The sequence below is a fragment of the Thermus thalpophilus genome (genome assembly GCF_022760915.1).
Taxonomy (GTDB): domain Bacteria; phylum Deinococcota; class Deinococci; order Deinococcales; family Thermaceae; genus Thermus; species Thermus thalpophilus.
On sequence record NZ_JAKTNS010000016.1, the window covers coordinates 1 to 50,017 of the forward strand.

A 50,017-nucleotide genomic window follows, 5' to 3' on the forward strand; every position below is an offset into this window, starting at 1 on the left:
GGTCCACGGGGCACCTCCTCGTGCTAAGGTGTGCCCCCCTATTAAACACGGACCCTTACACATAAATCCTTACACGACCCCGCCCGCCGTCCGGGAAGGACCGCCAGATGGATCGCTGGACAGCGGGCGCCCGCCGTGCTATGTTAACCCAAGTTGCTACCTATCCCGAGGCCTGAAAAAATAGTGGCCGCTATGCTGTCGCGCATCATAGCGGCCTTTTGCATTATAGACGATGCCCTCCAGGCCCTGGGCTACAAGGACGACCCCCAAGCCAAGACCCCAGCCTCCGCCATCCTGACCCTCGCCATCCTGGCCGCCATGGAACTGGGCGGCAAGCACAACAAGGCCCTGGCCCTCGCCAAAGACCTGCGCCTCTTTACCTACGTCCCCTCCCCAAGTCGCTTCAACCGCAGACTCCACGCCCTATACCCCTTCTTCCTCCCCCTTCGCAAGATAGCCCCTTCGGGGCTGACCCACCTCCTAGCCCAGGCCTGGAAAAACCTCCACCAGGCCCAGGCCTACGCCTTGGACACCTTCCCCCTCCCCGCCTGCGAGAATATCCGCGCCCCCCGCTCCCGCCTTTTCCCAGACAAGGCCTACCGCGGCTTCATCCCCAGCAAACGGGTCTACTTCCACGGCCCCAAGCTCCACCTCCTGGTGGACGACGGGAAGTTTATCCATGAAGTGAGCCTGACCCCGGGAAGCCTACATGATCTGAGCTCTTTGCTCCTTCTTCCCCTGGACCTTCCCGAGGGGGCGGAGCTCTACCTGGACCGGGGGTACGAAAGCCACTTCTATGAAGACCTCCTCCGGGAGGCGGGGGGGATTGTGCCCATGGTCATCCGTAGAAGGAACAGCCGGCGGTATGTGCCTTGGTTGCAGTACCTGGCCATTGTGGGGCGGCTGCTTTCCCGTGAGGGAAACACCTAGGGGGTGGTGGAGACGGTGGGCAGTATGCTCCATGCCCTCTTCCCGCGGCGCATCCATGCGGTGACCCAGGAGGGTTTTGTGATCAAGGTGCTCTCCTTCATCTTGGCCCACAACCTAAATCTCTTGGCTCAACAAATGCTTGGGTAGCAACTTGGGTTATAGTAAGGTTTGGGAGGTGAGGTATGCCGTATCCGTTTACGCTACCGGAACTGGGTTACCCGTACGAGGCCCTCGAGCCCCACATCGACGCCAAGACCATGGAGATCCATCACCAGAAGCACCACGGGGCCTATGTGACGAACCTGAACGCCGCCCTGGAGAAGTACCCCTACCTGCACGGGGCGGAGGTGGAGGTGCTCCTGCGCCACCTGGCCGCCCTGCCCGCGGACATCCAGACCGCGGTGCGCAACAACGGGGGTGGGCACCTGAACCATAGCCTCTTCTGGGAGCTCCTAACCCCCGGGGGAGCCAAGGAGCCGGTGGGGGAACTTAAGAAGGCCATCGACGAGCAGCTTGGGGGCTTCGCCGCCCTGAAGGAGAAGCTCACCCAGGCGGCCATGGCCCGCTTCGGCTCCGGCTGGGCTTGGCTGGTCAAGGATCCCTTCGGCAAGCTCCACGTCATCTCCACCCCCAACCAGGACAACCCCGTCATGGAGGGGTTCACCCCCATCGTGGGCATCGACGTGTGGGAGCACGCCTACTACCTCAAGTACCAAAACCGCCGGGCCGACTACCTCCAGGCCATCTGGAACGTGCTGAACTGGGACAAGGCAGAGGCCTTCTTCCGGAAGGGCTAAGGGAAATCCTCTATAGTCCCCCACCCGGACCCCTCGGGTGGGGGTTTGTCTTCTCCCCCGGTTCCGCCGTCCGCCCAGGGCTACCTGGTGGGTGAGCCTCTGGAAAAGCTCCTCTTCAAAGCCAACCTTGCTATCGGCCAGGGAACCAACAACGGGATTATCCTTGGAGTCCCGCAGGGAAGGCTCCCCCAAGAATGGGGGCCAGGGTTCCCTCCAAGGACCTCACCGCCAAGGGAATCCTCCACGCTCCCTTGTCCCGCACCCCCGCCGGATTGGAAATAGCCCGGACCTCCACCCCCGGGATGCCCAGGGCCAGGCACGCTCGAGCAAAGGCAGCTCCCTCCATGCTCTCCACCTGGGCCCCCCAGCGCGAGGCCAAAGCCTCCGCCTCCCCCGGGTTTTCCGAAACCCGGTCCCGGGTGAGCCCCACCACCACCTGGAGGTCCAACACCCGGGCCAACGCCCGGGTAAGGCTGGAATCCAGAGGAAACCGGTTGTAGTAGGCCTTCCCCGCCACCTCCAAGGCGGGAAAGCCCAAGGGCTTAAGGCCCTCCTGGGTACCCAGGTCCGCCTCCACCTCCTCCCCCACCAGGACCACATCCCCAGGAAGGAGGCTCGAGCCCGGGTAGGCCCCGGCAATGCCAAAGAGCAAGGCCCTCTCCACCGGGTTCCGGCTGGCCCAGGCGGCCAAGGTCAGGGCGGCGTTCACCTTGCCGATCCCGGTTTCCAGCCAGACAAAGCCCTCTCCCCTAAGCCCCTTCCTCCCCAGGAAGGAGAAGGGTTCGCCCCGAAGAAAGGGGGCCTCGAGGGCCGTGGGGGAGAGGAGGAGCCACATCACTCCACCACCTTAAACCCCAAGGCCTCCGCCCGCTCCACGAAAAACTGGATGTTCTCCGCCTTCACCTCGCCCCCCAGGCTCTTGCGATCGAAGGCCTCCTCTGCCGCCAGGATCATGGTCTCCGCCAGGCAGGCGGGCACCTGGTCGGGGGCACCGAAGTGCAGGTCCAAGGTGGCCCGCGCCCTCCCGGGAAGCCGCACCACCCCCCCGGGGATGACCCGCACCCCCGGCACCCCCCGCACGGAGGGGTGGACATCCGGGGGCACCCCCTCGTCGTAGATCCAGGCCCCGGGCTTCACGTGCTCGGGGTAGATGACGGGGTTGGGATCGCTGGTGGCGGTGAAGATGAGGTCCGCCTCCCGGATGGCCCCCACCTCGGTGCTCACCTGGATCTCGGGGGCTTCCCCCTTGCGCTCCAGGTTCTTCCGCAGGGTTTCCGCCGCCCGCTTGAGCCTTTCCAAATCCCGCCCCACCAGGATGAGCTTTCCCACCAGGGGAGCGATCTGCCGGGCGATGCCGAAGGCCACCACCCCATTGGCCCCCACCACGGCGGCGGTGGTGGCCTTGAGGTCTTTGCCCCCTTGGGCGAAGTGGGCCAGGATCTGCGGGATAGCCGCCTTTACCGTGCCGGCGGTGTAGGCGCCGCCGTTGGTCACCTCAATGCCCGGTACCGCCTCCTGCACCCTTTTCCCCTTCTCCCCCACCACGCTCCAAAAAGCCCCCAGGCCCACCACCGTGGCCCCAAGCTCCTTGGCGAGCCTCGCCCCCTGGATGGCCCGCTTCACCGCAAGCTCGGGCTTGTCCTTGATCTGGTGGGGCAAAAGGGGGGCGGAGATCAGGTGGCAGAGCACCTCCCGCCCGTCCGCCGTCCTCACCCCCCGCACCTCCCCCACCTTCATGGGACGGAAGCGCTCGGAAAGCCGCTCCATCCACGCCTGTTTTAGAAGCCCCAGCCGCACCAGGGGCCTAAGCCAGCGGAAGCGGGGGCTTTGCCAGAAGTCCTCCAGGGTAAGGGGGTGGATGAGGAAGGCGCAGACCACCTGTTTGTCCGAGGGAAGGGGCAGGGGATTTCCCAGCTTGGGCTCGGTGCCCTCGAGGATCCGGCCCAGGTTCTCCTTGTAGCGCCAAAGGGCGAGGAGGAAAAGCCCCCCGGCGAGAAGCCTTTCCACCCCGCCCCACCCCCCGAGGAGCCCTGCCAGGAGGAGGCCCAAGGGAAGCCCCAAGGCTCCCAAGGAGGCGTAGCCCGTGAGGGCGTAAAGGAGAAGTCCCAGGGCCACGGGCACCATCCCCAAGGCGGGGGGCAGGGGAAGCCCGGCCACGAGGCCCAAGAGGACCCCGGCCCCCTTGGCCCGAAGCGGCCAGGGGTCGCGGAGGAATAGGGGGTAGAGGTGGCCAAGGTAGACCGCCAAGGCCAAAAGGAGAAGCTCCGCCAGGGAAAACCCAAGGGCGCGCCCCAAAAGGAGGGGTAGGTAGCCCTTGAGGAAGTCCAGGAGGAAGGCGAGGAGGGCGAGGCCAAACCCCAGGCGCCTTAGGGCGTTCTCCAGGCCCAAGGTGTAGGGGCTTGCCGTGCGCAGGTCCACCCCGCGCCGCCGGGCGAGCCAGTACCCCAAGGGAAGCGCCCCCACCAGGTAGGCCAAGGGAAGCAAAAACGCGGTCATCGCAGGTAGTTTAGCCCGGCCACCGCCCCCCCGGTAAGGAGGAGGACGAGAAGCCCAGCGGCCAAGACCCCCATGGAGATGGCCACTAGGGCGTAGCGCCGCCTAAGCCCCAGCACCACGGCGAGGACCGCCCCGCTCCAGGCCCCGGTGCCGGGAAGGGGCACGGCCACGAAGAGGAAAAGGCCAAGGGCGCCGAGCCGTTGCACCTGCTCTTCCCCTTTGAGCCGCACCCGGGCCTCGAGGGCCTGCCAAAGCCGAGCAAAGAAGGGGTAGCGGGTGAAGAGGCCCACCGCCCAGGGCAAGAAGGCCAGGGCCAAGGGGGCCACCAAGAGGTTGCCGAAAAGGCTCAAGAAGAAGGCCTCCCAGGGGGAGAGGCCCAAGGCCACCCCCAGGGGGATGGCCCCCCTTAGCTCCGCCACGGGCAAGGCGGCCACCAGGACCACGTAAAGCTCAGGCGGCATGGTCAATAAAAGCGCCCCGCCAGGAAACCTCCCGCAGGGCGCCAAGGAACACGCCTTAGGCCGAAGCCCGGGCGGCCTTGGCCTTTTCCACCAGCTCGGCGAAGGCCTGGGGCTCCCGCACCGCCAGGTCGGCCAGGACCTTGCGGTCCAGCTCCACCCCCGCCTTCTTCAGGCCGTGGATAAAGGAGGAGTAGTTGAGCCCGTGCTGGCGGCAGGCGGCGTTGATCCGCACAATCCAAAGCTTGCGGAAATCCCGCTTCTTGCGCTTGCGGTGGGCGTAGGCGTAGTTCCCGGCGGCGAAGAGGGTTTCCCGGGCCTTACGGAAGCTTTTGGAGCGGAGGCCCCAGTAGCCCTTGGCCAGCTTCAGGATCTTCTTGTGCTTCCTGCGACGGACAACACCGGTTTTGGCGCGCGGCATCCCCTACCCCCCTCACTCGTAAGGCAGAAGGAGCTTGATCCGCTCCGCCTCGGGCTTGGCCAGGGTGAACTTCCGCCCCTTTTGCCGGATGGTCTTCCCCGACTTGTGCCAGTTGAGGTGCCGCTTGCCGGTCCTCATGGCCACCACCTTGCCCGAAACGGTCACCTTCACCCGCTTCTTGGCGCCCTTATGGGTCTTCATCTTCGGCATGTTCTTCCTCCCGCCCTTGGGAAGCGCCCCTGGATGGGGTCTTGGGAGCTCCCCAAAAGCCATCCCACTATACCAGAGGGAGGGGCTTCGGTCTAGGCGGACACCTTGGCGGGCGCCAGGAGCATGTTCATATCCCGGCCCAGAAGCTCGGGCTTCATCTCCACCACGGCGAGGCCCTTCAGGTCCTCGGCCACGCGGTTCAAAAGCCTTTCCCCGAGCTCTGGGTAGCTCATCTCCCGCCCCCGGAACATGATGGTGACCTTGACCTTGTGCCCCTCCTCCAGGAAGCGCTTGATATGGTTGAGCTTGGTCTGATAGTCGTGGTCGTCAATCTTGACGCGGAACTTGATGGACTTGACCTCGGTGCGCTTGGCCTTTTTGCGGGCCTCTTTCTCCGCCACCTGCTGCTCGTAGCGCCACTTGGAATAGTCCATGATGCGGGCCACGGGGGGGTCGGCGGTGGGGCCCACCAGAACCAGGTCCAGGTCCTGCTCCTGGGCCAGGCGCAAGGCCTCCCGGGTGTCCATGATGCCGAGCTGCTGCCCATCGGGTCCGATGACCCTCACCTGTTTGGCGCGGATGCGTTCGTTTACCAGGTACTCCTTTATCTACACCACCTCCTAGCCCGCAGGGCCTTGGCCTCTTCCTGTGCGGGCTAAGGGCAGTCTAGCAGGAAGCCTTCCCCACTACAATGGGGGCATGGTCCTGCTGGAGCGCGGGCGGGTCTACCGCCTGTACCTAAATGACCCCGAGCGGCGAAACCCCCTCTCCCCCGCCATGGTGGAAGGCCTCCTAGGGGCCTTGGACGAGGCGGAGGAAGACCCAGAGGCCAAGGCGGTGGTCCTCACGGGAAAGGGCAAGGCCTTTAGCGCCGGAGCGGACCTGGCCTTTTTGGAAAGGGTCACGGAGATGGGGGCGGAGGAAAACTACCGCCACTCCCTTTCCCTCATGCGCCTTTTCCACCGCCTTTACACCTTCCCCAAACCCACGGTGGCGGCGGTGAACGGCCCGGCGGTGGCGGGGGGGGCGGGGCTCGCCACCGCCTGCGACCTGGTGGTCATGGAAGAGGGGGCCACGCTGGGCTACACCGAGGTCAAAATCGGCTTCGTGGCCGCCCTGGTCTCCGTGATCCTGGTGCGGGCCGTGGGGGAAAAGGTGGCCAAGGACCTCCTCCTCACGGGCCGACTCCTGGGGGCGGAGGAGGCCAAGGCCCTGGGGCTCGTGAACCGCATAAGCCCCCCCGGCAAGGCCCTGGAGGAGGCGGTGGCCCTGGCCGAGGAGGTGGCCCAAAACGCTCCCACTTCCTTGCGGCTCACCAAGGAGCTCCTCTTGGCCCTGCCGGGGATGGGCCTCGAGGACGGCTTCCGCCTCGCCGCCTTGGCCAACGCCTGGGTGCGGGAAACCGGGGACCTCAAGGAGGGCATCCGCGCCTTCTTTGAAAAGCGGAAGCCCCGTTTCTGACATAGACTGTGGGCTATGGGCCTTGTCCCCGAGTGCTTCATCACCGAGATCGTGGAGCGGGACCTTAAGGAGGGAAAGTACCCCAGGCTCCTCACCCGCTTTCCTCCCGAGCCCAACGGCTACCTGCACATCGGCCACGCCCGGAGCATCGTCCTAAACTTCGGCCTGGCCCTGGACTACGGCGGGGAGTGCAACCTCCGCTACGACGACACCAACCCGGAGACGGAAAAGGAGGAGTACGCCCGGGCCATTGAGGAGGACGTGCGCTGGCTGGGCTTCACCCCAAGTCGGGTCCTCTACGCCTCGGACTACTTTGAAAAGATGTACGAGTGCGCCCTCGTGCTCATCCAAGAGGGGAAGGCCTACGTGGACGACCTCTCCGAGGAGGAGATGAGCGCCCTCCGGGCCCAGGGCAAGCCTAGCCCCTACCGGGAGCGGAGCGTGGAGGAAAATCTGGACCTATTTGAAAGGATGCGCCGGGGGGAGTTCCCCACGGGAAGCCGGGTCCTAAGGGCCAAGATTGACCCCGCCCACCCCAACTTCAAGCTGCGGGACCCGGTGCTCTACCGCATCGTCCACGCTCCCCACTACCACGCCGGGGACCGGTGGGTCATCTACCCCATGTACGATTACGCCCACCCCTTGGAGGACTTCATTGAAGGGGTAAGCCACTCCCTTTGCACCCTGGAGTTTGAGAACAACCGGGCCATCTACGACTGGGTCATTGAAAACCTCAAGGGGAAGTGCGGCCTGCCCCTCGCCCCCAGGCCGCACCAGTACGAGTTCGCCCGGCTGGACCTGAGCCACACCGTGCTCTCCAAGCGCAAGCTCATCCGGCTGGTGGAGGGGGGGTACGTTTGGGGCTGGGACGACCCCAGGCTGCCCACCCTGAGGGCCTTGAGGCGGCGGGGGGTGCGGCCCGAGGCCATCCTCGAGTTCGTGCGGCGCACGGGGATTTCCCGCCACGAGGCCCTCATTGAGATGGAGCTCTTTGAGGAGGTGGTGCGGGACGACCTGAACCCCATCGCCCCCAGGGTCCTCGGGGTGCTGGAGCCCCTCAAGGTGGTCTTCACCAACTACGAGGGGGAGGAGTGGCTCCTCGCCCCCTATTGGCCTCGGGACATCGCCAAGGAGGGAACCCGCCCCCTGCCCTTCTCCCGGGAGATCTACATTGAGCGCACGGACTTCAGCCTAAACCCCCCCAAGGGCTGGAAGCGCTTCGCCCCGGGGCAGCGGGTGCGCCTCCGCCACGCCTACGTCATGGAGCTGGAGGACGTGGTGGAGGAGGGGGGCGAGGTGAAGCTCCTGAAGGCCCGCATCGTCCCCGGGACCTTGGGGGCGAACCCCGAGGAAGGCCCGAAGCCCAAGGGGGTGATCCACTGGGTCTCCGCCCGCCACGCCCTGCCCGTGGAGTTTCGGCTTTACAACCGCCTCTTCCTCACCAAGGACCCGGAGGAAGGGGGGGACTTCCTAAAGAACCTGAACCCCGAGGCCCTGGTGGTGAAGCGGGGTTTCCTTGAGCCCAGCGTGGCCCAAGACCCCAAGGACACCCGCTACCAACTGGAGCGCCTGGGCTACTTCTGGCAGGACCCCGTGGACTCGAGGCCCGGCGCCTTGGTGATGAACCGCATCGTCCCCCTCAAGGAGGGGTACAAGGCCTAAAGCCCCACGCTCAGGCCCACCGCCGCCCCCACCCCGAAGCCCTGGGTGGGGGCGAGGTAGTAGGTGGGGTGGATTTCCAGGTAAGCCCCGAGGAGGGGAAGGGGCAGGTTGAGCCAGGTGCCGAGGACCGCCCTGAGCCCCCCTTGGCCCCGCCCGTCCGGAGGGTAGCTCAGGGCGGGGCCCGTGCCGTAGAAGGCCCCGAGGCCCAGGTAGAGGTCCGTGAGGGGAAGCTTCAGGAGGAGGTCCGCCCCTCCCCCCAAGGCCTCGAGGCCCACCCCCCCATAAACCCGCCCCTCCGCCAAGAAGGGCACCAAAGCGAAGCGCACGCCCCCCTGCACCCCGAAGGGGCTACCCAGGCTCACCTCCGCCCGCTGCCCTAGCCCAAAGGCCAGAAGAACCCCCAATAGCGCCAACACCCTAACCACGCCGCACCTCCTCTAGTAGCTCCGCCACCTTCGCCACCTGCGCCCGGTGCACCCCGGGCCGGTAGTCCACCATCACCGCTTCCACCTGGAGCATCCCCAGGGCCCGGAGGAAGGCCTCCTTGAGCGCCCGGCTCTCCAAGGCGCTCACCCGCATGCCCAGCTGGGGGTGGTGGGCCAAGAAGGCCTCCGCCAGTTCCCGGCGCGTCCAGATGCCGGAAAGCCTCTGGCCCAAGGCCTCCACCACCAGGTGCTCCCCCGGCTCCCCTTCCAACACGTACCAGACCCCGGAAAGCTCCGGCTCCACGGGTAGATAATACCCCTGTGCGCCTGGACCGCTACCTGGTGGAAAGGGGCCTTGCGGAAAGCCGGGAAAAGGCCAAGGCCCTCATCGCCGAAGGAAAGGTGCGGGTGGAGGGCAAGGTGGTGCAAAGGCCCGCCTACCCCGTGCCGGAAGGGGCCCAGGTGGAGGTTCTGGAGGAGGCCCGCTACGTGAGCCGGGGCGCCTACAAGCTCCTGGGGGCCCTCGAGGCCTTCCCCCTGAACGTGGCGGGGAAGGTGGCGGCGGACCTGGGGGCGAGCACGGGGGGGTTCACCCAGGTGCTCCTGGAGCGGGGGGCGAAGCGGGTCTACGCCGTGGACGTGGGCAAGGGGCAACTCCACCCCACCTTGCGTCAGGACCCCCGGGTGGTGAGCCTGGAGGAGCAAGACGCCCGCACCCTCCACCTCCCCGAAGCCGTGGACCTCGTGGTCATGGACGTGTCCTTCATCTCCTCCACCCTTCTCCTGCCCAAGGTCTGGGATTTCCTCCGGCCCTTCGGGGAGGCCTTGGTCCTGGTGAAGCCCCAGTTTGAGCTCTGGCCCGGGGCCCACAAGGGGGTGGTGCGAAACCCAGCCCTAAGGCAACGGGCCCTTTCGCGGGTGCGGCAAAGGGCGGCGGAACTGGGCTTCCAGGTGCTGGGAGAAAGGGAAAGCCCCCTCCCGGGCAAGGAGGGGAACCGGGAGGTGTGGCTTTGGCTCAGGCGCCCTTAAGCCACTCCTCGGCGATCTGCACGGCGTTAAGGGCCGCGCCCTTCAGGAGCTGGTCCCCCACCACGAAGAAGTCCAGGCCGTTCTCAAAGGCGAGGCTTTTCCGGATGCGCCCCACCTCCACGTCCCACTTGTGGCTGGCGGTGAGGGGCATGGGGTAGCGCTTGGCCGAAGGCTCGTCCACCACCTCCACCCCGGGGGCCTGCCGCAACACTTCCCGCGCCGCCTCGGGGCTTATGGGCTCGGCGAACTCCACGCTCACCGCCTCGGCGTGGGCCCTCAAGGTGGGCACCCGCACCGCGGTGGCGCTGATCTTGAGGGTGTCGTCCCCGAAGATTTTGTGGGTCTCCCACACCACCTTCATCTCCTCCCGGGTGTAGCCATTTTCCTGGAAGGCGTCAATGTGAGGGACCACGTTAAAGGGAAGGGGGTGGGCGAAGACCTCCGCCTGAGGCGCCTCCCCGTGGAGGAAGCGGTGGGTTTCCCTGAGGAGCTCCTCCATGCCCTTGGCCCCCGCCCCCGAGGCCGCCTGGTAGGTGGCCACGATGACCCGCTTGGCCCGGAAGGCCCGGTGCAGGGGCCAAAGGGCCATGGCCAGGATGGCGGTGGTGCAGTTGGGGTTAGCGATGATGCCCCGGTGGCGGAAGATGGCCTCCCGGTTCACCTCGGGCACCACCAGGGGCACCCAGCGCTCGTAGCGGAAGGCGCTGGAGTTGTCCACCACCAAGGCGCCCCCCTCCGCCCACAGGGGGGCCAGGGCCTTGGAAAGCGCCCCCCCGGCGCTGGCCAGGACCAGGTCCACGGGTAAGGGCCCCTCGGGAAGGGGCTCCACCAAGACCTCCTCCCCCCGGAAGGCCAGGCGCTTCCCGGCGGAGCGGGGGGAGGCGTAGAGCCTGAGCTCGCTTAGGGGAAAGTCGCGGGCCTCGAGGACCTTCAGGATCTCCTGCCCCACGGCCCCCGTGGCCCCCACCACCGCTACCCTCATCCTTCCTCCTCCAACTCCAACTCGTCCCACATCACCTTGGCATGGCCCCAGAGGTGGGCGAGACTCCGAAGCGCCTCCTCTTCTAAGGCCACCCTTTCCTCCCGAGGAGCCTCCTTCAGGCGGAGATACAAGGCCTTTAGGTGCTCCACCTCCTCAAAAAGCTCCTGCCAAAGGGGCTCGGGAAGCCCTAGGACCTTCTCAACCTCCGCATAAGCCGCCTTTGCTCGCCTTCCCATGCTCGGATCTCCTTCTCCTACTTCCCGATGAGACCCCAATCGGGGCTTGGTTTACCCAACTCTTCCTGGATCTTGCGCCGGTGCCTCAGGATCTGATGCTCCAAGCCCGCCAAGCGTTTACGAAGCTGCTTGTTCTCTCCCACAAGGCGAGATGGCCTCAAGGCCCATCCTACCACTTAAGCTTCTCCCGCAAAAACCCCTCCAGCTCGTCCACGTGGAGCCGGATCTGCTCCATGGTGTCCCGGTCCCGCACCGTCACCGTGTCCTTGAGCTTGGTGGTGCCGTCCTTGCTCTGGCCGATGGTGTCGTAGTCCACGGTGATGGCGAAGGGGGTGCCCACCTCGTCGTGGCGGCGGTAGGCCTTGCCGATGTTGCCCGTGTCCTCGTAGAGGATGCGCCCAAGGCCCAGGGCCTGGAGCCTGCCCTTCAAGCGCTTGGCGTACTCGGTGATCTCGGGGCGGTTTTTCGCCAAGGGGATCACCGCCGCCTTGATGGGGGCGAGCTGGGGCTTGAGCCTGAGAACGATGCGCTCCTCCCCGCTCGGAAGCTCCTCCCGGGTGAAGGCCTCGGAAAGGAGGGCCAAGACCCCCCGGTCCACCCCGGCGGAGGGCTCTATCACGTAGGGGACGAACCACTTCCCCGTGTCGGGGTCGCGGTAGGCCAGGCGCTGGGTGGAGTGCTCGTTCCTGAGGACCTTGGCGCTGACGCCGAGCTCGTCTTGGTCCTTGGTGTGGCTGCCCAGGTCAAAGTCCGTGCGGTTGGCGATGCCCTCCAGTTCCTCGAGGCCGTGGGGGAAGCGGTAGAGGATGTCCACCGTGGCCTTGGCGTAGTGGGCGAGCTCCTCCTTGGGCTGCTCGTAGGGCACCAGGTTGTCCCGGCTTAGGCCCATCTCCTGCCACCACTTGAGCCTTTCCTCCACCCAGTAGCGGTGCCAGTACTCGTCCTCCCCCGGGCGCACGAAGTACTCAATCTCCATCTGCTCAAACTCCCGCACCCGGAAGATGAAGTTCCTGGGGGTGATCTCGTTGCGGAAAGCCTTGCCGATCTGGGCGATGCCGAAGGGAAGCTTGCGGCTCGTGGCATCCAGGACGTTCTTGAAGTTGATGAAGATGCCCTGGGCGGTTTCCGGGCGCAAATAGGCCAAGGCCGCCTCCTCCTCCACCGGGCCCACGTAGGTCTTGAACATCATGTTGAAGTAGCGGGGCGGGGTCCAGTCCCCCGGCTCCCCCGTGGCCGGGTCCAACACCCCGGCGGCGGTCATGGCCCCCCCGGCCCGCTCCGGGGAAGCCATCATGGCCTGGACCAGGGCGTGCAGGTTCCCCTCCTCCACCTCCATAGCCCGGTAGAGGCGGGAAAGCACCGCCTCGGGCTGGTCCTTCAGCAGGTGGTCCAGGCGATAGCGCTTCTTGGTGATGCGGTTATCCACCATGGGGTCGGCGAAGGTGGCCTCGTGGCCCGAGTAGTGGAGGACGAGGCGGTGGGTCAGGATGCTGGCGTCCAGGCCCTCCATGTCCTCGCGTTCGTAGACGTTCCGGCGCCACCAGGCTTGCTTGAGGTTGTTCTTGAGCTCCACCCCTAAGGGCCCGTAATCGTAGGTGCCCTGGAGGCCCCCGTAGATCTCCGAGCCTTGGAAGATAAACCCACGCCGCTTGCAAAGCGCCACCAGTTCGTCAAGGGTGCTCGCTGGCATCTTTCCTCCCCAAGGGGCCAAGCCCCGGTTAAAGGGCATCTTACCGGATGGCAAGGCCAAGGTGAGCCGGGGCGCAAACCCACGCCAAGGGAGCCCTTAGGCTAGAATGTGAGGTAGAGGGGAGCATGAACAGGTACGACGACCGCGCCAGGCTGGTCTTTCACTACGCAAGGGAGGAGGGGAGCCGCCTAGGCCACTCCATGATCGGCCCAGAGCACCTCCTCCTGGGCCTGATGCGCGAGGGGGGCACCGCGGCCCGCATCCTCCAGGAGTACGGGGCGAGCCTCGAGGCCATGCGCCGCATGGTGGAGGAGCTGGTGGGCCGGGGTGAGGGGAGCCGCACCGGGGAGCCCCCCGCCATCACCCCCAGGGCGAGGCGGGTCATGGAGCTGGCCAGCGCCGAGGCCCGCAACATGGGCGCCTCCGTCATCGGCACGGAGCACATCCTCCTGGGCATCATCCGCGAGGGGGACGGGATCGCCTACCGCATCCTCTCCCACTTCGCCAAGGACGTGGATGCCATCCGCTGGCGGGTCCTTTCCATGGCCGAGGGCCGGGAGCGGGAGAAACCCGTGAACACCCCCTTCTTGGACGAGTACGGCCGCGACCTCACCAAGGAGGCCCGGGAGGGGAAGCTGGACCCCGTCATCGGCCGGCAGGAGGAGATCAATCGGGTCATCCAGATCCTGGCCCGGCGCACCAAGAACAACCCCGTCCTCATCGGCGACCCGGGGGTGGGCAAGACCGCCATCGTGGAGGGCCTGGCCCAGGCCATCGTGGAAGGCCGGGTCCCCCCCATCCTGCGGGGGGCGCGGGTGGTGGCCATTGACCTCGCCGGGGTGGTGGCGGGCACCAAGTACCGGGGCGAGTTTGAGGAACGCCTGCGCCAGATCATTGAGGAGCTCAAAAACGCCAAGGTCATCGCCTTCATTGACGAGCTCCACACCCTCATCGGGGCCGGGGGGGCCGAGGGGACGTTGGACGCCGCCAACATCCTGAAGCCCGCCTTGGCCCGGGGCGAAATCCAGGTGATCGGGGCCACCACCACCGGGGAGTACCACCGCTACATTGAGAAGGACGCCGCCTTAGAGAGGCGCTTCCAGCCCGTGATCGTCCTGGAGCCCTCCCCGGAGGAAACCCTGGAGATCTTGAAGGGCCTCCGGCCCCGCTACGAGGCCCACCACGGGGTCATCATCCCCGACGAGATCCTGGAGCTTTCGGTCAAAATCGGCATCCGCTCGCTTCCCGGGCGCAACTTCCCCGACAAGGCCATAGACCTCATTGACGAGGCGGCAAGTCGGGTGCGCCTCAACGCCTCCTTGGGCCTCCCCGTGGCCGAGGAGGAGGACGGCACCCCCGTGGTCACCCGGGAGGACATCGAGGCGGTGGTGGACTCCTGGGGCGGGGTTTACGTGGACGACAAGGACGACGAAAAGCTCATGCGCCTGGAGGAGGAGCTCAGGAAGCGGGTGGTGGGCCAGGAGGAGGCCATCCGCGCCCTGGCAAGCGCCCTGCGCCGGGCCCGGGTGGGCCTGGGGGGCCGGACCCGGGTGGCGGCGAGCTTCCTCTTCGTGGGGCAAAGCGGCGTGGGCAAGACGCAGCTGGCCAAGGCGTTGGCGGAGGTGCTCTTCGGCTCGGAGCGGGCCCTCATCCGCTTTGACATGTCCGAGTTCCAGGAGCCCCACTCCATCTCCAAGCTCATCGGGGCCCCGCCCGGCTACGTGGGCTACGAGCAGGGGGGCCGCCTCACGGAGGCGGTGCGCCGTCAACCCTTTAGCGTGGTCCTCCTGGACGAGATAGAAAAGGCCCACCCCGACATCTACAACACCTTCCTCCAGGTTCTGGACGAGGGCCGCCTCACGGACGGCATGGGGCGCACCGTGGACTTCCGGCGGGTGATCCTCATCATGACCTCCAACACTGGCTACAACGTGGGCCCGGCCATCGGCTTCACCGGCAAGGAGGTGGACACCGAGTCCCCCTTGAAGGCCCTCTTCACCCCCGAGTTCCTGGACCGCCTAGACGAGGTGATCCGCTTCCGCCCCCTCACGGAGGAGGAGCTGGTCCAGGTCGCCCGGATGATGCTGGAGGACATCCAGAAGGAGCTGAAGGGCCGCGACATAGAGGTGGCCTTCGCCCCGGAAGTGGCCCGCTTCGTGGTGGAGCAGGCCCCCAAGACGGGAAGCGCCCGGGCCATCCGCGGGGTGATCCGGGAGCGCATAGAAGACCCCCTCTCCCTGGCCCTCCTCAAGAAGCCCACGGGAAGGCTGTACGTGAGCGTGGAGGAGGGACGGCTGGCCTTCCACGAGGTGGAGGGCGAGGAGCTTTTGGTCTAGATGGCGAGCGCCGGGGGGGAAGGGGTTTAAAGGCCCTTCCCCCTCCTTTTGACCATGGCCAAGACCGCATACGTCTGCGTGGAGTGCGGCTACCGCACCCCCAAGCCCCTGGGGCGGTGCCCGGGGTGCGGGGCCTGGGAAAGCTTCCGGGAGGTGGCCCCCACCCCCCCAAGGCGGGAGGCGCCCAAGGAGGCCCCCCTCCTCCCCCTTTCCCGCGTGGAGGAAGGGGAGGAAGGGCGCTTCTCCTCGGGGCTTGCGGAGGTGGACCGGGTGTTGGGCGGGGGGTTTGTCCCCGGGGAGGTGGTCTTGCTGGGGGGGGAGCCCGGGGTGGGCAAGAGCACCCTCCTCCTGGAGATGGCCAAGCGCATGGGGCGGGAGGTGTACTACGTGGCGGGGGAAGAGTCGCCGGGCCAGATCAAGCTCCGGGCCCGGCGGCTTGGCCTAGGGGAGCTTCTCCTCCTCCGGGAAACGCGCTTGGAGCCCCTTTTGGCCCTCTTGGAACGCCAGCCCCCCGAGGCGCTTTTCGTGGATTCGGTTCAGACCATTGAGGCGGGGGGAAGCCCGGGGAGCCTGGTGGCGGTGCGGGAGGCCACGGGGGCCTTCGTGCGCTTCGCCAAGGCCACGGGCACGGCGGTGGTCTTGGTGGGGCACGTGACCAAGGAGGGGGTGGTGGCGGGGCCCAAGAGCGTGGAGCACGCGGTGGACGCCACGCTTTACCTGGAAACCGCCGGGGTCTACCGGGTCCTGAGGAGCGCCAAGAACCGCTTCGGTCCCGTGGGGGAGCTCGGGGTTTTCCGCATGGAGGAAACGGGGCTTTTGCAGGTGAAAAACCCCTCCGAGGCCTTCCTCCTGGAAAGGCCCCTGGGGGTGCCGGGGAGCGCCATCGCCCTCGCCTTGGCCGGGGAGCGGGCCTTGGCCCTCGAGGTCCAGGCCCTGGCGGCCAAAACCCCCTTCCCCGCCCCCCGCCGGGTGGTGCAGGGCCTGGACGGGAGGCGGGTGGACATGGTCCTGGCGGTGCTGGAAAGGCGGCTTGGGCTGCCCTTGGGCAACCTGGACGTGTACGTGAACCTGGCGGGGGGGCTTCGGGTGCAGGACCCGGGGCTGGACTTGGCCGTGGCCCTGGCGGTGTATTCTGCGGTGGTGGGCAAGCCCCTTCCCCCGGACCTGGCGGTGGTGGGGGAAGTGGGGCTATTGGGCGAGGTGCGGAGCGTCATGGGCCTGGAACGGCGGCTTAGGGAAGGGGAGCGGGCGGGGTTTTCCCGCTTCCTCCACCCCGGGAACACCCGTGGCCTGAAGGAGGCGGTGGAGAGGTACCTGGAATGAGCGGCCGGGTCCTTTTGTACCTCCTTTTCGCCTTCTTGGGGTACCAGTTGGCGGTGGGGTTGGAGGGCTTAGGCCTTCTTCCCCGCTCCGCCGGCCTCATATCCCTAAACCGGCTCTATTTGGTCTTGGTAGGCTTCCTTTCGGGCGTCCTCCTCGCCCCCAGATTGGAAGCATGGTGGGAAAGGCGCTTTCAGCACCTAAAACGCCTTCCCCCCGAGGTGCCCGTGGCCCTCACCTTGGGGGCCACCTTAGGCCTCCTCCTCACCGTGCTCCTCACCACCCTCCTTTCCCAGGTGCCGGGCTTTTCCCCTTACCATAGCCTCCTCCTCGCCCTCTTTTTGGTGGGGCTTTTTTCCTATTTGGCCCTGGGCTACCGGGACTACCTGCGCCTGCCCCGGCCGGAACGGGCCAAAGGGGGCAAGGTCTTGGACACCAGCGTCCTGGTGGACGGCCGCATCGCCGAGGTGGCGGCCACGGGGTTCTTGGAAGGGCCCCTCTACGTGCCCCACTTCGTGCTCAAAGAGCTCCAGCACTTCGCCGACAGCCAAGACCCCCTCAAGCGGGCCAAGGGCAGGCGGGGCCTCGAGGCCCTGGAAAGGCTCAAGGAACACGTTGCCCTCGAGGTCCTGGAGGACACCCCCAAAGGGGAAAGCGTGGACGAGAAGCTCCTTTTCCTGGCCCGGGACCTGGGGGCCGCCTTGGTGAGCAACGACCTCGCCCTCCTCCAGATGGCCCGCATCTACGGGGTGAAGGCCCTTTCCGTGCAGGCCCTGGCCCAGGCCCTGAGGCCCCAGCTCCAGGTGGGGGACACCCTTAAGCTCCTCATCCTCAAGGAGGGGAAGGAGCCCCACCAGGGGGTGGGCTACCTGGAGGATGGGTCCATGGTGGTGGTGGATGGGGGGATCCGCTACCGGGGGCAGGAGATTGAGGTGGTGGTGACCCAGGCCATCCAGACCCAGGTGGGGCGCCTCTTCTTCGCCCGCCCCGCCGAGGGCTAGGGGTATAATGCCCCTCGGCCTTGGCCGGCCGAGGAGGTGGAGCTTGAACCTGCACGAGTATCAAGCCAAGGAGATCCTGGCCCGCTTTGGGGTGCCGGTGCCCCCCGGCAAGGTGGCCTACACCCCGGACGAGGCGAAGCGCATCGCCGAGGAGTTCGGCAAGCGGGTGGTCATCAAGGCCCAGGTCCACGTGGGCGGGAGAGGGAAGGCGGGCGGGGTGAAGCTCGCCGACACCCCCCAGGAGGCCTACGAGAAGGCCCAGGCCATCCTGGGCATGAACATTAAGGGCCTCACGGTGAAAAAGGTCCTGGTGGCCGAGGCGGTGGACATCGCCAAGGAGTACTACGCCGGGCTCATCCTGGACCGGGCGCAGAAGCGGGTGGTCCTCATGCTCTCCAAGGAGGGGGGCGTGGACATTGAGGAGGTGGCGGCGGAGCGCCCCGAGGCCATCCACAAGTTCTGGATTGACCCCCACAAGGGCTTCCGCCCCTTTGAGGCCCGGGAGATGGTGAAGCGGGCGGGCCTCGAGGGCAACCTCAACAAGCTGGCCCAGGTCCTGGTGGCCCTCTACCGGGCCTACGAGGGGGTGGACGCCTCCATCGCCGAGATCAACCCCTTGGTGGTGACCACGGACGGCCAGATCGTGGCCGCCGACGCCAAGATCGTCCTGGACGATAACGCCCTCTTCCGCCACCCGGACTTGGCCGAGCTTCGGGAGATTGAGGCGGAACACCCCCTGGAGGTGGAGGCCAGCAACTACGGCTTCGCCTACGTGAAGCTTGATGGCAACATCGGCATCATCGGCAACGGGGCGGGGCTTGTGATGTACACCCTGGACCTGGTGAACCGGGTGGGGGGCAGACCCGCCAACTTCCTGGACATCGGAGGGGGAGCCAAGGCGGAGGTGGTCTACAACGCCCTCAGGGTGGTCCTCAAGGACCCTGACGTGAAGGGGGTCTTCATCAACATCTTCGGCGGCATCACCCGGGCGGACGAGGTGGCCAAGGGAGTGATCCGGGCCCTGGAGGAAGGGCTCCTCACCAAGCCCGTGGTCATGCGGGTGGCGGGCACGGCGGAGGAGGAGGCCAAGAAGCTCCTGGAGGGCAAGCCCATCTACATGTACCCCACGTCCATAGAAGCGGCCAAGGCCATCGTGGCCATGGTGGGAGGTGCGGCGTGATCCTGGTGAACCGCGAAACCCGGGTCCTGGTCCAGGGGATCACCGGCCGGGAGGGGCAGTTCCACACCAAGCAGATGTTGGACTACGGCACCAAGATCGTGGCCGGGGTCACCCCGGGCAAGGGAGGCACGGAGGTCTTCGGCCTACCCGTCTACGACACGGTGAAGGAGGCGGTGGCGAACCACCCCATTGACGCCTCCATCATCTTCGTGCCCGCCCCCATGGCGGCGGACGCCGCCTTGGAAGCGGCCCACGCCGGCATCCCCCTCATCGTCCTCATCACCGAGGGCATCCCCACCCTGGACATGGTGAAGGCGGTGGCGGAGATAAAGGCCCTGGGCATCCGCCTCATCGGGGGGAACTGCCCCGGGATCATCAGCGCCGAGGAGACCAAGATCGGCATCATGCCGGGCCACGTGTTCAAGCGGGGCAAGGTGGGGCTCATCAGCCGCTCCGGCACCCTCACCTACGAGGCGGCGGCCGCCTTGTCCCAGGCGGGGATCGGCACCACCACCACCGTGGGCATCGGCGGCGACCCCGTCATCGGCACCACCTTTAAGGACCTCCTCCCCCTCTTCAACGAGGACCCCGAGACCGAGGCCGTGGTCCTCATCGGGGAGATCGGGGGCTCGGACGAGGAAGAGGCGGCGGCCTGGGTGAAGGAAAACATGAAAAAGCCCGTGGTGGGCTTCATCGGCGGCCGCTCCGCCCCCAAGGGCAAGCGCATGGGCCACGCCGGGGCCATCATCATGGGCAACGTGGGCACCCCGGAGTCCAAGCTCAAGGCCTTCGCCGAGGCGGGCATCCCCGTGGCGGACACCATTGACGAGATCGTGGACCTGGTGAAACAGGCCCTGGGCTAAAGGCCAAAAGGCCCTGGGGCCCCCATCTGGGGGCCCCTTTTCACACCCGTCCCGTGGCCTCCGCCAGGGCCAAAAGCCTCTTTGCGTGCGCCTCCTCAAGCTTCCTAAGCCGGAGCCGCCAGGCCCAGTTTCCCTGGGGCCTTCCCGGGTAATTCATCCGCGCCTCGGACCCCAAGGCCAAAACGTCCTGCACCGGGTAAATGGCAAGCCTGGCCACCGACTCCATCCCCAGGCGCATGAGGGCCCAGGGCACCTCGGTTTCCTCGCCAAAGGCAATCCCCCACTCCGTCAGGTAGCGGGCCAAAAAGTCCCGCTCGTGGGGCGTGGCGGTGCGGTACCAGCCCAAGGTGGTGTCGTTGTCGTGGGTGCCGGTGTAGACCACCACTCGCCCGTGCTCAGGGTAGTTGTGGGGGAGGAAGGGGTTTTCCATCCCGTCGTCAAAGGCGAACTGCAAGACCTTCATCCCGGGAAGCCCAAACCGGTCCCTCAAGGCCTCCACCTCGGGGGTGATCACCCCCAGGTCCTCCGCCAAGATGGGCACCCGGCCGAAGACCTCCTGGATGCGGGCGAAGAGCCTTTCCCCCGGGGCCTTGACCCAGCGCCCCTCCACCGCCGTGGGGCAGGAGGCGGGGATCTCCCAGTAGGCCTCAAAGCCCCGGAAGTGGTCAATCCGCACCAAGTGGAATAGCTCCAAGGCCTTCCGCAGGCGGGCGATCCAGAAGGAAAAGCCTTCCCTTTCCAAGACGTCCCAGCGGTAAAGGGGGTTGCCCCAGCGCTGCCCCGTTTCCGAGAAGTAATCCGGGGGCACCCCGGCCACCACGGTGGGCCTCCCTTCCTCGTCCAGGTGGAACCACTCGGGGTGGGCCCAGACCTCGGCGGAGTCCTCGGCCACGAAGATGGGCATGTCCCCAATGAAGGAGATGCCCATGGCCTCGGCCTCCGCCTTCAGGGCGTGCCACTGGCGGAAGAAGAGCCACTGGGTAAAGGCGTGGAAAGCCACCTCCCCCGCCAAGGCCCCCTCCGCCTCCCTCAGGGCCTTTGCCTCCCGCTTCCGCAGGGGAAGGGGCCAGGCGTTCCAGGGAAGCCCGCCGTGGTGGGCCTTGAGGGCCATGAAGAGGGCGTAGTCCCGAAGCCACCAGGCCTCCTCCTCTTGGAAGCGGGCGAAGGCCTCCCGCTCCTCAGAAGTAGCCTTCTCCTTGAACCCCTGAAAGGCGGCCCTGAGGGCGGGCCACTTCCAGGCGTAAAGGAGGCCGTAGTCCACCCGCCCCTCGGGGAAGCCGGGGTCCTCGAGGCGCAGGAAGCCCCGGGCCTCCAAGGGGCGAAGGTCTATCAGGTAGGGGTTGCCAGCGAAGGCGCTAAAGGACTGGTAGGGGGAGTCACCGTAGCCCGTGGGGCCCAAGGGGAGGACCTGCCAGTAGCGGGCCCCCGCCCCTTGGAGAAAGCGCAAAAAAGCCCGAGCCTCCTCCCCCAGCACCCCCACGCCCCAAGGGCCCGGGAGGCTTGTGGGGTGGAGGAGCAAACCGTACGCGCGGGGCATCATGCCTCCACTCTACCCCGCGCGTGGAAAAGCTTCCAGACCCCTTAGTCCACCTTGTTCCCCTGCTCGTCGTACGCGTAGAAGCCCCGGCCTGTCTTGCGGCCCAAAAGCCCCGCCTGCACCATGCGGCGCAGGAGGGGGGAAGGACGGTACTTGTCGTCACCGAAGCCCTTATGGAGCACCTCCATGATGGCCAAGCAGGTGTCCAGGCCGATGAAGTCGGCAAGCTCCAAGGGCCCCATGGGGTGGTTCATCCCCAGGCGCATGATGCCGTCAATGGCCTCCTTGCTGGCCACCCCCTCCCGCAAGGCCTCTATGGCCTCGTTGATCATGGGCATGAGGAGGCGGTTGGAGATGAAGCCTGGATAGTCCTGGACCTCCAGGGGGGTCTTTCCCATGCGCCTCGCCACGGCCACCACCACATCCCGGGTTTCGGGGGCGGTGAGCTCCCCCCGGATCACCTCCACAAGCCCCATGAGGGGCACGGGGTTGAAGAAGTGCATGCCGATGAAGCGCTCGGGCCGCCCGGAGTAGCGGGCCAAGGCGGTGATGGGGATGGAGCTGGTGTTGCTGGCCAGGATGGCCTCGGGCTTGGCCAAGGTGGAGAGCCGCTCAAAGAGCCGCCGCTTCTCCCCTTCGTCCTCCACGATGGCCTCCACGATGAGGTCAGCGCCCTTCAGCGCTTCCAGGGAGAGGCTGGTGCGGATGCGCCTTAAGGCCTCGTCGTGGGCCTCCTGACTGAGCCGCCCCTTTTCCAAAAACTTCCCCAAGGAGCGGCGGATGGCGGCGAGGCCCCGCTCCAAAAAGCTTTCCGCCACGTCCAAAAGCACCACCTCGTACCCCGCCTGGGCCGCCACCTGGGCGATGCCGCTTCCCATCTGGCCCGCCCCCACCACGCCGATGGTCTTCACTTCCATAGCTCACCTCGGGGGCTATTTTACGTTCACCAGGAGAACCCCCGCTAAGGCGAGCCCCCCGCCCAGGATGGAGAGGGGGGAAGGCACCTCCCCAAGCCAGAGGTAGGCGATGAGGAGGGCGAGCAGGGGGGAGAGGTAGAGGAAGGAGGAGAGCCTCGAGGCCGGGGTTCGGGAAAGGGCGTAGGTCCAGGTGAGGTAGGCCAAGGCCCCGGGGAACACCCCCAGGTACAGGGCGGCCCAAAGGGCGGGCCGAGGAGCCTCCCGCAGGGCCTCGCCCAGCCCGGGGAGGAAGACCAAAAGGGGAAGCGTACCCAAAACCAAGGTGTAGACCGTCATCTCCTCGCTCCGGTAGCGGGCGAAGAGGGGCTTTTGCAAGACGAAGTAAACGGAGGTGGAAAGGGCCGCCAAGAGGATCAGGAAGGCCCCCGGGCTCAAGGCCACGCCCCCACCCTCCCCCCAGGCGATGAGGGCGGAGCCCAAAAGGGCGAGGCCGAAGCCCACGACCCCCCTCGGCCTAAGCCGCTCCCCCAGGAGGAGGTGGGAAAGCAGGGCGGTGAAGACCGGCCCGGTGGCGATGAGGAGGCTCGCCGCCCCGGCGCTAACCGTGAGTTCCCCGTGGACCAAGGCGGTGTGGTACACGGTGATGCCCAAAAGGCCCAAAACAAAAAGGCGGGGTAAGTCCTCCCGCCGGGGCGGGCGGAGGCCAAGGAGGCGGGCGTAAAGGAGAAGAAGGGTCCCCGCCACCAAAAAGCGCAGGAGGACCAAATGCCCTGGGGACAAGCCCTTTAGCCCGGCCCGGATGCCGGCGAAGGCGCTCGCCCAAAAGAGAATGGTGATGAGGGCCGCCCCTAAGGCTTTAGGCTCCATGGGGCACGACCAGGTAGTAGAACCCTTCGTCCAAAAGCCCCCGCTCCAAAAGGGCGTTCACCTCCCGAGCGGAAACCCGGCCGATCCGGTCCTTGAGCTCCGCCAAGGAGAGGTAGCGGCCCGTGTAGAGGTACTCCATCCCCAGGTGGAAAAGCCGGCCCATGGGGGTCTCCCCGGCGAAGACCAAGGCGGTGGCCAAGGGGGTCTTGGTCCTCTCCACCTCCTCCGCCCGCACCCCCTCCCGCCGCAGCCGGGCAAGCTCCTCCTGGAGGACGGAAAGCACCGCCTCCTTGTTCCCGGGGTCCGCCTGCACGTAGGCGTGGAAGAAGCCCGCCCGGTCCGCCTCCTCATGGCCGAAGGAGGCCACCTCCGCCAGACCCCGGTCCACCAGGGCGAAGTGGAGCCTTCCCGAACCCTCCTCCCCCAGGAGGTGGGCCAGGACCTGGGCGGCGAAGCGCGCTTCCTCCTGGTAGGCCACCCCGGGGAAGAGCCCCACCAGGTAAAGGGCCCGAGCCTTCCCGTAGGGCTTTTCCTCTAGGCCCACGGCCGGGGAAAGGGGGGGATAGCGCCGCCCCGCTTCCCCTTCCCGCCAGGAGGCGGTGAGGGCCTCCGCCTCGGCAAGGAGCCGCGCAAAGTCCACCCGGCCCGTGGCGGCCAGGACCATGTTCTTGGGCAGGTAGCGCCGGGCGTGGTAGGCCGCCATCTGCTCCCGGGTGAGGGCGGTGATGCTCTCCTTGGTGCCCAACACGCTATTCCCCAAGGGGTGGTCCCGGAAGAAGCGGGCCCGGGCCCAGTCGTAGGCCATGAACCCAGGGCGGTCCTCGTAGCGGGCGATCTCCTCCAGGATGACCTTTTTCTCCGTGTCAAAGTCCTCTTGGCGCAAGGCGGGACGCAGGAGCTTGGTGAAAAGGGCCAGAAGGTCAAAGGCAAACTCCGGCAACACCGCCCCGTAGTAGACCGTGGCCTCCTCGGAGGTGAAGGCGTTGTACTGCGCCCCCATCCGGTCAAAGGCCAGGTTTACGGAAAGGGCGTCCATCCCCTCGGGCCCCTTGAAGACCATGTGCTCCAGGAAGTGGCTTACCCCGCTTTCTTCCTTGGCCTCGTCCCGGGCCCCTGTCTTCACGAAGTAGCCCAGGGCCACGCTCCTGGCCTCGGGCAAGACCTCGGCGATGACCTTAAGGCCGTTTTTTAGCTCTGCCTCACGAAACATGCCTTACCTCTCCCAAAAGCCCGACCCAGGGGTTCCGGTAGGGGTGCTCCCGCAGGAAGCGGTTCACCGCCTCGAGGCCCGTCCCCTCAATGGCCCCTTCTATCTCCGCCAAGGAGCGGACCCGTCCCAGGTAGAAGAGGTCCCGGGCCATGGAAGCGGCCCGGCTCCTTATGGACTCGTCCGCCATCACCAGGGCGGTCTTCAAACCCACCTTGGCCCGGGCGAGCTCCTCCTCCGCCACCCCTTCCTGCAGGCGTTCCATCTCCCGTAGCATCACCGCCAAGGTCTCCCCCGCCCTTTCCTTGGTGGTGCCGGCGTAGGCCATGAGGAGGCCCTGGCCCTTGACCCCGGCGGGGAAGGCGGAAACGGCGTACACCAGGCCCCGCTTCTCCCGCACCTCGGTGAAGAGGCGGCTCGCCATGCCCCCGGAGAGGACCTCCAGAGCGAGCCGGGCGGCGTAAAACCTGGGGTCTTCCGGCCCCACGTCGGGGTAGGCCAGGCCGATCTGCACCTGGGCCGTGGGCCTTTCCAGGGTAAAGCGGTGGGGTTTGGAAAGCGTTGGCGCCGGGTAAGAGGCCTCCTCTCCCTCCCAGGCCAAAAGGGGCTCGAGGGCCCCAAGGAGGCGCTCCCAGGAAACCCCCCCCGCCACCGCCAGGATGGCCCCCTTGGGGGTGTAGCGCCTCCTGAAGTCTTTCCGCACCGCCTTCGGGCTTGCCCGCTTCAAGCTTTCCTCTTCCCCCAAGGGGTCGCGCCCGTGGGGGGAGAGGAAGACGCGGCGGCGAAGCTCGGAAAAAAGCTTCCGAGCCGGCTGGTCCTCTTGGGAAAGAAGGGCCTGAAGCGCCACGCTCCGCACCGCCTCAAACCCCTCCTCGGGCAAGCGGGGCCGGGTGAGGAGGAGGGCGTAAAGGCGGAAGACCTCCTCCAGCACCTCGGGCAAAAAGGCGGCGGAAAAGGCGGTGTACTCCAACCCCGCCCCGCTACTCCGCCGCACCCCCAAAGCGTCCAAGGCCTCGGCCAAGGCCCGGGCGTCCAGCTCCCCCGCCCCCTTCCAAAGCCAGCCCTCCAGGAGGGTGCTGGCCCCCAAAAGCCCCTCGGGTTCGTTCACCGCCCCGGCGGGGACCAAAAGTTGGAAGGCCACCCCCGGGTAATCCCGTTCCTCCAGGGCCAGGAGGAGGCCATTCGGTAGTCGCTCCACGCGGCTCACAGGCCTAAGGGTATCATGGGGAGCGTGAGGGAAGGGGAACTTCGGGAGAGGCTTCTAAGGCCCCTTCTGCGGGAGCTCAAAGACGGGGCGTTGGACCGGGTGGTGGTGGGGGGTCTGGAAAGCCTGGTGCAAAACCTGGCCCGGCCCTTCCCCGAGGTCCAGCGGCTCTTCCAGGGCTACGGGGCCAAAACCCCCGAGGCGCGGAAAGAGGTCCTGGAGGCCGCCATCCGCCTCCTCCAGAATGGCCTTCCCCAGGCAAAACCCCAAACCCCTCCCCCTTCCCGCCTGGGCCTCGAGGACCCCGCCCACCGCCTCGCTCCCCCGCAAAGCCGCAAGAAGCTCTCCGAGCTCGGCCTCCACACGGTGCGGGACGTGCTCCAGTACTACCCCCGCCGCTACGAGGACCGGCGCGCCCTGCCCGGGGTGCGCTTCCTGGAGGACGGGAAGAAGGCCACCTTGCAGGTCAAGGTCCTCAGCAAGGAACTCATCAAAACCCCCAAGAAGGGCATGCAGGTGGTGCAGGTGAAGGCCCAGGACGCCTGGGGCTTTCGGCTCACCCTGGTCTGGTTCAACCAGCCTTGGGTCCTTTCCCAGGTGGAGGAGGGCGCCACCCTCATCGTCACCGGCCGGGTGCAGCGGCGGGGGGGCGTGCAGCTTTTCGTGGAGCACTTTGAGGACGAGGGCACGGAGTCCCTTTCCACCGGGCGCATCGTCCCCATCTACCCCGCCAAGGAGGGGATAAGCCAGGCGTTCCTCCGGCGCACGGCGCAGCGGGCCCTGGAACTGGCCCTGCCCCTGCCCGACCCCTTGGGCCCCTACCGGGAGGCGGAGGGGCTAGAGGACTACAACAGGGCCCTCAAGAACATCCACTTCCCCGAGGACGAGGAGGCGCTCAAGCGAGCCCTTTTGCGGCTCAAGTTTGACGAGTACCTCCTCCTGGAGCTCAAGGCCCTCCTGGACGCCGGGGGGATGGTCCTGGGCCGGAGCTTCCGGGTGGAGGCGGCCTGGGTGGAAACCTTCAAAAAGGCCCTTCCCTTCCCCCTCACCCGGGCCCAGGAAAGGGTCATGGGGGAGATCGCAAAGGACATGCAAAGCCCGAGGCAGATGGCCCGCCTCCTCCAGGGCGACGTGGGCTCGGGGAAGACGGTGGTGGCGGCCTTCGCCCTCTACCTGGCGGCGCAAAACGGGGCGCAGGGGGCCCTCATGGCCCCCACGGAGATCCTGGCGCGGCAGCACTTCCAAAACCTCACCCGTTACCTCTTCCCCCTGGGGGTGCGGGTGGAGCTCCTCCTGGGCTCCATGACCCAGAAGGAGAAGGAGGCGGCAATCGGGCGCCTAAGCCGAGGGGAGGCCCAGGTGGCGGTGGGCACCCACGCCCTCATCCAAGAGGGGGTGGCCTTTAGGGACCTGGGCCTCGCCGTGGTGGACGAGGAGCACCGCTTCGGGGTGCTTCAGCGGCGGGCCCTCCTGAAGATGGCCCAGCACCCCCCCGACGTCCTGGTGATGTCCGCCACCCCCATCCCCCGCTCCTTGGCCCTCACCCTCTACGGGGACCTGGAGGTGAGCCTCCTGGACGAGATGCCCCCCGGGCGCACGCCCGTGAAGACCAAGGTCCTGCCCCACCGCCTGCGCCTCCAGGCCTACGCCTTCGCCCGGGAGGAGGTGAAGAAGGGCCACCAGGTCTTCGTGGTGGCGCCGGCCATTGAGGAGAACGAGGAACTGGACCTCAAGGCGGCGAAAAGCCTGTACGAAGAGCTCAAGGCCCTCCTCCCCGAGGTGCGCATGGCCCTCCTCCACGGCAAGATGCCCGCCCGGGAGAAGGAGGAGGTCATGGAAGCTTTCCGCCAAGGGGCCTTTGACCTCCTGGTGTCCACCACGGTGATAGAGGTGGGGGTGGACATCCCCAAGGCCACCCTCATCATCGTGGAAAACGCCGAGCGCTTCGGCCTCGCCCAGCTCCACCAACTCCGGGGCCGGGTGGGGCGGGGAGGCCTCGAGGGCTACGCCATCTTCCTGGCGGGGGAGGCGAGCCAGAGGACCCTCAAGCGCCTCAAGGTCCTGGAGGAGTCCACGGACGGCTTTTACATCGCCGAGGTGGACCTGAAGCTAAGGGGGCCCGGGGAGCTTAGGGGCACGCGGCAGTCCGGCTACCCCGAGCTCAAGCTTGGCGACCTGGCGGAGGACACAGCGATCATTGAGCGGGCCCGGGCCTTGGCCAAGCGGATCCTCGAGGCCGACCCCGACCTCTCCCGCCCCGAGCACCAGGCCCTAAAGGCGGAACTCAAGGCCCAAGCCGAGCGCATTGGCTTTAGGGAAGTGATCTGATGCGGGCCCTCCCCCACCCCCACCTCCCCGCCTTCTTCTCGGAAGGAGGGGCCTTGCGGGCCCGGGCCCTGCAGGAATACCTCCTGGCCCTTCGGGAGGTCTACGCCCGCTACGCCCCCCTCCCCCCCGTGGCCCTTTACGTCCTCTCGGAAAAGGAGTGGCGGGCTTCGCTTCCCTACCCCTACGGCCTTCCCTTCCAGCACGCCGGGCTCGAGGGCCTGGCCCTTTACACCCCCCTCACCTATCCGGAAAGGCTCGTGCACCGCCTGCGGGAGGCCCTTCTGCCCCTGGGCCCCCCTCCCGGGGAGATCCCCGCCTTCCTGGACCTCAACCTGGGGCACGAGTACGCCCACGCCGTCCAGGTGGCCTGGCGGCTCCGCACGGGGGCCAGGTGGCTGGACGAGTTCTTCGCCAACTACCTCTTCCTGCTGGCCCTCAAGGAGGCCAGGCCCCACCTGGCGGACCTCCTCCTCGCCTGGAGCCGCCACCTGGCCCGCCTCACGCCCCCAAGGAAAAGCCTTTCCGCCTACGAAAGGCGGCGAGGAGGGCTGGAAGGGGCACTTTGGTTCCAGGCCCAGTTCACCCTGAAGGCGGAAGGGCTCCTCCAGGAGGACGGCGACCGCCTCTTAAGGGCCTTTTTGGCGGAGGCCCCCCTGGACCGCAGGAAGGGCCACCGCCTGCTTTTGGCGCTATATCCCGGGCTAAAGGACTGGTTCGCCGGCTTTGGCCTTAAGGGCGCACCCGAGGGGGCACCTTCCCCTCCGCCAGGCCCCTGAGCCAGTCCAAGAAGCTCACCTCCCCCACCTTCGCCGTGTAGAGCTCGGGGCGGGGCAGGATGCAGTGCTGGCCCCCTGGGGCCAGGTAGAAGGTGTAGTTTTCCGCCTGGGCGGGGCGGAGCACCGCCTCCAAAGCTTTTTGCGCCCATTCCCGCGCGGTGGCCTCGGAAGGGGTGGCCTCCCCCTTCATGAGGCCGTAGAAGAAGATCTGGGTGCCGTCCAGGACCGTGGTGTACTGGGCCAAGACCGCCTTGGGGTAGCCTTTGGCCAAGGCCAGGTAGATCTGCCACACCTCGGGGTTCGCGGAGAGGCCGGGCAGGTCGGGCAGGCGCGGGTTCCAGCGGGCGAAGCCGGGGAAGCCCTCCGTGCGCACCCCCACCCCGGCGTCCCCGCAGACGGCCACCTGGGCGTTCTTGTAGGTGGAAAGCACCTTGTCCGCCCAGAAGACCGCCCCGTAAGCCCCGGCGCTACACCCGGTGACGAAGACCCGCTCCGGGTCGGTGTGGTTCTTGAAGACGTACTCCAGCACCGCCTGGACGTTCCGCGCCCCCTGGTGGTGGACCCTAAAGCCCCCGTAGTCCACCGTGGCCCGGCCCACGTGGAGGTCCCCGGTGCAGTAGGGGATGAAGACGTGGGTCCAGCCGTAGAAGGGGTTGGCCACGCTGATGCGGTTGTAGATGCCTTGGGCGAGGGCGAGCTCCTGCGTGTCCACCCGCTTGCGGTAGGTGCGGCTTTCCGGGCCGCAGGTGGCGGCGTCCCAGCAGGCCCCACCCCCCTGGAAGTCCAGGACCACCTTCCTGGGGTCCCCTGGGCTCACGTAAAAGCGGTAGGGAGACCCGTCGGCGCAAACCCCACCCGGCACCTCCACCGCCTGCCAAAGGGCAAGCCCCTGGGCCAAGGCCAAACCCAAAAGCCAAAGGAGGGCGATAAGCCGCTTCATTTTCACCTCCACCCCCAGTCTAAAAGAGGGCTTAGACCGGGTCAAGAAAAGGTGGGCCGAGGACCGCCCCTAGGAGAACCTTGTCCTTACGCTCCCGGTTATCCGGAGCATTTTTGTTAGCCCCCTGACCGGAAGGCACGGCGCCCCCTCGAGGCCCTGCGCCGGCATTCACCCCAGGGCCAGCCCGGAACTCTCCTCCCTAGGCCCACTCCACCCGGCTCCCGGAAGGGTGCTTGCGCACCCGAAGCCTGGCGGGAAGACGCTCCGCCAGGGCCTCCACGTGGGTCACGATGCCCACGAGCCTCCCCCGGGTGGGGAGGCTTTCCAGGACGGCCGCCACCCCCTCGAGGGCCTCCGGGTCCAGGGTGCCGAAGCCCTCGTCCAAAAAGAGGGCCCCCAGGCGGCCCCGGGAGAGCTCCTCGGAAAGGGCCAGGGCCAAGGAGAGGCTCGCCAGGAAGCTCTCCCCCCCGGAAAGGGTCTTCACCGGGCGGCGGGCCTCGGTCCAGAGGTCATACACCTCGTACTCGTCTCCCTTGCCCAAGAGGCGGTACCGCCCCCCGGAGAGGGTGGCAAGAAGGGCATCCGCCCGCTCCACCAGGCTCCTTTGCCTTAGGCCCAGGAGGTAGGCGGGGAAGTTGTTTTCCTGAAGGTCGCGGGCCAGCTTGTCCCATAGGTCCACCTCCCGCACCACCTCCGCCAGGCAACCCTCCAACTCCCGGCGGCGCTCAAGCCTTTCCCGCAGGGCCTTCACCCGGTCCCGCAGGACGGCCACCTCCCCCTGGAGCTCCCCAAGCCGCCCCCGCGCCTGGTCCAAGGCTTCCTTTGCCGCCTCGAGGCGGGTGCGGGCCTCCTCCAAGGGAATGTCGGGCAAGGGAGGCAAGGCCTTCAGAAGGGCCTCCACCTCAGCGAACTCCTCCTCGTGGGCCTTGAGGCGGTTCCGCAGGGCCTCCGCCTCCTCGGGAGGGAGGTAGAGGGTTCTCGCCTCCTCCTCGGGCATGAGGCCTTGGACCAGGGCTTCCGCCTCGGCCAGGGCCTTTGCCTGCTCCTCCCTTTTGGCCCGCAGGGCGGCGAGGTCCCGGCGCAACCCCTCCTCGGCCTCGGCGAGAACCCTATCCTGGGCCTCCCTTTCCTCCAGGTCCCGCACCGCCTGGCCGAGGGCCTCCAGGTAACCCCCCACCCCCCTGCCCCCGGTAACCTCCAGGAGGTACCGGTAGAGCCCAGCCCCTAGGGCGGCCTTCTCCTCCCTCAAGGCCGCCAAGGCGGCCCGGGCCTCGGCGAGGAGGACCTCCGGCTCCCCCTCCCGGTGCAGGCGGAGGCGGGCCTCCTCCGCCCGAAGCCCCTCCACCTCCTTCTCCTTGGCCTTCACCTCACCCCTCAGCTCCTGGTAGCGGTCCCGGAGGGCCTCTAAGGCCCTCTGTGCCTCGGCGTGGGCCTTCTTTAGGGCCTCGAGGTCCCCGGGCCTGGGCCCCACCCCGAGCCCCTCCAGGGCCTCCTCCTTGGCCGAGACCGCCTGACGGAGGCGCCCAAGCTCCGCCAGAACCTCCCTTAGCGCCCTTTCCAGGACCCGCCGCCGCGGGACCAGGTCCACCCCCTCCGGCCTTGGGGGCAGGGTGTGGACGAGCCCCCCGCAAAGGGGGCAGGGCTTGCCGGGCTCCAGGAGGTCATGGTAGGCCAATAGCCCCTGCCGCCTCTCCTCCAGCTCCAAAGCGGCGAGCTCCCCTTCCAGCCGCGCCTTTTCCCCCTGCAAGCGGTCCAAGGCCTCCTTTAGGGAGGAAAGCTCCTCCTTTAGCGCGCGGGCCTCCGCCCCCTTCAGGGCCTCGGCCAGGGCCTCCACCTCCTCCCGCTTCGCCTTGCCCTCCGCCTCCACCTCCTTTAGCGCTTCCCTAAGCTGGGCCAAGGCCGCCTCCCCCGCCAAGCGCCGCTTCCTGGCCTCGGCCCAAGCCTCCAGGGCCCGCACCTCCCCTTCCAGACGGGGTTCCTCGTCCAGAAGGGCCTCCAGGGCCTCGGGGTCCAGACGGGGGCTTGGGTGCTCCTTCACCCCCACCCGGCGCCAGAGGACCTCCAAGGCCTTCAGTTCTTGGGCCTTCAGGAGGGCTTCCTTCGCCTCCCGCAGGGCCTCGGGATGGAAGGCCAACGCCTTCCGCTTCCCTTCCAGCTCCGAAAGCCTCCCCTCAAGCTCCCCAAGCCCCGCCTCCGTGGCCCGCAGGGCGGCCTCCTTCTCCCGGTAGGCCTCCCAAAGGCGCAGGGCCCGAGCGGCCTCCTCCGCCCGGGCCAGGCGCTTCCGCAGATCCTCCATGGCGGAGGCCTCTCCCAAAAGGCGCTCCCTCCTCGTCTCCAAGTGGTGGCGCCTTTCCAGGTGTTGGAAGAGGGTCTCCGCCTCCTTGGCCTCCCTTTCCAGGCGCTCCACCGCCTCCCCAAGCCTTTCCGCCTCCGCCTCCCTATGGGCAAGCGTCCCCTCCAAGGCCTCCAGCGCCTCGAGGGTGGCGTCCTCGAGGGTCTTTAGCTCCCCCTCCAGCCGCCCCTTCTCCTCCAGCAGGGAGGCCCGCCGGGAAGCCGCCTTCTCCCGGGCCTTCTCCAGCCTCGCAAGCTCAAATAGGTCCAGGAGGATGCGCCTTCGCTCCTTGGCCTCCCCCTTCAGGAAGCGGTCAAACTCCCCTTGGGGCAGGAGGAGGGCCCGGGTGAAGGCCTCGTAGGAGAGGCCCAGGAGGTTTTCTATCCCTTGGTTCAGCTTCTCCAGGGTTTCAAAGGGCACCAGGCGTTCCCCGTCCCCTCCCAGTTCAAAAAGCCGCCCCTCTCCCTTCCTGCCCCGCACCCGCTCCACCCGGTAGACCCGCTCCCCCACCTGGAAGGTGAGGCGCACCCGGGCCTCCCCCAAGGCGGGGTGGACCAGGTCCGCCACGTTGCGGCCCACCCGGGGCACGCGGCCGTAAAGGGCGAAGGCCATGGCGTCTAAAAGGGTGCTCTTGCCGCTCCCCGTGGGCCCGGTGATGGCGAAGAGCTCCACATCGGAAAAGTCCACCTCCTGCCGCTCCCGGTAGGGGCCAAACCCCTCAAGCTCCAAGCGCAAGGGCCTCAAGCTCCACCTCCGTGAGCACCTGCTTTAGACCTTGCAGAAGCCCTTCCTCCTTGCGCCCCTTTTCCTCCAGGTAGCGGGCGTAGGCCTCGAGGAGGCCAAGCTCCGCCCCCCCTTCCCCCTGGAGCTCCTCGGGCGAGACCCCCGCCCCCTCCACGGCGAGGAGGTTGGGCAGGGCCTGGAAGAGCCTCTCCCGCACCACAGCGGAAAGCCTCCCCTCCACCACGAGCCTCAGGTAGCCGGGAAAGCCCCTTAGCTCCTCCAGCCTCCCATCCAGGTCCTTCGGGGAAAGGCGGTAAGTCCTTAGGGGCTTGCCCCAACGCTCCCGGATGGGGTGGACCTTGGGAGGCCCCGAGGGGGGAAGCTCCACCAAAAGCGCCCCCCGCTCCGCCTCCTCCCCCTCGCCGAAGTCCAACTGGATTAGGCTTCCCGAGTACCAGGCCAAAGGGGCCTCGGAAACCGCCTGTTGGCGGTGGATGTGGCCCAAGGCCACGTACCGGGCGGAAAGGGGCAAAAAGGCGGTGGGCACGGCGTAGGCCTCGGAAAGGTGGAAGGCGAACTCCCCTCCCCCAGGCCGCGCCCCCACCACGGCGAAGTGGCCCAGCATCAGGGGGCTCGCCAGGTTGTCCAGGATGCGGCGCATGCTTTCGGCGTAGGTCTGGTGGCGCCCCTCCGCCTCCTGCCAGAGCTTTTTCATGAGTACCCTCTCGGACACGAAGGGCAGGAGGGCCGCCCCGACCCCCAGGACCTGCACCACCCCCCCTTCCTCGCGGAAAAGGGGCCGGCCCCGCACCGTGGCCCCCGCCAGGGCGAGGAGGGGGGAAAGGGCCTCGAGGCGCTCCTTGGGGTCGTGGTTGCCGGCGATCACCAGGGCGGGGACCCCAAGCTCCCTCAGCCTCAGGAAAAACTCCACCGCCAAGGCCTCCGCCTCCGCGGAAACCTGGGGCCGGTCAAAGAGGTCCCCCGCCACCAGAACGAGGTCCACCCGGTCCTTCCTGACGATTTCCAAAAGGTCCTTCAAGGCCTGTGCGATCTCCGGGGTGCGGTCCACGCCTCTTAATACCTTTCCCAAGTGCCAGTCCGCCGTGTGAAGAAGGCGCACGGCACCCATTATGCCTTAGTGGGCGTGGCCGTGGTCGGGAGGCCTACCCCGCCCGCCCCGAAAGGCCAAGGCCGCCACCAAGGTGGTGAGGGGAACCGCCAGGAGAAGCCCCAAGGAGCCGAGCACCATGCTGGCGATCTCCGCCGCAAAGGGCTCGGTGTTTAGGAGAAAGCGCAAGGGGGTGGGGTCCCTGGTGAGGAGGAGGAAAAGGGGCAAGGACCCGGCGGCGTAGGCCAGGACCAGGGTGTTCACCAGGCTCCCAATGTGGTCGTAACCCACCTCCATCCCCCGGCGGTAAAGCTCCCCCACGCCCCAGCGGGGGTTGGCGTGGCTCAGGGCCTGGACCACCGCCGCCTGGGTCACGGTGACGTCGTTCAGGGCCCCCAAGGCCCCCACCACCACCCCCGCCAGGTAGAGGGAAACCAGGTCCACCCCGCCCCACTGCCGGAGGAGAAGGGCCTCCTCCGAGGCCAGGCCGGTGAAGCCCATGGCCCGGGTGAAGAGGAGGGCGAGCCCCAGGACGAAGGCCACGGAAAGGAGCGTGCCCAAAAGGGCGGCGGTGGTCTTGCGGTTCACCCCGTGCACCAGGTACAGGGTGAGGAAGAGGACGCCCACGCTCCCCGTAAAGGCGTAAAGGAGGGGATTTCCCCCCGCGGCCACCCGCGGCACCACGAAGTAGACCACCACCAGGAGGCTCAAGAAGGTGCCCAAAAGCCCCCTAACCCCCTTCCCCCGCCCGAGGAGAAGGGCAAAGAGGGCGAAAAGGCCAAGGAGAAAGGCGAGGTGGGGAAGCCTGTCGGGCTCCGTGACGTAAAGCCGCTCCCCTTCCCGGTAGAGGACCACCCGCTCCCCCGCCCGGAAACCCCCCCCGTCCGCGGGCAGGAGGGCTTCCACCCGCTTCCCCTCCACCAGGACCTCCGCCACGCCCCTTCCCGGGTCCAGGGCCAGGATGCGCCCCAGGAGATACCCTCCTTCCGCCCAAGCGGGGAGGAGCAAAAGCACGAGCATAGGCCAAACCCGCATGCCCCCACTTTAGCCCCCGAAGATGAAAGGCGGTTTTCACCTGGGGTATCCTGGGGGCATGGAGCGGGCCACCAAGCAAAGGCGGGCCATCCGGGAGGCGTTTCTGGAGGCCAAACGACCCCTTTCCCCCCAGGAGGTCTTGGCTTTAGCCCGGCGGAAGGTGCCCTCCTTGGGCCTCGCCACCGTCTACCGCAACCTGAAGGCCTTGGTGGAGGAGGGCTTCCTCACCCCCGTGGCCTTGCCCGGGGAGCCCCCCCGGTACGAGCCCGCAGGCCTGGAGCACCACCACCACTTTTTCTGCCGCCGCTGCGGCCGGGTTTTTGAGCTTTTGGGGTGCGAGCTCGCCCTCACCCACCTACCGCCGGGCTTCCAGGCCGAGGGCCACGAGGTCACGGTCTATGGCCGTTGCCCGGAGTGCGCCATATAATCGTTGCGATGGCCAAGCGGAAGCCCGCGAAGCCCGCCCAAGGTCCCGAGCGCGAGGGCCAGGCCGCCCTCTTGGGAGGGCTGGCTTTTTTCCTGCTTTCCCCCTTCTTCCCCTGGAACACGGGGGCGGTGGGGGAAACCTTGAGCGCCTTCTACCGGGCGGCGGGCTTGCCGGGTTATTTGCTTCCCCCAAGCCTCGCCCTGGTGGCCCTGGCCCTTTACCGGCAAAAGCCCCTAAAGCCCCTCCTCCGCCACCTCTTCTTCCTCTACCTCCTCGCCTTTAGCCTCCTCCCCCTGGCGGGGCCCTTGGCGGGGGACGTGGGCCAAGGGGTTCGGGGTTTCCTCGAGGCCCGGGCGGGGGCCTTGGGCCTAATCCTTTCCCCCCTCCTGGCCAGCGCCGTCTTGGACCTTTGGCTTGGGCAAAGGCCTTTTTCCCTCCTCCTAAGGGGGCTCCGCATGGGGGTGGAAGGGGTGCGGCGGGCCCGCCACGCCCTAAAGGCCCTCCTCTTGCGGCAACGGATCCGGGCCCTAGCCCGGCTTTACCCGGAGCACACCGCCCTCCACACCCTGGGCAAAACCCTCACCCCCGAGGAGCTCCCCGGGGTGGAGGGAGCGCTCCGGGCCTTCTTGGAGGAGCGGGTGGCGGAGCTAAGGCGCCAACTGGAGGCGGACCAAAGGCCCCTGGAGCCCAACCTCCTCGCCCTGGAAAACGCCCTCAAAACCCCCCTCCCGGGGGAGGGCCCCTTGCGGGAGGCCCTGGAGGAACGGCGCGCCGCCTTGCACCTCGAGGCCCAGGCCCTTAGGGCGAGGCTCCAGGCCCTAAAGGCCATCCCCCGGCTCCGCCCTTCCCTAAAGGGGCTCCTCCTTGGGCAAAGGCTGCGGGAGGCGCGGCGGGCCCGGTTCGCAGAGCTCGCCGGCTTGGTGGAGGACCTGGAAAGGCGCCAGGAGGAGCTCGCCCGCTTCTTCCCCTTCCTCACCGCTCCCAAGGAGCTCCAGGCGGAGGCCCTCAAGGCCCTCCTCACGGGCAACCCCCCGCCCAGGCCCTCCCAGGCGCAAACCAAGCCCGAGCCGGCCCCCGACCCCGAGCCCTTTGACCTGGACCTGGTCTTCCCCGAGCCCGCTCCACCCCCCAAGGAGCCGCCTAAGCCCCAAGGGGAGGCCCGGGTGGCGGTGGCGCCCAGCACCGCCCTCACCCTGCCCACCCCCGGGCTTTTGGACCCCCCGGAGCCCAAGGGAAGCGTCCGCGCCCTGGAGGAGGAGGCGGAAAGGCTCAAGCGGGCCATCGCCGAAACCCTCAAGCAGTTCGGCGTGCAGGCGGAGGTGGTGGGCCACGCCCGGGGGCCAAGCGTCACCCGCTACGAGCTCCTCCCCGCCCCCGGGGAGAAGATCAGCCGCATCCAAAGCCTGCAGAACGACCTGGCCCGGGCCCTGGCGGTGGGGGCGGTGCGGATTGAGGCCCCCATCCCCGGGAAGAACACCGTGGGGCTAGAGGTGCCCAACCCCAAGCGGGAGCTGGTGCGCTTCTCCGAGGCGGTTCTTTCCCCAAGCTTCCAACACGCCAAGGCCCTTCTGCCCCTCGTCCTGGGCAAGAGCATTGAGGGGGAGATCTGGGTACGGGACCTGGCCAAGATGCCCCACCTCCTCATCGCCGGCTCCACGGGAAGCGGCAAGAGCGTGGCCATCAATGTCCTCATCGCAAGCCTCCTCTTCAAGCACCTCCCCACCACCTTGCGCCTCCTCCTCATTGACCCCAAGATGGTGGAGCTCACCCCCTACGAGGGCATCCCCCACCTGGTGCGCCCCGTGGTGACGAGCCCCGAGGAGGCCGCCGGGGTCTTGCAGGGGGCGGTGGCCCACATGGAGAGGCGCTACCGCCTCATGAGCCAGGTGGGGGCCAGGAACCTGGAGCAGTACAACGCCAAGATGGAAAAGGAGGGCGGGGAAACCCTGCCCTATCTGGTCATCGTGGTGGACGAGCTCGCCGACCTCATGATGACCGCCCCCAAGGAGGTGGAGGCGGCCATCCTGCGCCTGGCCCAAATGAGCCGGGCCACAGGGATGCACCTCGTCCTCGCCACCCAGCGCCCCAGCGTGGACATCCTCACCTCCCTCATCAAGGTGAACATCCCCGCCCGCCTGGCCTTCGCCGTGGCCAGCGGCTTTGACTCCCGCACCATCCTGGACACGCAAGGGGCGGAAAAGCTCATCGGCCAAGGGGACGCCCTCTTCCACCAGCCCGGCCTCACCAAGCCCGTGCGCCTCCAGGTGCCCTACCTCTCCGAGGAGGAGGTGGCCCGCCTCGCCGGCTTCCTCCGGGGGCAAAGCTTTGAGGACCGCTTCGCCGAGGCCTACGGGGCCGACTTTGAGCCCCCCAAGGCCCCGGAGGGCACCGGGTCGGGAGAGGTGGACTTCTCCGACCCCCTTCTGAGGAAGGCGGCGGAGATCGTGGTGGAGGAGGGCTACGGCTCGGTGAGCCGCCTGCAACGCCGGCTTTCCATCGGCCACGCCCGCGCCGGGAAGCTCATGGACGCCCTCGAGGCCATGGGCATCGTGGGCCCCCCCAAGGGCTCCAAACCCCGGGAGGTCCTCATCACCAAGGAGCAACTCAAGGACTTCTTCGGCTAGGGGTGTGCTATCATGGCCCCTTGTGGAAGCGGTGCCGGGCGGGCGCTGGGTAGCGGAGATTTACGGCTGCGATCTGGACGTGCTGGAAAACCCCAAGATGGTGGAGGCGGCCCTCTTGGACGCGGTGATGCGCCTGGGGGCCCCTAAGGACTCGGCCCAGTCCGTGGTCTACAAGTTCCACCCCCAGGGGCTTTCCGCCGCGGTGGTGAGCCCGGTGGCGGCGGTGATGATCCACACCTGGCCCGAGGACAACGCCTCCGCCACCTTGGACCTCTACTTCTACCGCGACGGTGTGGACCCGGAAGAGGTGCTCAAGGGCCTTTCCCGGGCCTTCGGAGCCAAGCAGGAGTCCGCCTTCCGCTACTGGCGGGGCACGGACCACGCCATCCGGCGCCGGGGCTTCGGCGGCCAAGGAGGTTAGGTATGGACTACGGCATGTACTTCTTTGAGCACATCACCCCCTTTGAAACCATGGTGCGGCGTATGGAGCGGGTGATCGCCTCGGGCCGCACCCGCTACCAGGACTACTTCCTCTTTGAGAGCAAGGGCTTCGGCAAGGTGCTGGTCCTGGACAAGGACGTGCAGAGCACGGAAAAGGACGAGTACATCTACCACGAAACCCTGGTCCACCCCGCCATGCTCTCCCACCCCGAGCCCAAGAGCGTGCTCATCGTGGGGGGCGGGGAAGGGGCCACCCTGCGGGAGGTGCTCAAGCACCCCACGGTGGAAAAGGCGGTGATGGTGGACATTGACGGGGAGCTGGTGGAGCTGGCCAAGGCCCACATGCCCGAGTGGCACCAAGGGGCCTTTGACGACCCCCGCGCGGTCCTCATCATTGACGACGCCCGAGCCCACCTGGAAAAGACCCGGGACACTTACGACGTGGTGATCATTGACCTCACCGACCCCGTGGGGGAGGACAACCCGGCCCGCCTCCTCTACACCGTGGAGTTTTACCGCCTGGTGAAGGCCCACCTGAACCCGGGGGGGGTGATGGGGATGCAGGCGGGGATGATCATGCTCACCCACCACCGGGTCCACCCCGTGGTCCACCGCACGGTGCGGGAGGCTTTCCGCTACGTGCGGAGCTACAAGAATCACATCCCGGGCTTCTTCCTCAACTTCGGCTTCCTCCTGGCCTCGGACGCCTTTGACCCCGCCGCCTTCTCGGAGGGGGTCATGGAGGCCCGCATCCGGGAACGCCGCCTGGCCCTGCGCCACCTGAACGCCCACTACCTCGAGGCCCTGTTCGTCCTGCCCAAGGACCTCCAAGAGGCTTTGGACCAGGAGGAGATGGTCTCCACCGACGCCAACCCCTTCTACGTCACCCCCGAGGGGGACGCCCGCCAGGCCCCCTACCTGGGCTAAGCCTTCTCAGGGAAAAACGGGGTAGAGTGAGTTCATGCCGCGCGCCATCGTTCTCGTGGTGGTGGTCCTGGCCCTTGTGGGCCTGGGCTGGATCCTGTGGGGGCCTAAGGGCAAGGCGGGGCTGGACCCCGCCCAAGGGGCCCGCTTCGCCTTGGGGTCTCTGAACGCCCCCGTGGTGGTGGTGGACTTCTCCAACTACCTCTGCCCCCACTGCCAAAACCACGCCCTAAACGTCCTTCCCCGGCTCAGGGCGGAATACATAGACACCGGCAAGGTGCGCTACCTCTTCCGCGACTTCCCCTTCCCCGGGCAAGAAAACGTCATCCGGGCGAGTGAGGCCGCCGCCTGCGCCCATGAGCAGGGGCGCTACTACGAGTACCACGAGGTCCTCTTCCGCTCTGCGAGCGCCTGGGGCAACCTCGCGGGCGGGGTCCTGGACCGCTACCTGGTGGACCTGGCGGGGCAGATGGGCCTGGACACCCAAGCCTTCCAAGCCTGCCTGACCTCCGGGCGGCACCGGGACGGCGTCTTGGCTGACCAGAAGCTGGCCAACGACCTCGGCCTCACCGGGACCCCCACCTTCTTCATCGCCGGGGAGAAGCGCACGGGCTTCCTCCCCTACGAGGAGTGGAAGGCCCTCTTGGACAAGGCGCTTTCCCAAAAATAGACCAAGCGGTGTAGGGGCGGGGGAAGCACACCCCCGCCCCTTCCCTCCGCCTTTGCTACCCTTGGGGCATGGAGGCCCTCTGGGTAGCCACCGCCTTCGCCCTGGGCCTTTTCGCCACCCGGCTAGGCCTCCCCCCCTTGGTGGGCTATCTTGGGGCGGGGTTTGGCCTCCACGCCCTGGGCCTGCGGGAAACGGACTTCCTGCACCACGCGGCGGAGATCGGCGTTCTGCTCCTCCTCTTTAGCCTGGGGCTTAAGCTCCGGCCCAAGGACCTCCTGGACCCCAGGGTCCTGGGGGTGGGGGGGCTTCACCTCCTCCTCTTCGCCCTTCTGGCCCTGCCCTTCGCCGGGCCCTTTCCCCTTGCCCTGGCCCTGGGCTTTTCCAGCACGGTGCTGGTGGCCAAGCTCCTGGAGGACAAGCGGGAGCTCACCACCTACCACGGCCGCCTGGCCATCGGCATCCTGGTGCTGCAGGACCTGGTGGCGGTGGGCCTCCTGACCCTGGTGGGCGGCGGCGGCGTGAGCCCTTGGGCGCTTCTCCTCTTCCTTTTCCCCCTCCTCCGCCTCGGAGTGGCCTGGCTTTTGGAAAGGAGCGGGCACGAGGAGCTTTTGGTCCTCTATGGCCTGGGGCTTGCCCTTTTGGGAGGGGAAACCTTCCGCCAGGTGGGCTTGTCCCCGGAGCTCGGGGCGCTTCTCACCGGCACCCTCCTTTCCGGCCACGCCAAGGGCACGGAGATGGCCAAGGCCCTCTGGGGCCTAAAGGAAGCCTTTTTGGTGGCCTTCTTTCTGAACATCGGCCTGCGGGAAGGGCTACAGGGGGTGGAGGCGGGCCTGGTCTTGGGCCTCCTTCTCCTTTCCCTCCTTAAAGCCCCCCTTTTCTTCCTCCTCTTCCTCCTTTTCGGCCTCCGAGCCCGCACCGCCTTCGTGGCGGGGACCTACCTCGGCAACTACTCGGAGTTCGCCCTCATCGTGGGGGTGGCCCTGGAGCGGGTGGGACTCCTCCCCATGGGGCTTGGAAGCCTCGCCCTCCTGGTGGCCCTTTCCATGGTCCTCTCCGCCCCCTTGGGCCGCTACAGCCACACCCTGTACAGGCGCCTGGAGCCCTGGCTCCTCCGGCTGGAGCGGAAGGGCCGCCACCCCGACGAGGAGCCCGAGCGCCTGGACGGGGCCACGGCCCTCATCGTGGGCATGGGGCGCACCGGGGGGGCGGTCTACCGGGTCTTGGAGGCGGGGGGGGAGCGGCCCTTCGGCCTGGACGCCGACCCGGAGAAGGTGGAGCGGCACCGGGCCAAGGGCAGGCGGGTCCTCTACGGGGACGCGGAGGACCCCGAGCTTTGGGAAAGGCTGGACCTCTCGGGGGTGAAGGCGGTGGTCCTGGCCTTGCCGGACCTCGAGGCCAAACTCCTCGCCGCCCGCTGGCTAAAGGAGCGGGGCTTCAGGGGCGTGGTGGCCGCCACCAGCTTCCACCTGGAGGAGGACCCGGCCTTAGAGGCCGCCGGGGTGAGCCTCCTCTTCCACCCCTTCCGCGAGGCGGGCGAACGCCTGGCGGAGCGGGTGCTAGAGCGCCTGGCTATAATGGGGGAGGTGAGCCATGGCCGGTCATAGCAAGTGGGCGCAGATCAAACGCAAGAAGGCCGCCAACGACCTGAAGCGCGGCAAGATCATCTCCAAACACCTTCGGGCCATCCAGGCGGCGGCCCGGGCCGGGGGAAGCCCCTACCCGGAGGCCAACGTCCAGCTCCGGAACGCCATTGAGGCCGCCCGGGCGGACGACGTGCCCATGGAGAACATTGAGCGCCTCCTGCAGAAGCTCCAAGGAGGCGGGGAAGGGGCCGAGCAGTACGAAGAGATCGTCTACGAGGGCTACGCCCCGGGGGGGGTGGCCCTCCTGGTCTACGCCCTCACCGACAACCGCAACCGCACCGCCGGCGAGGTGCGCCACGTCTTCTCCAAGTACGGGGGTTCCTTGGGCACCACGGGGAGCGTGGCCTGGCAGTTTGAGCGCAAGGGCATCATCGTCTGCCAAAACTCGGAGGCCGCCCAGGAAGCGGCCATAGAGCTTGGGGCCTTGGACCTGGAAGAAGAAGGGGAAAGCCTCACCCTATACACCGACCCCACCGAGGCCTACCGCATCGCCGAGGAGCTCAAGAAGCGGGGCATCCCCGTGGAGGCGGTGGAGGTGGTGCAACACCCCCAGAACACCGTAAGCCTACCTCCCGAGGACGCCGCCAAGGTCATGCGCCTGGTGGAGGCCCTGGAGGACCTGGACGACGTGCAACACGTCTACACCAACCTAGACCCCGCAAGCCTCCAGGTGGAGGCGTAAACGGCCGCCCGGGGGTTGCCCCGGGCGGCGGCTTACTCCTTCTTGCGCTTTTTCTCCTCCCGCATGAGCCGCCGGCGCTCCGCCCGGGAAAGGCCCGGCTGGGGCGGGGGGGTGGCGGGCCGCTTCCTTTCCACCCCAAAGGCCTCAGGCGCCTTGGGCGCCTCGGGCACGGGGACGTAGGGGGCCTCCCGCACCGGGCGCACCGGTTCGGCCTCCACCCTGAGCCGGAAGAGGAACTTGGCCACCTCCCCCTTGATGAAGGCCACCATATCGTTGAAGAGGCGGGTGGCCTCAATCTTGTACTCCTGGAAGGGGTCTTTCTGCCCGTAACCCCGGAGGAAGATGCCCTGGCGCAGGACGTCCAGGTTGTGGAGGTGCTCCTTCCAGGCGGAGTCCACCACGTTGAGGATCACGAAGCGCTCCACCGCCCGCATGAGGGGCGGGGAAAGCTCCGCCTCCCGGGCCTCGTAAGCCCTTAGGGCCGCCTCCACCAGGCGCTCCACCCCCTCCTCAGGCTTGAGGCTCCGGAGCTCTTCAAAGGGGAAGTCCTGCAGCTGGGGCGCGGTGTCCAGGAGGGCGGCCTTAAGGCCCTCCAGGTCCCAGTCCTCAGGGTGGACCTGGGGATTTAGGAAGTTTTCCGCTAAGGCGGCCACCGTCTCCTCCACCATGCCCATGGCGGCCTCCCGCACCGCCTCGTCCTCGCCCAGAAGGATGAGGCGGCGCTGGGCGTAAATCACCTCCCGCTGGCGGCTAAGCACGTCGTCAAACTGCAAAAGCTGCTTGCGGATGGCGAAGTTGCGGTCCTCCACCCGCTTTTGCGCCCGCTCAATGGATCGGGTGACCATGGGATGCTCAATGGGCTCGGAGTCGTCAAAGCCCATGCGGTCCAGCATGGCGATGACCCGGTCAGAGGCGAAGAGGCGCATGAGGTCATCGTCAAAGCTCACGTAAAAGCGGCTCCCCCCAGGGTCCCCCTGGCGGCCGGCGCGGCCCCGGAGCTGGTTGTCTATCCGCCGGGACTCGTGCCGCTCCGTGCCCAGGATGAAAAGCCCCCCCAAGGCCCGCACCCGCTCCTCGTCCTGTTTGCACTCCTCCCGGATCTGGCGGATCCTCTCCAGAAGCTCGTCCTTCACCCCAAGCTCCGCCGCCAGGACCTTCGCTTCCTCCTCCTGGCCCGCCACCATCTTCTTGATGAAGAGCTCCACCTTCCACTCGTAGCGGTCAAAGCCCTCCTTCTCCAAAAGGGCGGCGGCCAGGTACTCGGGGTTCCCCCCCAGCTTGATGTCCGTGCCCCGGCCCGCCATGTTGGTGGCGATGGTGACGGTCTTGCTCCGGCCCGCCTGGGCCACGATCTCCGCCTCCTTGGCGTGGTGCTTGGCGTTTAGCACCTGGTGGGGGATGCCCCGGCGAAGAACGTTTAAGGTGTGCACCGCCCGCTTCAGGCCCTCCCAGGCGGCGCGCAGGTTGCCCTTTTGCGGGATGAGCTCCTCAAAGGAGGCCAGGTCCTCGTCTTTGAGCTGGCCGGGCTTTTCCAGAAGCTTCCTCAGGCGGTCCCAGGCCTCCCCCTGCTGCTTGGCGCTGGCCTTTTTGAAGAGTTCCAGGCGCATCTCCAGGCGGGGCAGGTAGAGCCTGGGCTCCTTGAGCATCTGGGAAAGCCTTTCGGACTTCTCAATGCTGATGGTGCCCACCAAGACGGGCTGGCCCCGCTCGTACTTCTCGGCAATCTCCTCCACCACGGCGTAGAACTTCCCCTTTTCCGTGCGGTAGACCACGTCGGGGTAGTCCTTGCGGATCATGGGGCGGTTGGTGGGCACCACCACCACGTCCATGCCGTAGATCTCCTGGAACTCCTTCTCCTCCGTCTTGGCGGTGCCCGTCATGCCGGCGCGCTTCTCGTAGAGGCGGAAGAAGTTCTGGTAGGTGATGGTGGCCAGGGTCTGGTTCTCCCGCTCAATCCTGACCCCCTCCTTGGCCTCTATGGCCTGGTGGAGGCCCTCGCCGTAGCGGCGCCCCGGCATGAGGCGGCCCGTGAACTCGTCCACGATGATGACCTGGCCATCCTGGACGATGTAGTCCCGGTCCCGGTGGTAGAGCTCCTTGGCCCGGATGGCCTGGATGAGCATGTGGGCGAGCTCCATGTTCTCGGGGCTGAAAAGCCCCTCCACCCCCAGGAGCTTTTCCGCCTTGGCGATGCCCTGGAGGGTGAGGTGGACGGACCGGTTCTTCTCCTCAATGGTGTAGTCCCCCGTGGGCTCCTTGCGCACCCCAGGCTCCGCGGGCAGGCCCCTTTCCAGCTTCTTGGCGATCTCCGCCATCTTGTAGTAGAGGTCGGTGGCCTTCTCCGCCGGGCCACTGATGATGAGGGGGGTGCGGGCCTCGTCAATGAGGATGGAGTCCACCTCGTCAATGATGGCGTAGTGCAGGGGGGTGTCGTGGCGCAGGACCAGCTGGTCCGGGCTGATGGCCATGTTGTCCCGGAGGTAGTCAAAGCCGAGCTCGGCGTTGGTCACGTAGGTGACGTCCGCCAGATAGGCCTTGCGCCGTTCCTCCGGGGTGGAGGCGTGCTGGATCACCCCCACGCTCAGGCCCAAGCCCCGGTAGACGGGCCCCATCCACTCCGCGTCCCGCTTGGCCAGGTAGTCGTTCACCGTGACCACGTGGACGCCCTTGCCCGTGAGGGCGTTCAGGGCCACGGCCAAGGTGGCCACCAGGGTCTTCCCCTCCCCGGTCTTCATCTCGGCGATCTTGCCCTCGTGGAGCACCGCCCCGCCGATGAGCTGCACGTCAAAGTGCCGCATGCCGAGATACCGCTTGGCGGACTCCCGGGTGAGGGCGAAGGCCATGGGGAGGAGCTCGTCCAGGGAAGCCCCCTTCTGGTGCTTCTCCTTCAGTTCCCGGTAGGCGGCGGCCAGGTCCTGAATCTTCTCCACCTCCGGCTCCAGCCGGTTGGTGGGCTCCACCACTTGCTTGTAGTAGCGGGCGATCTCCCGCTCGTTGTTGTCAAAAAGCTTCCGTAAGAGGCCCAGCATCCTAGGGCCGATTGTACTCCTTGGGGATGAGAAACCCCTTTAGGCTTCCTCCAAGGGCCAGTAGGCGGTGGCCCCCAAGGAAAGGGAGCTTGGGGGAAAGCCTTGCCTAAAGCGGCGGTAGGCGGCGAGGGCGATCATGGCTCCGTTGTCCTGGGAAAGCCCCTTGGGGGGGAAGTAGACCTGAAGCCCCGCCTCCCGGAAGCGGGCCTGCAGGGCCTGGTTCGCCGCCACCCCCCCCGCCACCAGGAGGACCTTGTGCCCCGTGTCCCGAGCCGCCCGCAGGACCACCTCCGCCAGATGCAGGATGGCCGCCTCCTGGAAGCCCTTGGCCAAGGCCGGCTTGGGAAGGCCCTTTTCCACGAGCTGGAGCGCCTTGGTCTTGAGGCCGGAGAAGCTAAAGTCATACCCCTCCTGCTCCCGAAGGGGCACGGGGAAGGGCACCGCCTCCTCCGCCTCCTGGGCCAGGCGCTCTATCTCTGGCCCCCCGGGGAAGCCGAGGCCCAAAAGCCGGGCCACCTTGTCAAAGGCCTCCCCGGCGGCGTCGTCCCGGGTGGCCCCCAGGAGCCGGTAGCGGCCAAGCCCCAAGACTTCGTAGAGGTGGGTGTGGCCCCCCGAGGCCACCAAGGCCAGGAAAGGTGGAGCGATCCCCTCGGGCCAGGCGGCGGCGATGTGGCCCTCGAGGTGGTGAATGGCGTAGAAAGGCCGCCCCAAGGCCCACGCCAAGCCCTTGGCGAAGGTGTAGCCCACCAGGAGGGCCCCGATGAGCCCGGGGCCCCGGGTGGCCGCCACCAGGTCTAGATCCTTAGCGGTGATCCCCGCCTCGGCCAAGGCCCTTTCCGTGAGGGGGCGGATGGCCTTGAGGTGCTCGCGGCTCGCCAGCTCCGGCACCACCCCGCCGTAGGCCCCGTGGAGGCGCACCTGGCTCGCCACCAGGTTCACCACCACCTGGCCGTCCCGCACCAAGCCCACCCCGGTGTCGTCGCAGGAGGTGTCAATCCCCAAAACCCACACCCCTTCACCCTACCAAGGCTAGGCTGGGGAAGAAGGTGCTCTGGCTTTTCCCCATCCTCCTCCTTGTCTACCTCCTCTACCGGGCCAGGGGGCAAAGGCCCCGGCCCTGGGCGGGGGTGTGGCTTTGGCGGAAGGGGAAAAGGCGCCGCTTCCGCCCCCGGCTGGACCTAAGGCTCCTCCTCCTCCTCCTCGCCGCAGCCCTCTTGGTCCTGGCCCTGGACGACCCCCCCTTGGGCCCCTCCCCCCTGGTCCTCGTGGTGGACGCCTCCGCCAGCATGGGCGCCAGGGAAGGGGCCAAGACCCGGCTGGACCTCGCCAAGGAAAGGCTTCTTCCCCTTCTGGAAAGGGCGCCCCAGGCGGTGCTGGTGCGGGCGGGGGAAACGCCCAAAGCCTTCGGCCCCGCCCCGGGGGTGGCCCTGCGGGACGCCCTCTTGGCCATGGAGGCGGAGGACCGCCGGGCGGACCTGGAGGGGGCCATGGCCCTGGGGAGGAGGCTCCTTAAGGCCCCCGTGGTGGTGGCCACGGACGGCCCCCCGCCCGAAGGGGCGGAGGGGTACATCGGGGTGGGAAGCCCCCAGGAAAACCTGGGTCTGGTGGCGGTGGACCGGGGGTTTTTGGCCCTGGGGAATAGCGCCCAAAGGCCCCTTACCGCCGAGGTGGAGCTTGGGGGAGAGCGCCTTCGGGCGGAGGTCCCCGCCCGGGGGTACGCCCGCCTCCCGGACCTTCCCCCCACCTTCGCCGCCCGGCTTGTGGGGGAAGACGCCCTGGCCCTGGACGACGGGGCGGCCTTTGGCCTGAGGCGGCCCGGGGTGGACTACCCTACGCTTCCCGCCCTGGCACGGCTTTTCGCCCTCATCGGGGTAAGCCAGGGGAGGGAGGTCCTGGTGCGGATTGGGGTACCCGAGGGTGCCCCCGAAACCCCCACCCTTTTCCTGGCCCCTAGGGGCGGCGCCCCCATTCCCGTCCTCCTCACCACCCCCCATCCCCTTTTGGAGGGGGTGGCTCTCCTGGGGGAGGCCCTGCCCCCGCCCCCAAGGCCCCAAGGCCCCTGGCGGGCCCTGGCGGAGGGGGAGGGCGGCGTGGGCCTCCTCTACGTAGCCGAGGGGGGGCTTTACCTCCCGCCCCTCGAGGCCCTTCAGGACAAGCCCTTCTTCCCCCTCTTGGTCCACAACTTCCTCAAGCCCTACCGGGAGGTGCGCACCGGCCTCCTGGCCCCCGAGGAGACCCTTCTTCCCACCCCGGAGGCGAGCTTCCTTCCCAAAACCTCGGGGGGCGGGGGAAGGTTTTTCGCCCTCCTCGCCGCCCTTGTCCTCCTCCTGGAGGCCCTCCTCTTCCGAAGGCGATAATGGGACCATGCGCTTTCGCCCCTTCAGCGAGTTGGACCTCGAGGCCCTAAACCAGGTGGCGGGGAACCGCCCCCTAAGCCTAGGCGCCGTGCGCCACTTCGCCCGCACGGGCCACTCCTTCCTGGCCGAGGAAGGGGAAACGCCCTTGGGCTTCGCCCTGGCCCAGGCGGTGTGGCAAGGGGAAAGGGCCACCGTCCTCATCACCCGCATAGAAGGGCAGAGCCAAGAGGCCCTGGAAGGCCTCCTCGCCGCCATCGTGAAAAGCGCCTACGACGCCGGGATCTACGAGGTGGCCCTTCACCTGGACCCCGGGAGGAAGGACCTGGAGGAGGCCTTGAAGGCCCAGGGCTTCGCCATCGGCCCCTTGGTCCTGGCGGTGCGGGTCCTGGGAAGCCGGGGGGCCAGGGGCGAAACCCGGGGCGTCTTAGAATGAAGGGCATGAACCGCGTCCTCATCGGCATCCGGGGGCAACCCACCCCCGAGGGGATGGAAAGGATCCTCACGGCGCTCAAGGCCCTGGAAGGGGTGGCCCAGGCCCAGGCCACGGGCCCCGCCCAGGTCCTGGTGGAGTACGACCCCCAGTCCCTCACGGTCATGGACCTGATCCGCACCATCCGGGAAGAGGGGTTCCTGGCGGGTATGCTCTAAACGAGGTGCCCCATGCTGGACTTCTACGCCTTGGAAGACCTCCTCACCCCCGAGGAGAAGGAGGTGCAAAAAGCCGCCCGCCGCTTCCTGGAAAAGGAAGCCCTGCCCCACATCCGCCACTGGTGGGAAGAGGGGGTCTTCCCCACCCACCTCATCCCCCGCTTCGCCGAGCTGGGCTTCCTAGGCCCCACCCTGCCCCCGGAGTACGGGGGGGCGGGGGTTTCCAGCGCCGCCTACGGCCTCATCGCCTACGAGCTGGAGCGGGTGGACTCGGGGCTGAGGAGCTTCGTGAGCGTGCAGAGCTCCTTGGTCATGTACCCCATCTACGCCTTCGGGAGCGAGGCGCAAAAGCGGGAGTTCCTGCCCAAGCTCGCCCGGGGGGAGCTGGTGGGGTGCTTCGGCCTCACCGAGCCCGACGGGGGCTCGGACCCCTACGGCAACATGAAGACCAAGGCCCGCCGGGATGGGGACACCTGGGTCCTCACCGGCACCAAGATGTGGATCACCAACGGCAACCTGGCCCACATCGCCGTGATCTGGGCCAAGGACGAGGAGGGGCGGGTTTTGGGCTTCCTCGTCCCCACGGACACCCCCGGGTTCCAGGCCCGGGAGGTGAAGCACAAGATGAGCCTAAGGGCCTCGGTGACCAGCGAGCTCATCCTGGACGGGGTGCGGGTGCCCGAGTCCCTGCGCCTGCCCAAGGCGGAAGGGCTCAAAGCCCCCCTTTCCTGCCTCACCCAAGCCCGCTTCGGCATCGCCTGGGGGGTCCTGGGGGCCTTGGAGATGGTCTACCAGGAGGCGGTGGCCTTCGCCCAAAGCCGCAGCACCTTCGGCGCCCCCATCGCCCAGAAGCAGCTGGTGCAGGCCAAGCTGGCGGACATGCTCTCCTGGCACACGGAGGGGCTCCTCTTGGCCTGGCGGCTCGCCCGGCTTAAGGACGAAGGAAAGCTCACCCCGGCCCAGGTCTCCCTGGCCAAGCGGCAGAACGTCAAGAAAGCGCTAGAGGCCGCGCGGCTCGCCCGGGACATCCTGGGAGGAAGCGGCATCACCCTGGAGTACCACGCCATCCGCCACATGCTGAACCTGGAGACCGTCTACACCTACGAGGGCACCCACGACGTCCACACCCTGGTCCTGGGCCGGGAGGCCACGGGGCTGAGCGCCTTCTAGATGGTCATCGCCTTCACCGGGGACCCCTTTTTGGCCAAGGAGGCCCTCCTGGAGGAGGCCCGGGTCTGGGGGCTTGCCCGCTTCACCGACCCCACCCCGGAGGCCCTGGCGGAGGCCCTTTCCCCCGGGCTTTTCAGCGGGGCGGGGGCCCTTTTGGACCTGCGGGAGGTGGGCGAAGGGGAGTGGAAGGCCCTAAAGCCCCTCCTGGAGCGGACCCCGGAAAACGTCCCCGTCCTCCTCCTGGACCCCAAACCCACCCCCGCCCGGGCCGCCTTTTACCGCGCCCGGGAGCGGCGGGACTTCCCCACCCCCAAGGGCAAGGACCTCCTGCGCCACTTGGAAAACCGGGCGAAGCGGCTTGGGTTCAGGCTTCCCGCTGGGGTGGCCCAGTACCTGGCGGGCCTCGAGGCCGACCTGGAAGCCCTGGAGCGGGAGCTGGAGAAGCTTGCCCTCCTCACCCCGCCCCTCACCCTGGAAAAGGTGGAGCGGGTGGTGGCCCTGAAGCCCCCCGTCACCGGGTTTGACCTGGTGCGGGCGGTGCTGGAGGGGAACGCAAAGGAGGCCTTCCGCCGCCTCAAGGCCCTAAGGGAAGAAGGGGAAGAGCCCCTCAAGGTCCTGGGGGCCTTGTCCTGGCAGTTCGCCCTCCTGGCCCGGGCCCACCTCCTCCTCCGGGAAAACCCAAGGCCCAAGGAGGAGGACCTCCCCCGCCTCGAGGCCCACCCCTACGCCGCCCGGCGCGCCCTGGAGCTCGCCCGTTCCCTGGAGGAGGCCGCCCTCCGGGAGGCCCTAGACGTCCTCATCGCCGCCGAGCGCCGGGCCAAGGAGGGTAAGGACCCCTGGCTCGCCCTGGAGGGGGCGGTCTTCGCCCTCCTCCCCTGAACCCGGACAGACACATGTGAGACTGGACGAGTAAAAATGTGGGGACCACTCC

45 protein-coding genes and 1 pseudogene are annotated in these 50,017 nt (G+C 67.5%); 24 read left to right on the forward strand and 22 right to left on the reverse strand.

Going from position 1 to position 50,017, the window contains the following annotated elements; genetic code table 11:
* The first annotated feature begins 192 nt into the window (after positions 1-192).
* Both L0D17_RS07070 and L0D17_RS07080 read left to right on the forward strand, forming a co-directional pair.
* Positions 193-1,077: pseudogene (locus L0D17_RS07070) on the forward strand (transposase).
* Between the two features lie 35 nt (positions 1,078-1,112).
* The gene (locus L0D17_RS07080; RefSeq protein ID WP_126170104.1) at positions 1,113-1,727 is read left to right on the forward strand and encodes a superoxide dismutase; all 615 of its coding nucleotides are present in this window, start codon (positions 1,113-1,115) and stop codon (positions 1,725-1,727) included.
* A 157-nt stretch (positions 1,728-1,884) separates the two neighbouring features.
* Here L0D17_RS07080 and mqnB read toward each other — a convergent pair whose 3' ends face one another.
* The 6 genes from mqnB to infC form a co-directional block, all read right to left on the reverse strand.
* Positions 1,885-2,562, reverse strand: a complete 678-nt coding sequence (mqnB, locus tag L0D17_RS07085; protein WP_126206521.1) for a futalosine hydrolase — start codon at positions 2,560-2,562, stop codon at positions 1,885-1,887.
* Positions 2,562-4,223: a glycerol-3-phosphate acyltransferase gene (locus L0D17_RS07090; RefSeq protein ID WP_243094583.1), complete on the reverse strand. Its 1,662-nt coding sequence runs from the start codon at positions 4,221-4,223 to the stop codon at positions 2,562-2,564. The genes mqnB and L0D17_RS07090 overlap by 1 nt, the downstream gene beginning before the upstream one ends.
* The gene (locus L0D17_RS07095; RefSeq protein WP_243094584.1) at positions 4,220-4,684 is read right to left on the reverse strand and encodes a COG2426 family protein; all 465 of its coding nucleotides are present in this window, start codon (positions 4,682-4,684) and stop codon (positions 4,220-4,222) included. The genes L0D17_RS07090 and L0D17_RS07095 overlap by 4 nt, the downstream gene beginning before the upstream one ends.
* Before the next feature lie 55 nt (positions 4,685-4,739).
* Positions 4,740-5,102, reverse strand: a complete 363-nt coding sequence (gene rplT, locus L0D17_RS07100; RefSeq protein ID WP_243094585.1) for a 50S ribosomal protein L20 — start codon at positions 5,100-5,102, stop codon at positions 4,740-4,742.
* A gap of 12 nt (positions 5,103-5,114) precedes the next feature.
* Entirely contained in the window at positions 5,115-5,312 is a 198-nt protein-coding gene (gene rpmI, locus L0D17_RS07105) for a 50S ribosomal protein L35 (RefSeq protein ID WP_039459327.1), read from the reverse strand.
* A 92-nt stretch (positions 5,313-5,404) separates the two neighbouring features.
* Positions 5,405-5,920: a translation initiation factor IF-3 gene (infC, locus tag L0D17_RS07110; protein WP_243094615.1), complete on the reverse strand. Its 516-nt coding sequence runs from the start codon at positions 5,918-5,920 to the stop codon at positions 5,405-5,407.
* 91 nt (positions 5,921-6,011) lie between these two features.
* Between infC and L0D17_RS07115 the strand changes: the two genes are divergently transcribed.
* Positions 6,012-6,773, forward strand: a complete 762-nt coding sequence (locus tag L0D17_RS07115) for an enoyl-CoA hydratase/isomerase family protein (RefSeq protein WP_243094586.1) — start codon at positions 6,012-6,014, stop codon at positions 6,771-6,773.
* A 15-nt stretch (positions 6,774-6,788) separates the two neighbouring features.
* Positions 6,789-8,435 (forward strand): glutamine--tRNA ligase/YqeY domain fusion protein, encoded by a 1,647-nt coding sequence (locus L0D17_RS07120; protein ID WP_243094587.1) that lies wholly within the window; start codon positions 6,789-6,791, stop codon positions 8,433-8,435.
* Here L0D17_RS07120 and L0D17_RS07125 read toward each other — a convergent pair.
* Both L0D17_RS07125 and L0D17_RS07130 read right to left on the reverse strand, forming a co-directional pair.
* A complete protein-coding gene (locus L0D17_RS07125) occupies positions 8,432-8,860 on the reverse strand; it encodes a hypothetical protein (protein ID WP_039459321.1) in 429 nt (142 codons plus the stop codon). The genes L0D17_RS07120 and L0D17_RS07125 overlap by 4 nt on opposite strands.
* Complete coding sequence (locus L0D17_RS07130; RefSeq protein ID WP_039459317.1) at positions 8,853-9,164, reverse strand: DUF3234 domain-containing protein; 312 nt, start codon at positions 9,162-9,164, stop codon at positions 8,853-8,855. Before L0D17_RS07130 ends, L0D17_RS07125 begins: the two co-directional genes overlap by 8 nt.
* Before the next feature lie 17 nt (positions 9,165-9,181).
* On the opposite strand from L0D17_RS07130, the gene L0D17_RS07135 reads away from it, so the two are divergent.
* On the forward strand, positions 9,182-9,889 hold the full coding sequence (locus tag L0D17_RS07135; protein ID WP_243094588.1) for a TlyA family RNA methyltransferase: 708 nt from the start codon (positions 9,182-9,184) through the stop codon (positions 9,887-9,889).
* Here L0D17_RS07135 and L0D17_RS07140 read toward each other — a convergent pair.
* The 3 genes from L0D17_RS07140 to L0D17_RS07150 all read right to left on the reverse strand — a co-directional run bounded on the left by L0D17_RS07140 (position 9,876) and on the right by L0D17_RS07150 (position 12,797).
* Positions 9,876-10,871: an aspartate-semialdehyde dehydrogenase gene (locus tag L0D17_RS07140; RefSeq protein WP_243094589.1), complete on the reverse strand. Its 996-nt coding sequence runs from the start codon at positions 10,869-10,871 to the stop codon at positions 9,876-9,878. The two genes, L0D17_RS07135 and L0D17_RS07140, sit on opposite strands and share 14 nt — an antisense overlap.
* A complete protein-coding gene (locus tag L0D17_RS07145) occupies positions 10,868-11,107 on the reverse strand; it encodes a hypothetical protein (protein WP_243094590.1) in 240 nt (79 codons plus the stop codon). Before L0D17_RS07145 ends, L0D17_RS07140 begins: the two co-directional genes overlap by 4 nt.
* A gap of 169 nt (positions 11,108-11,276) precedes the next feature.
* The gene (locus L0D17_RS07150) at positions 11,277-12,797 is read right to left on the reverse strand and encodes a glycine--tRNA ligase (RefSeq protein WP_243094591.1); all 1,521 of its coding nucleotides are present in this window, start codon (positions 12,795-12,797) and stop codon (positions 11,277-11,279) included.
* A gap of 125 nt (positions 12,798-12,922) precedes the next feature.
* On the opposite strand from L0D17_RS07150, the gene L0D17_RS07155 reads away from it, so the two are divergent.
* From L0D17_RS07155 to sucD, 5 genes are read left to right on the forward strand one after another with little or no spacing between them, the layout of a single operon-like run.
* The gene (locus tag L0D17_RS07155; protein ID WP_039459306.1) at positions 12,923-15,133 is read left to right on the forward strand and encodes an ATP-dependent Clp protease ATP-binding subunit; all 2,211 of its coding nucleotides are present in this window, start codon (positions 12,923-12,925) and stop codon (positions 15,131-15,133) included.
* Between the two features lie 54 nt (positions 15,134-15,187).
* Complete coding sequence (gene radA, locus L0D17_RS07160) at positions 15,188-16,456, forward strand: DNA repair protein RadA (protein ID WP_243094592.1); 1,269 nt, start codon at positions 15,188-15,190, stop codon at positions 16,454-16,456.
* The gene (locus tag L0D17_RS07165; RefSeq protein WP_243094593.1) at positions 16,453-17,454 is read left to right on the forward strand and encodes a PIN/TRAM domain-containing protein; all 1,002 of its coding nucleotides are present in this window, start codon (positions 16,453-16,455) and stop codon (positions 17,452-17,454) included. Before radA ends, L0D17_RS07165 begins: the two co-directional genes overlap by 4 nt.
* Before the next feature lie 43 nt (positions 17,455-17,497).
* Entirely contained in the window at positions 17,498-18,634 is a 1,137-nt protein-coding gene (sucC, locus tag L0D17_RS07170; RefSeq protein WP_370533298.1) for an ADP-forming succinate--CoA ligase subunit beta, read from the forward strand.
* Positions 18,631-19,497, forward strand: coding sequence for a succinate--CoA ligase subunit alpha (gene sucD / locus L0D17_RS07175; RefSeq protein WP_243094595.1), 867 nt, complete (start codon positions 18,631-18,633; stop codon positions 19,495-19,497). Before sucC ends, sucD begins: the two co-directional genes overlap by 4 nt.
* Before the next feature lie 40 nt (positions 19,498-19,537).
* Here the strand turns inward: sucD and malQ are convergent, their stop codons facing one another.
* From malQ to L0D17_RS07200, 5 genes are read right to left on the reverse strand one after another with little or no spacing between them, the layout of a single operon-like run.
* Positions 19,538-21,037, reverse strand: a complete 1,500-nt coding sequence (malQ, locus tag L0D17_RS07180; protein ID WP_243094596.1) for a 4-alpha-glucanotransferase — start codon at positions 21,035-21,037, stop codon at positions 19,538-19,540.
* A 41-nt stretch (positions 21,038-21,078) separates the two neighbouring features.
* Positions 21,079-21,951, reverse strand: a complete 873-nt coding sequence (locus tag L0D17_RS07185) for a 3-hydroxyacyl-CoA dehydrogenase family protein (protein WP_243094597.1) — start codon at positions 21,949-21,951, stop codon at positions 21,079-21,081.
* A 15-nt stretch (positions 21,952-21,966) separates the two neighbouring features.
* Entirely contained in the window at positions 21,967-22,818 is an 852-nt protein-coding gene (locus L0D17_RS07190; protein WP_039459287.1) for a DMT family transporter, read from the reverse strand.
* A complete protein-coding gene (locus L0D17_RS07195) occupies positions 22,808-24,028 on the reverse strand; it encodes a M16 family metallopeptidase (protein ID WP_243094598.1) in 1,221 nt (406 codons plus the stop codon). The genes L0D17_RS07190 and L0D17_RS07195 overlap by 11 nt, the downstream gene beginning before the upstream one ends.
* Positions 24,018-25,232: a M16 family metallopeptidase gene (locus L0D17_RS07200; protein WP_243094599.1), complete on the reverse strand. Its 1,215-nt coding sequence runs from the start codon at positions 25,230-25,232 to the stop codon at positions 24,018-24,020. Before L0D17_RS07200 ends, L0D17_RS07195 begins: the two co-directional genes overlap by 11 nt.
* Positions 25,233-25,247: 15 nt before the next feature.
* On the opposite strand from L0D17_RS07200, the gene recG reads away from it, so the two are divergent.
* Entirely contained in the window at positions 25,248-27,557 is a 2,310-nt protein-coding gene (gene recG, locus L0D17_RS07205) for an ATP-dependent DNA helicase RecG (RefSeq protein ID WP_243094600.1), read from the forward strand.
* Complete coding sequence (locus L0D17_RS07210) at positions 27,557-28,333, forward strand: hypothetical protein (RefSeq protein ID WP_243094601.1); 777 nt, start codon at positions 27,557-27,559, stop codon at positions 28,331-28,333. Before recG ends, L0D17_RS07210 begins: the two co-directional genes overlap by 1 nt.
* Here L0D17_RS07210 and L0D17_RS07215 read toward each other — a convergent pair.
* The 4 genes from L0D17_RS07215 to L0D17_RS07230 form a co-directional block, all read right to left on the reverse strand.
* Positions 28,287-29,273, reverse strand: coding sequence for a pectinacetylesterase family protein (locus L0D17_RS07215; protein ID WP_243094602.1), 987 nt, complete (start codon positions 29,271-29,273; stop codon positions 28,287-28,289). The two genes, L0D17_RS07210 and L0D17_RS07215, sit on opposite strands and share 47 nt — an antisense overlap.
* A gap of 199 nt (positions 29,274-29,472) precedes the next feature.
* A complete protein-coding gene (locus tag L0D17_RS07220) occupies positions 29,473-32,349 on the reverse strand; it encodes an AAA family ATPase (RefSeq protein WP_243094603.1) in 2,877 nt (958 codons plus the stop codon).
* Entirely contained in the window at positions 32,324-33,448 is a 1,125-nt protein-coding gene (locus tag L0D17_RS07225) for a metallophosphoesterase family protein (protein WP_243094604.1), read from the reverse strand. Before L0D17_RS07225 ends, L0D17_RS07220 begins: the two co-directional genes overlap by 26 nt.
* 15 nt (positions 33,449-33,463) lie before the next feature.
* Complete coding sequence (locus tag L0D17_RS07230) at positions 33,464-34,471, reverse strand: YibE/F family protein (RefSeq protein ID WP_243094605.1); 1,008 nt, start codon at positions 34,469-34,471, stop codon at positions 33,464-33,466.
* 58 nt (positions 34,472-34,529) lie between these two features.
* Here L0D17_RS07230 and L0D17_RS07235 point away from each other — a divergent pair, with 58 nt between their 5' ends.
* The 7 genes from L0D17_RS07235 to L0D17_RS07265 all read left to right on the forward strand — a co-directional run bounded on the left by L0D17_RS07235 (position 34,530) and on the right by L0D17_RS07265 (position 41,882).
* Positions 34,530-34,898: a zinc uptake transcriptional regulator gene (locus tag L0D17_RS07235; RefSeq protein WP_039459261.1), complete on the forward strand. Its 369-nt coding sequence runs from the start codon at positions 34,530-34,532 to the stop codon at positions 34,896-34,898.
* An 8-nt stretch (positions 34,899-34,906) separates the two neighbouring features.
* A complete protein-coding gene (locus tag L0D17_RS07240; RefSeq protein WP_243094606.1) occupies positions 34,907-37,522 on the forward strand; it encodes a DNA translocase FtsK in 2,616 nt (871 codons plus the stop codon).
* Between the two features lie 22 nt (positions 37,523-37,544).
* Complete coding sequence (gene speD, locus L0D17_RS07245; RefSeq protein WP_243094607.1) at positions 37,545-37,943, forward strand: S-adenosylmethionine decarboxylase; 399 nt, start codon at positions 37,545-37,547, stop codon at positions 37,941-37,943.
* A 2-nt stretch (positions 37,944-37,945) separates the two neighbouring features.
* Positions 37,946-38,890 (forward strand): polyamine aminopropyltransferase, encoded by a 945-nt coding sequence (speE, locus tag L0D17_RS07250; protein ID WP_243094608.1) that lies wholly within the window; start codon positions 37,946-37,948, stop codon positions 38,888-38,890.
* 34 nt (positions 38,891-38,924) lie between these two features.
* Positions 38,925-39,557: a DsbA family protein gene (locus L0D17_RS07255; protein WP_039459255.1), complete on the forward strand. Its 633-nt coding sequence runs from the start codon at positions 38,925-38,927 to the stop codon at positions 39,555-39,557.
* 68 nt (positions 39,558-39,625) lie between these two features.
* Positions 39,626-41,161 (forward strand): cation:proton antiporter family protein, encoded by a 1,536-nt coding sequence (locus L0D17_RS07260; RefSeq protein WP_243094609.1) that lies wholly within the window; start codon positions 39,626-39,628, stop codon positions 41,159-41,161.
* The gene (locus L0D17_RS07265) at positions 41,148-41,882 is read left to right on the forward strand and encodes a YebC/PmpR family DNA-binding transcriptional regulator (RefSeq protein WP_039459254.1); all 735 of its coding nucleotides are present in this window, start codon (positions 41,148-41,150) and stop codon (positions 41,880-41,882) included. Before L0D17_RS07260 ends, L0D17_RS07265 begins: the two co-directional genes overlap by 14 nt.
* 32 nt (positions 41,883-41,914) lie before the next feature.
* On the opposite strand, the gene secA is transcribed toward L0D17_RS07265, so the two are convergent.
* On the reverse strand, positions 41,915-44,911 hold the full coding sequence (gene secA / locus L0D17_RS07270; protein WP_039459251.1) for a preprotein translocase subunit SecA: 2,997 nt from the start codon (positions 44,909-44,911) through the stop codon (positions 41,915-41,917).
* A gap of 39 nt (positions 44,912-44,950) precedes the next feature.
* Entirely contained in the window at positions 44,951-45,922 is a 972-nt protein-coding gene (gene tsaD / locus L0D17_RS07275; RefSeq protein WP_243094610.1) for a tRNA (adenosine(37)-N6)-threonylcarbamoyltransferase complex transferase subunit TsaD, read from the reverse strand.
* 35 nt (positions 45,923-45,957) lie between these two features.
* On the opposite strand from tsaD, the gene L0D17_RS07280 reads away from it, so the two are divergent.
* The 5 genes from L0D17_RS07280 to holA are packed head-to-tail and all read left to right on the forward strand — an operon-like array spanning position 45,958 to position 49,965.
* On the forward strand, positions 45,958-47,268 hold the full coding sequence (locus L0D17_RS07280; RefSeq protein WP_243094611.1) for a vWA domain-containing protein: 1,311 nt from the start codon (positions 45,958-45,960) through the stop codon (positions 47,266-47,268).
* A 7-nt stretch (positions 47,269-47,275) separates the two neighbouring features.
* Entirely contained in the window at positions 47,276-47,701 is a 426-nt protein-coding gene (locus L0D17_RS07285) for a DUF1999 family protein (RefSeq protein ID WP_243094612.1), read from the forward strand.
* Positions 47,702-47,706: 5 nt separating this feature from the next.
* Positions 47,707-47,916 carry a heavy-metal-associated domain-containing protein gene (locus tag L0D17_RS07290; RefSeq protein ID WP_243094613.1) on the forward strand — a complete coding sequence of 70 codons (210 nt, stop codon included), beginning with the start codon at positions 47,707-47,709 and terminating at the stop codon, positions 47,914-47,916.
* Between the two features lie 12 nt (positions 47,917-47,928).
* A complete protein-coding gene (locus tag L0D17_RS07295) occupies positions 47,929-49,086 on the forward strand; it encodes an acyl-CoA dehydrogenase family protein (protein WP_071677635.1) in 1,158 nt (385 codons plus the stop codon).
* Positions 49,087-49,965, forward strand: a complete 879-nt coding sequence (holA, locus tag L0D17_RS07300) for a DNA polymerase III subunit delta (RefSeq protein ID WP_243094614.1) — start codon at positions 49,087-49,089, stop codon at positions 49,963-49,965.
* The last annotated feature ends 52 nt before the right edge of the window (positions 49,966-50,017 follow it).

What these genes read in the sequence shown, in the direction of transcription:
- L0D17_RS07145 (WP_243094590.1), bottom strand. Translation starts at nt 11,107, where the DNA reads ATGGGAAGGCGAGCAAAGGCGGCTTATGCGGAGGTTGAGAAGGTCCTA.
- recG (WP_243094600.1), top strand. Translation starts at nt 25,248, where the DNA reads ATGGGGAGCGTGAGGGAAGGGGAACTTCGGGAGAGGCTTCTAAGGCCC.
- malQ (WP_243094596.1), bottom strand. Translation starts at nt 21,037, where the DNA reads ATGATGCCCCGCGCGTACGGTTTGCTCCTCCACCCCACAAGCCTCCCG.
- L0D17_RS07185 (WP_243094597.1), bottom strand. Translation starts at nt 21,951, where the DNA reads ATGGAAGTGAAGACCATCGGCGTGGTGGGGGCGGGCCAGATGGGAAGC.
- holA (WP_243094614.1), top strand. Translation starts at nt 49,087, where the DNA reads ATGGTCATCGCCTTCACCGGGGACCCCTTTTTGGCCAAGGAGGCCCTC.
- L0D17_RS07140 (WP_243094589.1), bottom strand. Translation starts at nt 10,871, where the DNA reads ATGAGGGTAGCGGTGGTGGGGGCCACGGGGGCCGTGGGGCAGGAGATC.
- L0D17_RS07195 (WP_243094598.1), bottom strand. Translation starts at nt 24,028, where the DNA reads ATGTTTCGTGAGGCAGAGCTAAAAAACGGCCTTAAGGTCATCGCCGAG.
- L0D17_RS07090 (WP_243094583.1), bottom strand. Translation starts at nt 4,223, where the DNA reads ATGACCGCGTTTTTGCTTCCCTTGGCCTACCTGGTGGGGGCGCTTCCC.
- L0D17_RS07230 (WP_243094605.1), bottom strand. Translation starts at nt 34,471, where the DNA reads ATGCGGGTTTGGCCTATGCTCGTGCTTTTGCTCCTCCCCGCTTGGGCG.
- L0D17_RS07165 (WP_243094593.1), top strand. Translation starts at nt 16,453, where the DNA reads ATGAGCGGCCGGGTCCTTTTGTACCTCCTTTTCGCCTTCTTGGGGTAC.
- L0D17_RS07260 (WP_243094609.1), top strand. Translation starts at nt 39,626, where the DNA reads ATGGAGGCCCTCTGGGTAGCCACCGCCTTCGCCCTGGGCCTTTTCGCC.
- L0D17_RS07115 (WP_243094586.1), top strand. Translation starts at nt 6,012, where the DNA reads ATGGTCCTGCTGGAGCGCGGGCGGGTCTACCGCCTGTACCTAAATGAC.
- radA (WP_243094592.1), top strand. Translation starts at nt 15,188, where the DNA reads ATGGCCAAGACCGCATACGTCTGCGTGGAGTGCGGCTACCGCACCCCC.
- L0D17_RS07235 (WP_039459261.1), top strand. Translation starts at nt 34,530, where the DNA reads ATGGAGCGGGCCACCAAGCAAAGGCGGGCCATCCGGGAGGCGTTTCTG.
- L0D17_RS07080 (WP_126170104.1), top strand. Translation starts at nt 1,113, where the DNA reads ATGCCGTATCCGTTTACGCTACCGGAACTGGGTTACCCGTACGAGGCC.
- L0D17_RS07210 (WP_243094601.1), top strand. Translation starts at nt 27,557, where the DNA reads ATGCGGGCCCTCCCCCACCCCCACCTCCCCGCCTTCTTCTCGGAAGGA.
- L0D17_RS07190 (WP_039459287.1), bottom strand. Translation starts at nt 22,818, where the DNA reads ATGGAGCCTAAAGCCTTAGGGGCGGCCCTCATCACCATTCTCTTTTGG.
- mqnB (WP_126206521.1), bottom strand. Translation starts at nt 2,562, where the DNA reads ATGTGGCTCCTCCTCTCCCCCACGGCCCTCGAGGCCCCCTTTCTTCGG.
- L0D17_RS07240 (WP_243094606.1), top strand. Translation starts at nt 34,907, where the DNA reads ATGGCCAAGCGGAAGCCCGCGAAGCCCGCCCAAGGTCCCGAGCGCGAG.
- L0D17_RS07155 (WP_039459306.1), top strand. Translation starts at nt 12,923, where the DNA reads ATGAACAGGTACGACGACCGCGCCAGGCTGGTCTTTCACTACGCAAGG.
- L0D17_RS07255 (WP_039459255.1), top strand. Translation starts at nt 38,925, where the DNA reads ATGCCGCGCGCCATCGTTCTCGTGGTGGTGGTCCTGGCCCTTGTGGGC.
- L0D17_RS07150 (WP_243094591.1), bottom strand. Translation starts at nt 12,797, where the DNA reads ATGCCAGCGAGCACCCTTGACGAACTGGTGGCGCTTTGCAAGCGGCGT.
- rpmI (WP_039459327.1), bottom strand. Translation starts at nt 5,312, where the DNA reads ATGCCGAAGATGAAGACCCATAAGGGCGCCAAGAAGCGGGTGAAGGTG.
- secA (WP_039459251.1), bottom strand. Translation starts at nt 44,911, where the DNA reads ATGCTGGGCCTCTTACGGAAGCTTTTTGACAACAACGAGCGGGAGATC.
- rplT (WP_243094585.1), bottom strand. Translation starts at nt 5,102, where the DNA reads ATGCCGCGCGCCAAAACCGGTGTTGTCCGTCGCAGGAAGCACAAGAAG.
- L0D17_RS07215 (WP_243094602.1), bottom strand. Translation starts at nt 29,273, where the DNA reads ATGAAGCGGCTTATCGCCCTCCTTTGGCTTTTGGGTTTGGCCTTGGCC.
- L0D17_RS07290 (WP_243094613.1), top strand. Translation starts at nt 47,707, where the DNA reads ATGAACCGCGTCCTCATCGGCATCCGGGGGCAACCCACCCCCGAGGGG.
- L0D17_RS07095 (WP_243094584.1), bottom strand. Translation starts at nt 4,684, where the DNA reads ATGCCGCCTGAGCTTTACGTGGTCCTGGTGGCCGCCTTGCCCGTGGCG.
- L0D17_RS07265 (WP_039459254.1), top strand. Translation starts at nt 41,148, where the DNA reads ATGGCCGGTCATAGCAAGTGGGCGCAGATCAAACGCAAGAAGGCCGCC.
- L0D17_RS07120 (WP_243094587.1), top strand. Translation starts at nt 6,789, where the DNA reads ATGGGCCTTGTCCCCGAGTGCTTCATCACCGAGATCGTGGAGCGGGAC.
- L0D17_RS07295 (WP_071677635.1), top strand. Translation starts at nt 47,929, where the DNA reads ATGCTGGACTTCTACGCCTTGGAAGACCTCCTCACCCCCGAGGAGAAG.
- L0D17_RS07285 (WP_243094612.1), top strand. Translation starts at nt 47,276, where the DNA reads ATGCGCTTTCGCCCCTTCAGCGAGTTGGACCTCGAGGCCCTAAACCAG.
- speE (WP_243094608.1), top strand. Translation starts at nt 37,946, where the DNA reads ATGGACTACGGCATGTACTTCTTTGAGCACATCACCCCCTTTGAAACC.